This is a genomic window from Halomonas heilongjiangensis (genome assembly GCF_002879645.1).
GTDB classification, from domain to species: domain Bacteria; phylum Pseudomonadota; class Gammaproteobacteria; order Pseudomonadales; family Halomonadaceae; genus Halomonas; species Halomonas heilongjiangensis.
The window spans coordinates 56,203-97,744 of record NZ_PNRE01000023.1 but is presented as its reverse complement, the minus strand read 5'-3'; the positions used below and the strand labels follow the sequence as shown (position 1 = coordinate 97,744).

At 64.1% G+C, this 41,542-nt stretch carries 47 protein-coding genes, 4 tRNA genes and 2 rRNA genes (1 of these 53 cut by a window edge); 52 read left to right on the top strand and 1 reads right to left on the bottom strand.

What is annotated here, in order from left to right; all coding sequences use genetic code 11:
* The 48 genes from C1H66_RS04840 to rplQ form a co-directional block, all read left to right on the top strand.
* A 23S ribosomal RNA gene (locus C1H66_RS04840) occupies positions 1-1,720 on the top strand; the annotation flags it as partial.
* An 81-nt stretch (positions 1,721-1,801) separates the two neighbouring features.
* Positions 1,802-1,917 (top strand): 5S ribosomal RNA (gene rrf / locus C1H66_RS04835).
* A 121-nt stretch (positions 1,918-2,038) separates the two neighbouring features.
* Entirely contained in the window at positions 2,039-3,022 is a 984-nt protein-coding gene (locus C1H66_RS04830; RefSeq protein ID WP_102626771.1) for a biotin--[acetyl-CoA-carboxylase] ligase, read from the top strand.
* Positions 3,019-3,858 (top strand): type III pantothenate kinase, encoded by an 840-nt coding sequence (locus C1H66_RS04825; protein WP_102626770.1) that lies wholly within the window; start codon positions 3,019-3,021, stop codon positions 3,856-3,858. Before C1H66_RS04830 ends, C1H66_RS04825 begins: the two co-directional genes overlap by 4 nt.
* A gap of 121 nt (positions 3,859-3,979) precedes the next feature.
* Positions 3,980-4,063 (top strand) — tRNA-Tyr (locus C1H66_RS04820).
* 50 nt (positions 4,064-4,113) lie between these two features.
* A tRNA-Gly gene (locus tag C1H66_RS04815) sits at positions 4,114-4,187 on the top strand.
* A gap of 30 nt (positions 4,188-4,217) precedes the next feature.
* Positions 4,218-4,292 (top strand) — tRNA-Thr (locus C1H66_RS04810).
* Between the two features lie 149 nt (positions 4,293-4,441).
* Positions 4,442-4,517, top strand: a tRNA-Trp gene (locus C1H66_RS04805).
* A 72-nt stretch (positions 4,518-4,589) separates the two neighbouring features.
* On the top strand, positions 4,590-4,958 hold the full coding sequence (gene secE, locus C1H66_RS04800) for a preprotein translocase subunit SecE (protein ID WP_102626769.1): 369 nt from the start codon (positions 4,590-4,592) through the stop codon (positions 4,956-4,958).
* Positions 4,959-4,966: 8 nt separating this feature from the next.
* Positions 4,967-5,500 (top strand): transcription termination/antitermination protein NusG, encoded by a 534-nt coding sequence (gene nusG, locus C1H66_RS04795; RefSeq protein ID WP_102626768.1) that lies wholly within the window; start codon positions 4,967-4,969, stop codon positions 5,498-5,500.
* A gap of 89 nt (positions 5,501-5,589) precedes the next feature.
* A complete protein-coding gene (gene rplK / locus C1H66_RS04790; RefSeq protein ID WP_102626767.1) occupies positions 5,590-6,021 on the top strand; it encodes a 50S ribosomal protein L11 in 432 nt (143 codons plus the stop codon).
* Positions 6,022-6,023: 2 nt separating this feature from the next.
* Positions 6,024-6,716, top strand: coding sequence for a 50S ribosomal protein L1 (gene rplA, locus C1H66_RS04785; protein ID WP_102626766.1), 693 nt, complete (start codon positions 6,024-6,026; stop codon positions 6,714-6,716).
* A 275-nt stretch (positions 6,717-6,991) separates the two neighbouring features.
* Positions 6,992-7,495 carry a 50S ribosomal protein L10 gene (rplJ, locus tag C1H66_RS04780; RefSeq protein WP_102626765.1) on the top strand — a complete coding sequence of 168 codons (504 nt, stop codon included), beginning with the start codon at positions 6,992-6,994 and terminating at the stop codon, positions 7,493-7,495.
* A gap of 89 nt (positions 7,496-7,584) precedes the next feature.
* Positions 7,585-7,956 (top strand): 50S ribosomal protein L7/L12, encoded by a 372-nt coding sequence (gene rplL / locus C1H66_RS04775; protein WP_102626764.1) that lies wholly within the window; start codon positions 7,585-7,587, stop codon positions 7,954-7,956.
* A gap of 232 nt (positions 7,957-8,188) precedes the next feature.
* Entirely contained in the window at positions 8,189-12,265 is a 4,077-nt protein-coding gene (rpoB, locus tag C1H66_RS04770) for a DNA-directed RNA polymerase subunit beta (protein ID WP_102626763.1), read from the top strand.
* 82 nt (positions 12,266-12,347) lie between these two features.
* The gene (gene rpoC, locus C1H66_RS04765) at positions 12,348-16,568 is read left to right on the top strand and encodes a DNA-directed RNA polymerase subunit beta' (RefSeq protein WP_102626762.1); all 4,221 of its coding nucleotides are present in this window, start codon (positions 12,348-12,350) and stop codon (positions 16,566-16,568) included.
* 193 nt (positions 16,569-16,761) lie between these two features.
* Positions 16,762-17,136: a 30S ribosomal protein S12 gene (gene rpsL, locus C1H66_RS04760; RefSeq protein ID WP_102626761.1), complete on the top strand. Its 375-nt coding sequence runs from the start codon at positions 16,762-16,764 to the stop codon at positions 17,134-17,136.
* Positions 17,137-17,257: 121 nt separating this feature from the next.
* Positions 17,258-17,728 (top strand): 30S ribosomal protein S7, encoded by a 471-nt coding sequence (gene rpsG, locus C1H66_RS04755; RefSeq protein ID WP_102626760.1) that lies wholly within the window; start codon positions 17,258-17,260, stop codon positions 17,726-17,728.
* Positions 17,729-17,772: 44 nt separating this feature from the next.
* The gene (fusA, locus tag C1H66_RS04750) at positions 17,773-19,893 is read left to right on the top strand and encodes an elongation factor G (protein WP_102626759.1); all 2,121 of its coding nucleotides are present in this window, start codon (positions 17,773-17,775) and stop codon (positions 19,891-19,893) included.
* A gap of 29 nt (positions 19,894-19,922) precedes the next feature.
* On the top strand, positions 19,923-21,116 hold the full coding sequence (gene tuf, locus C1H66_RS04745) for an elongation factor Tu (protein WP_102626758.1): 1,194 nt from the start codon (positions 19,923-19,925) through the stop codon (positions 21,114-21,116).
* Positions 21,117-21,280: 164 nt separating this feature from the next.
* On the top strand, positions 21,281-21,592 hold the full coding sequence (rpsJ, locus tag C1H66_RS04740; RefSeq protein ID WP_021819602.1) for a 30S ribosomal protein S10: 312 nt from the start codon (positions 21,281-21,283) through the stop codon (positions 21,590-21,592).
* 160 nt (positions 21,593-21,752) lie between these two features.
* A complete protein-coding gene (gene rplC / locus C1H66_RS04735; RefSeq protein ID WP_102626757.1) occupies positions 21,753-22,391 on the top strand; it encodes a 50S ribosomal protein L3 in 639 nt (212 codons plus the stop codon).
* 14 nt (positions 22,392-22,405) lie between these two features.
* A complete protein-coding gene (gene rplD / locus C1H66_RS04730; protein ID WP_102626756.1) occupies positions 22,406-23,011 on the top strand; it encodes a 50S ribosomal protein L4 in 606 nt (201 codons plus the stop codon).
* Positions 23,008-23,304 carry a 50S ribosomal protein L23 gene (rplW, locus tag C1H66_RS04725; RefSeq protein ID WP_102626755.1) on the top strand — a complete coding sequence of 99 codons (297 nt, stop codon included), beginning with the start codon at positions 23,008-23,010 and terminating at the stop codon, positions 23,302-23,304. Before rplD ends, rplW begins: the two co-directional genes overlap by 4 nt.
* Before the next feature lie 17 nt (positions 23,305-23,321).
* A complete protein-coding gene (gene rplB, locus C1H66_RS04720; RefSeq protein WP_102626754.1) occupies positions 23,322-24,152 on the top strand; it encodes a 50S ribosomal protein L2 in 831 nt (276 codons plus the stop codon).
* A gap of 33 nt (positions 24,153-24,185) precedes the next feature.
* Entirely contained in the window at positions 24,186-24,461 is a 276-nt protein-coding gene (rpsS, locus tag C1H66_RS04715) for a 30S ribosomal protein S19 (protein WP_009098993.1), read from the top strand.
* 18 nt (positions 24,462-24,479) lie between these two features.
* On the top strand, positions 24,480-24,812 hold the full coding sequence (rplV, locus tag C1H66_RS04710; protein WP_010626471.1) for a 50S ribosomal protein L22: 333 nt from the start codon (positions 24,480-24,482) through the stop codon (positions 24,810-24,812).
* Positions 24,813-24,823: 11 nt separating this feature from the next.
* Positions 24,824-25,522: a 30S ribosomal protein S3 gene (gene rpsC / locus C1H66_RS04705; RefSeq protein ID WP_102626753.1), complete on the top strand. Its 699-nt coding sequence runs from the start codon at positions 24,824-24,826 to the stop codon at positions 25,520-25,522.
* Positions 25,523-25,537: 15 nt separating this feature from the next.
* Positions 25,538-25,951, top strand: a complete 414-nt coding sequence (gene rplP, locus C1H66_RS04700) for a 50S ribosomal protein L16 (RefSeq protein ID WP_102626752.1) — start codon at positions 25,538-25,540, stop codon at positions 25,949-25,951.
* Positions 25,951-26,142, top strand: a complete 192-nt coding sequence (gene rpmC, locus C1H66_RS04695) for a 50S ribosomal protein L29 (RefSeq protein ID WP_010626474.1) — start codon at positions 25,951-25,953, stop codon at positions 26,140-26,142. Before rplP ends, rpmC begins: the two co-directional genes overlap by 1 nt.
* A gap of 1 nt (position 26,143) precedes the next feature.
* Positions 26,144-26,404 carry a 30S ribosomal protein S17 gene (rpsQ, locus tag C1H66_RS04690; RefSeq protein ID WP_009099001.1) on the top strand — a complete coding sequence of 87 codons (261 nt, stop codon included), beginning with the start codon at positions 26,144-26,146 and terminating at the stop codon, positions 26,402-26,404.
* A gap of 39 nt (positions 26,405-26,443) precedes the next feature.
* Complete coding sequence (rplN, locus tag C1H66_RS04685) at positions 26,444-26,815, top strand: 50S ribosomal protein L14 (RefSeq protein ID WP_008959163.1); 372 nt, start codon at positions 26,444-26,446, stop codon at positions 26,813-26,815.
* A 14-nt stretch (positions 26,816-26,829) separates the two neighbouring features.
* Positions 26,830-27,147, top strand: coding sequence for a 50S ribosomal protein L24 (gene rplX, locus C1H66_RS04680; RefSeq protein ID WP_102626751.1), 318 nt, complete (start codon positions 26,830-26,832; stop codon positions 27,145-27,147).
* An 18-nt stretch (positions 27,148-27,165) separates the two neighbouring features.
* The gene (rplE, locus tag C1H66_RS04675) at positions 27,166-27,705 is read left to right on the top strand and encodes a 50S ribosomal protein L5 (protein WP_102626750.1); all 540 of its coding nucleotides are present in this window, start codon (positions 27,166-27,168) and stop codon (positions 27,703-27,705) included.
* 10 nt (positions 27,706-27,715) lie between these two features.
* Positions 27,716-28,021: a 30S ribosomal protein S14 gene (gene rpsN, locus C1H66_RS04670; RefSeq protein ID WP_102626749.1), complete on the top strand. Its 306-nt coding sequence runs from the start codon at positions 27,716-27,718 to the stop codon at positions 28,019-28,021.
* Positions 28,022-28,053: 32 nt separating this feature from the next.
* Positions 28,054-28,446 carry a 30S ribosomal protein S8 gene (rpsH, locus tag C1H66_RS04665; protein WP_102626748.1) on the top strand — a complete coding sequence of 131 codons (393 nt, stop codon included), beginning with the start codon at positions 28,054-28,056 and terminating at the stop codon, positions 28,444-28,446.
* 9 nt (positions 28,447-28,455) lie between these two features.
* On the top strand, positions 28,456-28,986 hold the full coding sequence (rplF, locus tag C1H66_RS04660) for a 50S ribosomal protein L6 (RefSeq protein ID WP_102626747.1): 531 nt from the start codon (positions 28,456-28,458) through the stop codon (positions 28,984-28,986).
* A gap of 9 nt (positions 28,987-28,995) precedes the next feature.
* The gene (gene rplR / locus C1H66_RS04655) at positions 28,996-29,346 is read left to right on the top strand and encodes a 50S ribosomal protein L18 (protein WP_102626746.1); all 351 of its coding nucleotides are present in this window, start codon (positions 28,996-28,998) and stop codon (positions 29,344-29,346) included.
* A gap of 12 nt (positions 29,347-29,358) precedes the next feature.
* Positions 29,359-29,859: a 30S ribosomal protein S5 gene (gene rpsE / locus C1H66_RS04650; RefSeq protein ID WP_102626745.1), complete on the top strand. Its 501-nt coding sequence runs from the start codon at positions 29,359-29,361 to the stop codon at positions 29,857-29,859.
* Positions 29,860-29,864: 5 nt separating this feature from the next.
* Positions 29,865-30,047 (top strand): 50S ribosomal protein L30, encoded by a 183-nt coding sequence (rpmD, locus tag C1H66_RS04645; protein WP_102626776.1) that lies wholly within the window; start codon positions 29,865-29,867, stop codon positions 30,045-30,047.
* A 3-nt stretch (positions 30,048-30,050) separates the two neighbouring features.
* Entirely contained in the window at positions 30,051-30,485 is a 435-nt protein-coding gene (gene rplO, locus C1H66_RS04640; RefSeq protein ID WP_102626744.1) for a 50S ribosomal protein L15, read from the top strand.
* On the top strand, positions 30,486-31,817 hold the full coding sequence (secY, locus tag C1H66_RS04635) for a preprotein translocase subunit SecY (protein WP_102626743.1): 1,332 nt from the start codon (positions 30,486-30,488) through the stop codon (positions 31,815-31,817).
* 77 nt (positions 31,818-31,894) lie between these two features.
* Positions 31,895-32,008, top strand: a complete 114-nt coding sequence (gene rpmJ, locus C1H66_RS04630; RefSeq protein WP_008959154.1) for a 50S ribosomal protein L36 — start codon at positions 31,895-31,897, stop codon at positions 32,006-32,008.
* A gap of 124 nt (positions 32,009-32,132) precedes the next feature.
* Positions 32,133-32,489 carry a 30S ribosomal protein S13 gene (rpsM, locus tag C1H66_RS04625; protein ID WP_102626742.1) on the top strand — a complete coding sequence of 119 codons (357 nt, stop codon included), beginning with the start codon at positions 32,133-32,135 and terminating at the stop codon, positions 32,487-32,489.
* 39 nt (positions 32,490-32,528) lie between these two features.
* On the top strand, positions 32,529-32,915 hold the full coding sequence (gene rpsK, locus C1H66_RS04620; protein WP_009723883.1) for a 30S ribosomal protein S11: 387 nt from the start codon (positions 32,529-32,531) through the stop codon (positions 32,913-32,915).
* 12 nt (positions 32,916-32,927) lie between these two features.
* Positions 32,928-33,548: a 30S ribosomal protein S4 gene (gene rpsD, locus C1H66_RS04615; protein WP_102626741.1), complete on the top strand. Its 621-nt coding sequence runs from the start codon at positions 32,928-32,930 to the stop codon at positions 33,546-33,548.
* A gap of 83 nt (positions 33,549-33,631) precedes the next feature.
* Entirely contained in the window at positions 33,632-34,630 is a 999-nt protein-coding gene (locus tag C1H66_RS04610) for a DNA-directed RNA polymerase subunit alpha (protein ID WP_102626740.1), read from the top strand.
* Positions 34,631-34,669: 39 nt separating this feature from the next.
* Positions 34,670-35,062, top strand: coding sequence for a 50S ribosomal protein L17 (gene rplQ, locus C1H66_RS04605; protein WP_102626739.1), 393 nt, complete (start codon positions 34,670-34,672; stop codon positions 35,060-35,062).
* A gap of 224 nt (positions 35,063-35,286) precedes the next feature.
* On the opposite strand, the gene uvrA is transcribed toward rplQ, so the two are convergent.
* Positions 35,287-38,148 (bottom strand): excinuclease ABC subunit UvrA, encoded by a 2,862-nt coding sequence (gene uvrA / locus C1H66_RS04600; RefSeq protein ID WP_102626738.1) that lies wholly within the window; start codon positions 38,146-38,148, stop codon positions 35,287-35,289.
* 163 nt (positions 38,149-38,311) lie between these two features.
* Here uvrA and C1H66_RS04595 point away from each other — a divergent pair, with 163 nt between their 5' ends.
* From C1H66_RS04595 to C1H66_RS04580, 4 genes are all read left to right on the top strand, one after another.
* Positions 38,312-39,706 carry an MFS transporter gene (locus C1H66_RS04595; protein WP_102626737.1) on the top strand — a complete coding sequence of 465 codons (1,395 nt, stop codon included), beginning with the start codon at positions 38,312-38,314 and terminating at the stop codon, positions 39,704-39,706.
* 81 nt (positions 39,707-39,787) lie between these two features.
* Positions 39,788-40,396, top strand: a complete 609-nt coding sequence (ssb, locus tag C1H66_RS04590; protein ID WP_102626736.1) for a single-stranded DNA-binding protein — start codon at positions 39,788-39,790, stop codon at positions 40,394-40,396.
* Positions 40,397-40,445: 49 nt separating this feature from the next.
* A complete protein-coding gene (locus tag C1H66_RS04585; protein ID WP_102626735.1) occupies positions 40,446-41,333 on the top strand; it encodes a sugar nucleotide-binding protein in 888 nt (295 codons plus the stop codon).
* Positions 41,334-41,335: 2 nt separating this feature from the next.
* Positions 41,336-41,542, top strand: partial view of a lysophospholipid acyltransferase family protein gene (locus C1H66_RS04580; RefSeq protein WP_102626734.1) — the beginning only. The gene runs 558 nt beyond the window's last position; only the first 207 of its 765 coding nucleotides appear in the window; it begins with the start codon at positions 41,336-41,338; its stop codon lies beyond the right edge, outside the window.

Genomic DNA, 41,542 nt, shown 5'->3' with positions numbered 1-41,542 from the left:
GCGGTAGAGGAGCGTCGTGTAAGCCGACGAAGGTGAGTCGAGAGGCTTGCTGGAGGTATCACGAGTGCGAATGCTGACATGAGTAACGACAAGGGGAGTGAAAAACTCCCCCGCCGGAAGACCAAGGGTTTCTGTTCGACGCTAATCGGAGCAGAGTGAGTCGGCCCCTAAGGCGAGGCCGAAAGGCGTAGTCGATGGGAAACGGGTCAATATTCCCGTACCTCACATGGTTGCGATGGGGGGACGAAGAAGGCTAGGTGGGCCAGGCGTTGGTTGTCCTGGTGAAAGCCGGTAGGCTGGGATCTTTGGCAAATCCGGGATCCCCAGGCCGAGAGGCGAGACGAAGGCACTACGGTGCCGAAGTCATCGATGCCACGCTTCCAGGAAAAGCCTCTAAGCTTCAGATCATGTGGGACCGTACCCCAAACCGACACAGGTGGTCAGGTAGAGAATACCCAGGCGCTTGAGAGAACTCGGGTGAAGGAACTAGGCAAAATGGTGCCGTAACTTCGGGAGAAGGCACGCCGCGTTAGTGTGAAGGCCCTCGCGGCCGGAGCACGAGGCGGTCGAAGATACCAGGTGGCTGCAACTGTTTATTAAAAACACAGCACTCTGCAAACGCGCAAGCGGACGTATAGGGTGTGACGCCTGCCCGGTGCCGGAAGGTTAATTGATGGTGTTAGCGCAAGCGAAGCTCCTGATCGAAGCCCCGGTAAACGGCGGCCGTAACTATAACGGTCCTAAGGTAGCGAAATTCCTTGTCGGGTAAGTTCCGACCTGCACGAATGGCGTAATGATGGCCACGCTGTCTCCACCCGAGACTCAGTGAAATTGAAATCGCAGTGAAGATGCTGTGTACCCGCGGCTAGACGGAAAGACCCCGTGAACCTTTACTACAGCTTCACACTGGATGCTGATGTTGCTTGTGTAGGATAGCTGGGAGGCTTTGAAACCCGGACGCCAGTTCGGGTGGAGCCAACCTTGAAATACCAGCCTGGCATCATTGGCGTTCTAACTCAGGTCCGTGATCCGGATCGAGGACAGTGTGTGGTGGGTAGTTTGACTGGGGCGGTCTCCTCCTAAAGAGTAACGGAGGAGCACGAAGGTACCCTCAGCACGGTTGGAAATCGTGCAGTGAGTGCAAGAGCATAAGGGTGCTTGACTGCGAGACAGACACGTCGAGCAGGTACGAAAGTAGGTTCTAGTGATCCGGTGGTTCTGTATGGAAGGGCCATCGCTCAACGGATAAAAGGTACTCCGGGGATAACAGGCTGATACCGCCCAAGAGTTCACATCGACGGCGGTGTTTGGCACCTCGATGTCGGCTCATCACATCCTGGGGCTGAAGTCGGTCCCAAGGGTATGGCTGTTCGCCATTTAAAGTGGTACGCGAGCTGGGTTTAGAACGTCGTGAGACAGTTCGGTCCCTATCTGCCGTGGGCGTTGGACGTTTGAGAAGAGCTGCTCCTAGTACGAGAGGACCGGAGTGGACGCACCTCTGGTGTTCCGGTTGTCACGCCAGTGGCATTGCCGGGTAGCTATGTGCGGACAGGATAACCGCTGAAGGCATCTAAGCGGGAAGCCTCCTTCAAGATGAGACGTCCCCGAGGCCTCGAGCCTCCTGAAGGGCCCAGCGAGACCAGCTGGTTGATAGGCCGGGTGTGGAAGCGCTGCAAGGCGTTGAGCTAACCGGTACTAATGGCCCGTGAGGCTTGACCATATAACACCCAAGAGGTCTGTGATCGCAGACGATTGCGGATACGCCGAGACGATCGCGCCAGCATGATTCATACGTTTTTCGCCTGACGACCATAGCGAGCGGGAACCACCTGATCCCATGCCGAACTCAGTAGTGAAACCGCTCAGCGCCGATGGTAGTGTGGGGTCTCCCCATGCGAGAGTAGGTCATCGTCAGGCATCTATTCAGAGAAAACCCCGAGTTCGAAAGAGCTCGGGGTTTTTTCATTCCTGCGCGATGGATTTCCGGGGGGGCGAGAGTTCCGCTAGAATGTGCCTTTTCCCGCCAGGGGCATGAAGCATGACCATCGGTGACCTGATACGCCTGCTGAGCGATGGCGAGTTCCATTCCGGTGAGCAGCTGGGCGAGCGCCTGGGTGTGTCGCGGGCGGCCGTATGGAAGCAGTTGCGGAAGCTGGAGTCGCTGGGGATCGCCATGGAGGCGGTGAAGGGGCAGGGCTACCGCCTGGCTGAGCCGATGGAGCTGCTCGATGGCGGCGAGATCGTGGCGGGGCTGTCGCGGGGCGCGCGACAGCACCTGACGCGCCTGTTCGTCGAGGAGACGCTGCCCTCCAGTAACGCCTTCATCCGCGAACGCTTCGAGCAGGGGGCCGGTCATGGCGAGGTCTGCCTGGTGGAGCAGCAGAGTGAGGGCCGCGGGCGTCGCGGGCGCGCCTGGACGACGCCCTGGGGCCGGACGCTGATGCTGTCCCTGGGGTGGCGTTTCGAGTCGGGCGTGGCGGCACTGGAGGGGCTGAGCCTCGCCATCGGCGTGGTGCTGGCGAAGGTGCTGGAAAGCCGCGGGGCGAGACCGCGGTTGAAATGGCCCAACGATGTGTTGCTGGAGTCGCCGCAGGGCGAGCTTGGCAAGCTGGCCGGCATCCTGGTGGAGATCAGTGGCGATGCGGCTGGCCCCTGCGAGGTGGTGGTGGGCATTGGCATCAACGTCGACCTCCCGGCCGACTTCCGTGCCGGCATCGACCAGCCGGTGGCCGCGGTGCGCGACCAGGCGCCGGACATCTCGCGCAATGCGCTGGCGGTGGAGCTGCTCGAGGGCTTGCTGCCGCTGATGGCGAGCTTCGAGCAGCAGGGCTTCGCGGCTTGGCAGGGGGAGTGGAATGCTCGCCATGCCTTCGTCGGCCAAGAGGTGGATATCCTGCGCGGCGGGGAGCGCGAACCGGCCATCGCCGAAGGGGTGGACGAGGCCGGCAACCTCTGGGTCCTGCAGGGGCAGCAGCGCCGGCGTCTGGCGGGAGGGGAAGTCAGCGTGCGTGGTCGCCCATGATCCTGGATCTCGATATCGGCAATACCCTGTCCAAGTGGCGGCTCAAGGATGCCGACAGCAGCGAGATCCGCTCGCGCGGCGCCGTCTGGACTCGCGAGGAGTGGCGCCCCGGCTCGGACATTCCGGACCTGGACGTGGTGGAGGCGGTGCGCATCTCCAGCGTGGCGCGCAGGGCGGTGCTCGAGGAGACCGTGTCACTGCTGCGTCGCCGGGTCGGAGCGGTCCATGTGGCGCGTTCCGCTCCCGAGGCCCTGGGCGTCACCAACGGCTACGAGGAGCCGGGCCGACTGGGTGTGGACCGCTGGATGGGCACGCTGGCCTGCTACCAGCTGGCCGGTGGGTGCTGCAGCGTCGACTGTGGCAGTGCCATCACCGTCGACTTCGTGCTGCCGGGAGGCCGACACCTCGGCGGCTACATTCTCCCCGGGCTGCGCCTGATGAAGGAGAGCCTGAAGCTCGGTACCCGCAACGTGGCCATCGACCCGGACAGCGAGGCCGAGGAGCTGCTGGGACCCGGTACGCGCACCGTGGAGGCGGTCAACCATGGTATCTACATGGCGGCGGTCAGTGCGGTGAATCGTATCTACAGCGAGGTATGCGACCGGGAAGGCGTGCCCTTGCCGATGCTGCTCACCGGAGGGGATGCGCGGGTGATCTCGCGGGGCATCCAGGTCCCCCATGCGGTCTGGCCGGATATGGTCTATGCCGGGCTCGAGGCCTGTTTTCCGCTGACCGCCGCCGAGAGGGCGGGAAGGATGTCCGGGGCGCCGCGCGTGCCGTCGCCGGTCTCCCTGGAAAAGATACGTGCCGGGCTTGCATTCTCGATGCTGCTTTGACACAATGCGCCGCGTTCCGAAGCGAAGAGGGGGTGCGGAAAGGCGAGCTTCCTCGGTCAAGATAACTGAGAAAACAGTCACTTGACATCGGGCATGAAGGTGGTAGGATATGCCGCCAGTTGGAGGGGTTCCCGAGTGGCCAAAGGGAGCAGACTGTAAATCTGCCGCGAAAGCTTCGAAGGTTCGAATCCTTCCCCCTCCACCAGAATTCGCCGGCACCGGGCTTGGTCGGGTGGTGGCAGCAAGAGTGGGTAGGCGGGCATAGTTCAATGGTAGAACCTCAGCCTTCCAAGCTGATGATGCGGGTTCGATCCCCGCTGCCCGCTCCAGACATCGATGGTGTGATGTCGCAAGGTTGCGCTCATGTAGCTCAGGGGTAGAGCACACCCTTGGTAAGGGTGAGGTCGACGGTTCAAATCCGTCCATGAGCTCCATATCGAAAAGGCGAGCCCAGGCTCGCCTTTTCTCTTTCTTCCCGAGTCCAGGCTGTGCAGGGAAGGGGTTGCCAGGTGAAGCGGCTTTCGCTATCATGGCGCCCGCTGTAGTGCAGGCCGCTCGCAAAGGGTGGTTGCGGAGCAGATACAGGCCAGTAGCTCAATTGGCAGAGCAGCGGTCTCCAAAACCGCAGGTTGGGGGTTCGATTCCCTCCTGGCCTGCCAGTCTTCCCCAGGCTGGCGTTATTTTATATACTTTCATGTTTCGATTGCCGCGCCCTGAGGAGTCTCGTTTTCATGAAGCATAGCGCCGAGGTGCAGGAGTCGCGCCACGACGGGCTCAAGTGGGCGGTTGTCGTCACTCTGCTGGTCCTGGCCGTTGTCGGCAATACCTACTTCGCCGATCTGGCGCTCCTCTATCGCGTGCTGGGCGTCGTCGCCCTGAGCATTGTGGCGGCGCTGGTTGCCCTGACCACGACCCGGGGGCGCGAGCTCACCGAGCTGGCCAGGAGCGCGAAGAAGGAGATCCAGCGTGTGGTGTGGCCGACGCGCCCCGAGACCGTGCAGACCACGGGTATCGTGCTGGTGGCCGTGCTGGTGGTCGGTCTGATGCTGTGGCTGATCGACACCCTTCTTGGCTGGGCGATGTCCGGCGTCATTGGTTAGGAGTTTCCATGTCCAAGCGTTGGTACGTCGTGCACGCCTACTCCGGCTTCGAGAAGCATGTCATGCGCTCGCTGATCGAGCGCGTGAAGATGCATGGCATGGAGGATCGCTTCGGCGAGATCCTGGTGCCCACCGAAGAAGTCGTCGAGATGCGTGATGGCAAGCGCCGCAAGAGCGAGCGCAAGTTCTATCCCGGCTACGTGCTGGTCGAGATGGAGATGGACGACGAGACCTGGCACCTGGTCAACGAGACCCCGCGCGTCATGGGGTTCATCGGCGGGACCAAGGAGAAGCCTGCGCCGATCACCCAGAAGGAGGCCGATGCCATCCTGCGTCGGGTGAAGGACGGTACCGACAAGCCGCGCCCCAAGACCATGTTCGAGCCGGGGCAGTCCGTGCGCGTGGTCGATGGGCCCTTCGCCGACTTCAATGGGGTGGTGGAAGAGGTCAACTACGACAAGAGTCGCCTGCAGGTCAGCGTGCTGATCTTCGGTCGCTCGACCCCTGTCGAGCTGGAATTCGCGCAGGTCGAGAAGGAATAGCCTCTCGGCCTGACGTTTGCGATGCGGCCGCCGGGTCGGCCGCGTAACCCGGGGAGCCGCAAGGCGCTACTACCCAACTGGAGTCCAACATGGCCAAGAAAGTACAGGCTTACATCAAGCTGCAGGTCGCAGCTGGCAAAGCCAACCCGAGTCCCCCCGTGGGCCCCGCGCTGGGTCAGCACGGTGTCAACATCATGGAGTTCTGCAAGGCCTTCAACGCGGCCACCCAGGACATCGAGCCGGGTCTGCCGACTCCCGTGGTCATCACCGTCTACTCCGACCGCAGCTTCACCTTCGTCACCAAGACCCCGCCCGCCGCGGTCCTGCTGAAGAAGGCCGCTGGCATCAAGTCCGGCTCCGGTGAGCCGAACAAGAAGAAGGTCGGTACCGTGACCCGTGAGCAGCTCGAGGAGATCGCCAAGACCAAGGAGCCGGACCTGACGGCTGCCGATCTCGATGCCGCGGTGCGCACCATTGCCGGTAGTGCCCGTAGCATGGGCCTGAACGTGGAGGGTCTCTGATCATGGCTAAACTGACCAAGCGCGCCAAGCTGATCCAGGAAAAGGTCGATACCGCCAAGGTGTACTCCCTCGAGGAGGCCGTGGCGCTGCTCGCCGAGCTGTCCACCGTCAAGTTCAAGGAGTCCCTGGACGTCGCCATCAACCTGGGCGTCGACCCGCGCAAGTCCGACCAGGTCGTGCGTGGCGCCACCGTCATGCCCAATGGTACCGGCAAGGACGTGCGTGTCGCCGTCTTCACCCAGGGTGCCAACGCCGATGCCGCCAAGGAAGCCGGTGCCGATATCGTCGGCATGGACGATCTGGCCGAGCAGGTGAAGAAGGGCCAGCTCGACTTCGACGTGGTCATCGCCTCGCCGGACGCCATGCGGGTGGTCGGCCAGTTGGGCCAGATCCTCGGTCCGCGCGGCCTGATGCCGAACCCCAAGGTCGGTACCGTGACCCCGGACGTCGCCACCGCGGTGAAGAACGCCAAGGCCGGTCAGGTGCGCTTCCGTACCGACAAGAACGGCATCATCCATACCACCCTTGGCAAGGTCGACTTCGATGCCGCCGCCATCCAGGGCAACCTGGAGGCGCTGGTCGCCGACCTCAAGCGGCTCAAGCCGAGCTCTTCCAAGGGGATCTATTTCAAGAAGGTGACCCTGTCCACCACCATGGGCCCGGGCATCACCGTCGATCACTCCGCGCTGGTCTGAGCGGCGGTTCGACGGCAACAGGCAAGAACTTTGCGGTCCCCGTGCACGGTTGCAGAACGTGCCGGCGGGGCACCGTCAAAGACCGCAGGCGCCGCCCCTCATCGAGAAGGGCGGCTTAATCTTCCCTCGGGAAGGCCTGCGCAGATGGTGTGCCGCCAGACATCTGGTGAGCACCATCACCCAGGACTTCCGCCCCGCTGCTCGCGCGCCGGGGCGGGAGAGATGGTAACCACCGGAGTCCTCGTTCGAGGTTCCGGCACGAAGGAGTGATCACTGTGCCACTAGCACTCGAAGGCAAGAAGGCGATTGTTGCCGAGGTCAGTGCAGCCGCCAAGGACGCTCTCTCCGTCGTAGTTGCCGATTCTCGTGGCGTCACGGTCGAGAAGATGACCGGTCTGCGCAAGCAGGCCCGCGAGAATGGCGTGCAGATCCGTGTTGTGCGCAACACCCTGGCACGCCGCGCCCTGTCAGGCACCCAGTGGGAGTGCCTGAACGACAGCTTCGTGGGCCCGACCCTGCTGGCCTTCTCCACCGAGCACCCGGGCGCCGCCGCCCGTCTGTTCAAGGAGTTCGCCAAGCAGGATCAGAACTTCGAAGTCAAGGCGCTGGCCTACGAGGGCGAGCTGATCCCGGCGACCGACATCGACCGTCTGGCAACACTGCCGACCTACGATGAGGCGATCGCCAAGCTGATGTCCGTCATGAAGGAAGCTTCTGCCGGCAAGCTGGTCCGTACCCTCGCCGCGCTGCGCGACCAGAAGCAGGAAGCCGCCGCCTGATCGGCGAACTCTGCTGCGCAGCCCGAATCGAACATTGAATCCTCGAGCTATCGGCCTACCGAAGCTCCCGCAAAGTTAGGAACCTGAAAATGGCACTGACCAAAGAAGACATCATCAACGCCGTCGCCGACATGTCCGTCATGGAAGTCGTCGAGCTGATCGAAGCCATGGAAGAGAAGTTCGGCGTCTCTGCCGCTGCCGCCGTCGTGGCCGGCCCGGCTGCCGGTGGCGAAGCCGCCGCCGAAGAGCAGACCGAGTTCGACCTGGTGCTGACCGCTGCCGGCGAGAAGAAGGTCAACGTGATCAAGGTCGTCCGCGAGATCACCGGCCTGGGCCTGAAGGAAGCCAAGGGCGCCGTCGACGGCGCACCGGCGACCATCAAGGAAGCCCTGTCCAAGGACGAGGCCGAAGCGGCCAAGGCCAAACTGGAAGAGGCCGGCGCGAGCGTGGAGCTCAAGTAATCCTTGTGCCCATGGCTTCACGCGCTGCGTAAGCTTCCACGGCTGGTGGCGGGACACCCGCTGCCGGCCTTTTTCTGTTGTCACTGGCCTCTGCATGAGCAGAGCCGCCAGCCGAATTCCGAAGGCGAGCAACCCGACGCGGTGCTTGCCTTCATCGCCTGACGGAGCCGCTCCCGTCGGGTGGCGCCGACCACGCATCGGTCACCCATGGTGAACAAGCTGGGGAATACAGATGGCTTACTCATACACTGAGAAAAAACGCATCCGCAAGGATTTCGGCAAACTGCCCCAAGTGATGGATGTGCCCTACCTGCTGGCCATCCAGCTTGATTCCTACTACGACTTTCTCCAGCAGGACCGCTCGCCCGAGGAGCGCCTCGAGATCGGTCTGCATGCGGCCTTCAAGTCCGTGTTCCCGATCGAGAGCTTCTCCGGCAATGCCGCCCTGGAGTACGTCAGCTACCGTTTCGGCACTCCGGCCTTCGACGTCAAGGAGTGCCAGCTGCGTGGCGTCACCTATTCGGCTCCGCTGCGTGTCAAGGTTCGCCTGATCATCTACGACAAGGAGTCGTCGAACAAGGCGATCAAGGACATCAAGGAGCAGGAAGTCTACATGGGGGAGATCCCCCTGATGACCGAGAACGGCACCTTCGTCGTCAACGGCACCGAGCGGGTCATCGTCTCCCAGCTGCATCGTTCGCCCGGCGTGTTCTTCGACCATGACAAGGGCAAGAGCCACTCCTCCGGCAAGCTGCTCTATTCCGCCCGGGTGATCCCCTACCGCGGCTCCTGGCTGGACTTCGAGTTCGACCCGAAGGACAGCGTCTTCGTGCGCATCGACCGTCGCCGCAAGCTGCCGGCGACGGTACTGATGCGTGCGCTGGGCATGAGCGCCGAGGAGATCCTCGACGAGTTCTTCGAGACCAGCACCTTCCACATCGAGAAGTCCGGCTTCTCCGTGGAGCTGGTGCCGTCGCGCCTGCGCGGCGAGACCGCCACCTTCGACATCAAGGACGGCGAGGGCAACCTGATCGTCGAGGAAGGCCGTCGCATCACCCAGAAGCACATCCGTCAGCTGGAGAAGGCCGGCCTCGAGCGCCTCGAGGTGCCGATGGAGTACCTGTTCGGCAAGACCCTGGCCCGTGACCAGGTCGATCCGAACACCGGTGAGCTGATCTGCGAGTGCAACAGCGAGATCATTCCGGAGCTGCTGGAGAAACTGGGCCAGGCCGGCATCACCACGCTCGAGACGCTCTACACCAACGATCTCGACTGTGGTCCCTTCGTCTCCGACACCCTCAAGCTGGACACCACCGGGTCCCAGCTCGAGGCGCTGGTCGAGATCTATCGCATGATGCGCCCCGGCGAGCCGCCCACCAAGGAGGCCGCCGAGACCCTGTTCCACAACCTGTTCTTCACCGAGGATCGCTACGACCTCTCCGGCGTCGGTCGCATGAAGTTCAACCGTCGCCTGCGCCGTGACGCCGATACCGGCTCCGGCGTACTCGACCAGCGCGACATCCTCGACGTGCTCAAGGAGCTGATCAACATCCGTAACGGCTTCGGCGAAGTCGACGATATCGATCACCTGGGCAACCGTCGTATCCGCTGCGTCGGCGAGATGGCCGAGAACCAGTTCCGCGTGGGGCTGGTGCGGGTCGAGCGTGCGGTCAAGGAGCGTCTCTCCATGGCCGAGAGCGAGGGCCTGATGCCCCAGGACCTGATCAACGCCAAGCCCGTCGCCGCGGCGGTCAAGGAGTTCTTCGGCTCCAGCCAGCTCTCCCAGTTCATGGACCAGAACAACCCGCTCTCCGAGGTCACCCACAAGCGCCGCGTCTCGGCGCTCGGCCCGGGCGGCCTGACCCGCGAGCGCGCCGGCTTCGAGGTGCGTGACGTCCACGCCACCCACTACGGCCGGCTGTGCCCGATCGAGACCCCGGAAGGGCCGAACATCGGCCTGATCAACTCGCTGGCCACCTACAGCCACACCAACAGCTACGGCTTCCTCGAGACGCCGTACCGCAAGGTGGTCGACCGTCAGGTGACCGACGAGGTGGTGCACCTCTCGGCGATCGAGGAGGGCGACTTCATCATTGCCCAGGCCTCGGCCACCGTCGACGAGTCGGGCAAGCTGGTCGACGACCTGGTGCAGGTTCGCCACAAGGGCGAGACCACCTTCATGCGTCCCGAGCAGGTCACCCTGATGGACGTTTCCCCGCGCCAGGTGGTCTCGGTGGCGGCGGCGCTGATCCCGTTCCTCGAGCACGACGACGCCAACCGCGCCCTGATGGGCTCGAACATGCAGCGTCAGGCGGTGCCGACGCTGCGCGCCGAGAAGCCGCTCGTCGGTACCGGCATGGAGCGTTTCGTGGCCCGCGACTCCGGGGTCTGCGCCGTGGCGCGTCGCGGCGGGGTGATCGACTCGGTCGACGCCAAGCGTATCGTGGTGCGCATCAACGAGGACGAGATCATCGGCGGCGAGGCCGGCGTCGATATCTACAACCTCACCAAGTACGTGCGTTCCAACCAGAACACCTGCATGAACCAGCGCCCCATCGTGCGCCCCGGCGACGAGGTGGCGCGTGGCGACATCCTGGCCGACGGCCCGTCCGTGGACATGGGCGACCTGGCGCTGGGCCAGAACATGCGCATCGCCTTCATGCCCTGGAACGGCTACAACTTCGAGGACTCCATCCTGCTCTCCGAGCGGGTCGTCCAGGAAGACCGCTTCACCACCATCCACATCCAGGAGCTGACCTGTGTGTCGCGCGACACCAAGCTGGGGCCGGAGGAGATCACCTCCGATATCCCCAACGTCGGTGAGTCGGCGCTGGCCAAGCTCGACGAGGCCGGGGTGGTCTACATCGGCGCCGAGGTCGGGCCGGGCGACATCCTGGTCGGCAAGGTCACACCCAAGGGCGAGACCCAGCTGACCCCGGAGGAGAAGCTGCTGCGGGCGATCTTCGGCGAGAAGGCCTCGGACGTGAAGGACACCTCGCTGCGTGCCCCGACCGGCATGCGCGGTACCGTCATCGACGTCCAGGTGTTCACCCGCGACGGCGTGGAGAAGGACTCCCGGGCACTCTCCATCGAGCAGATGCAGCTCGACGAGGTGCGCAAGGACCTGCAGGAGACCTACCGCATCGCCGAGGACGCCACCTTCGAGCGTCTCAAGCGCACCCTCTCGGGGCAGGCGGTCCACGGCGGTCCGCGGCTGAAGAAGGGCGACATCCTCTCCGACGACTACCTCGAGGAGCTGCCGCGGCAGCAGTGGTTCAAGCTGCGCCTGCAGGACGAGGCGCTCAACGAGCTGCTGGCCCAGGCCGACGAGCAACTCGAGAACCGTCGCCGCGAGATGGACGAGCGTTTCGAGGACAAGAAGCGCAAGCTGACCCAGGGCGACGACCTCGCGCCGGGCGTGCTGAAGATCGTCAAGGTCTACATGGCGGTCAAGCGTCGCATCCAGCCGGGCGACAAGATGGCCGGTCGTCACGGTAACAAGGGCGTCATCTCGGCGATCATGCCGATCGAGGACATGCCCTTCGACGACAATGGCGAGCCGGTCGACGTGGTGCTCAACCCGCTGGGCGTGCCGTCACGGATGAACGTCGGTCAGATCCTCGAGACCCACCTGGGCCTGGCGGCCCGCGGCCTCGGGGTGAAGATCGAGGGCATGCTGCGCGAGGCCCGCGACCAGCAGGTCGGCCAGCTCCGCGACTTCCTGGGGCAGGTCTACAACACCGAGGGGACCCGCATCGAGGATCTCGACTCGCTGGCCGACGACGAGGTGATCGCCCTGGCGAAGAACCTCCAGGCGGGCGTGCCGATGGCCTCGCCGGTGTTCGACGGCGCCAAGGAGAGCGAGATCAAGCACCTGCTCAAGCTCGCCGACCTGCCGGACTCCGGCCAGATGGCCCTCTACGACGGCCGCACCGGCGACGCCTTCGACCGTCCGGTGACCGTCGGCTACATGTACATGCTCAAGCTCAACCACCTGGTGGACGACAAGATGCATGCGCGCTCGACCGGCTCCTACTCGCTGGTCACCCAGCAGCCGCTGGGCGGCAAGGCGCAGTTCGGCGGGCAGCGTTTCGGCGAGATGGAGGTCTGGGCCCTGGAAGCCTACGGCGCGGCCTACACCCTCCAGGAGATGCTCACGGTCAAGTCCGACGACGTGGAGGGGCGCACCAAGATGTACAAGAGCATCGTGGATGGCGACCACACCATGCAGGCGGGCATGCCGGAATCCTTCAACGTGCTGGTGAAGGAGATCCGCTCGCTGGGCATCGACATCGAGCTCGAGAGCTGAGGCGGCCGACGCTTCACAGAATGACGGTCCGCGGGGGTGGCAACGCCCCCGCCCATGACAACTCCGCAGCGGAGCCGACCCCATGAAAGATTTGGTGAAAGTCCTCAAATCGCAGTCTCAGTCCGACGAGTTCGACGCGATCAAGATCACGCTCGCGTCGCCGGACATGATTCGCTCCTGGTCATTCGGCGAGGTGAAGAAGCCCGAGACCATCAACTACCGCACCTTCAAGCCGGAGCGTGACGGCCTGTTCTGCGCCAAGATCTTCGGCCCGGTGAAGGACTACGAGTGCCTGTGCGGCAAGTACAAGCGCATGAAGCACCGCGGCATCATCTGCGAGAAGTGCGGCGTCGAGGTCACCAAGGCCGCGGTGCGCCGCGAGCGCATGGGCCATATCGAGCTCGCCTCGCCGGTCGCCCACATCTGGTTCCTCAAGTCGCTGCCGTCGCGCATCGGCATGTTCCTGGACATGACCCTGCGTGACATCGAGCGGGTGCTCTACTTCGAGAGCTTCGTGGTCATCGACCCGGGCATGACCACCCTCGAGCGCGGCCAACTGCTCAACGACGAGCAGTACTTCGAGGCCCTCGAGGAGTTCGGTGACGACTTCGACGCCCGCATGGGCGCCGAGGCGGTCCAGGCGCTGCTCAAGGACATCGACCTCGAGGAGGAGATCGACCGCCTGCGCGAGGAGATCCCCCAGACCAACTCCGAGACCAAGATCAAGAAGCTCTCCAAGCGGCTCAAGCTGCTGGAGGCCTTCTACAACTCCGGCAATGCGCCGGCGTGGATGGTCATGGAGGTGCTGCCGGTGCTGCCGCCGGACCTGCGTCCGCTGGTGCCGCTGGACGGCGGCCGCTTCGCGACCTCCGACCTCAACGACCTGTACCGCCGGGTAATCAACCGCAACAACCGCCTCAAGCGGCTGCTCGACCTCAATGCGCCGGACATCATCGTGCGCAACGAGAAGCGCATGCTGCAGGAGGCGGTGGATGCCCTGCTCGACAACGGCCGTCGTGGCCGGGCCATCACCGGCTCCAACAAGCGCCCGCTGAAGTCCCTGGCCGATATGATCAAGGGCAAGCAGGGGCGTTTCCGCCAGAACCTGCTGGGCAAGCGCGTCGACTACTCCGGCCGCTCGGTCATTACCGTGGGCCCGACCCTGCGCCTGCACCAGTGCGGCCTGCCCAAGAAGATGGCGCTGGAGCTGTTCAAGCCGTTCATCTACTCCAAGCTGCAGACCCTGGGGCATGCGTCGACCATCAAGGCCGCCAAGAAGATGGTCGAGCGCGAGCTGCCCGAGGTGTGGGACATCCTCGCCGATGTCATCCGTGAGCACCCGGTGCTGCTCAACCGCGCCCCGACCCTGCACCGCCTCGGCATCCAGGCCTTCGAGCCGCTGCTGATCGAGGGCAAGGCGATCCAGCTGCACCCGCTGGTGTGTGCCGCCTACAACGCCGACTTCGACGGTGACCAGATGGCGGTGCACGTGCCGCTGACCCTGGAAGCCCAGCTCGAGGCCCGGGCGCTGATGATGGCCACCAACAACGTGCTGTCACCGGCCAACGGCGAGCCGATCATCGTGCCCTCCCAGGACGTGGTGCTGGGCCTCTATTACATGACCCGCGAGCGCATCAACGCCAAGGGCGAGGGCATGGTGTTCGCCAACCTCAACGAGGTCGAGCGCGCCTTCGGCACCCAGAACGTCGAGCTGCATGCCCGGGTCAAGGTGCGCCTGACCGAGTACCTGCCCGAGGAAGAGGACGGCGAGCTGGTCAAGAAGCAGACCATCTTCGACACCACCGTGGGGCGTGCGCTGCTGTTCCGCATCCTCCCCAAGGGGGTGCCCTTCGAGCTGGTCGACCAGCCGATGAAGAAGAAGGCGATCTCGAAGCTGCTCAACGAGGTGTACCGCCGCGCCGGCCTCAAGCCGACGGTGATCTTCGCCGACCAGCTGATGTACACCGGCTTCCGCCTGGCGACCTGGTCCGGCGCCTCGATCGGCGTCAACGACTTCGTGATTCCCGAGGCCAAGGCCGAGATCATCGACGCGGCCGAGGACGAAGTGAAGGAGATCGAGGATCAGTTCTCCTCGGGTCTCGTCACCGCCGGCGAGAAGTACAACAAGGTGATCGACATCTGGTCCAAGGCCAACGACAAGGTGGCCAAGGCGATGATGGCGGGGATCTCCAAGGAGACCGTCACCGATCGCGACGGCAACCAGGTCGAGCAGGACTCGTTCAACAGCGTGTTCATCATGGCCGACTCCGGCGCCCGGGGTAGTGCCGCCCAGATCCGTCAGTTGGCGGGCATGCGCGGCCTGATGGCCAAGCCGGACGGCTCGATCATCGAGACCCCGATCGTCGCCAACTTCCGTGAGGGCCTGAACGTCCTCCAGTACTTCATCTCGACCCACGGCGCGCGGAAGGGCCTGGCGGACACGGCGCTCAAGACCGCCAACTCCGGTTACCTGACCCGTCGCCTGGTCGACGTGGCCCAGGACATGGTGATCACCGAGTCGGACTGTGGCACCGAGAACGGCCTGACCCTGCACCCGGTCATCGAGGGCGGCGACATCATCGTCTCCCTGGCCCAGCGCGTGCTGGGTCGTGTGGTGGCCCAGGACGTCATCGACCCGGCCACCGAGGAAGTGCTGATCCCCCGCGGCACCCTGCTCGACGAGGCCTGGTGTGCCGAGCTCGACACCATGGGCGTCGACGAGATCGTGGTGCGCAGCGCGATCAGCTGCGAGACCGCCCACGGCGTCTGTTCGGCCTGCTACGGCCGCGATCTGGCGCGTGGCCACCAGGTCAACATCGGCGAGGCGGTGGGCGTCATCGCCGCCCAGTCGATCGGTGAGCCGGGCACCCAGCTGACCATGCGGACCTTCCACATCGGCGGCGCGGCATCGCGCGCCTCGGCGGTGGACAGCGTCCAGGTCAAGCACGGCGGCCGCGTGCGCCTGCACAACATCAAGTACGTCGAGCGCGCCGACGGCAAGCTGGTGGTGGTTTCCCGCTCCAGCGCCCTGGCGGTGGCCGACGATCATGGCCGCGAGCGCGAGTACTACAAGCTGCCCTACGGTGCCGAGCTCTCCGTCAAGGACGGCGAGGCGGTCGAGGCCGGCCAGGCCGTGGCCAAGTGGGATCCCCACACCCACCCCATCGTCGCCGAGGCCGAGGGCCAGGTGCAGTATGCGGACATGGACGAGGGCCTGACCATCCACCGTAGCGTGGACGAGATGACCGGCCTCTCCTCCATCGAGGTGATCGAGGCCGCCGCCCGCCCCCTGACCGGCCGCGACAAGCGTCCGATGATCCTGCTGTCCGACGAGGCCGGCAAGCCGGTGACCGTGACCGGCTCCGACACCCCGGTGCAGTACCTGCTGCCGGGCAAGGCGATCGTCACCGCCGACAACGGTTCGAAGATCGGCGTCGGCGAGATCGTCGCGCGTATCCCCGTGGAGGCGTCCGGCAACAAGGACATCACCGGGGGTCTGCCGCGGGTCGCCGACCTGTTCGAGGCGCGCAAGCCGAAGGAACCGGCGATCCTGGCCGATATCAGCGGCGTGATCAGCTTCGGCAAGGAGACCAAGGGCAAGCGGCGCCTGACGATCACCCCGGAAGGCGGCGGCGATCCGTTCGAGATGCTGATCCCGAAGTGGCGCCAGATCGCGGTGTTCGAGGGCGAGAGCGTCGAGAAGGGCGAGGTGATCTCCGACGGGCCGAGCAACCCCCACGACATCCTGCGTCTGCTGGGCGTGGCGGAGCTGGCCAAGTACATCACCGCCGAGATCCAGGACGTCTACCGCCTGCAGGGCGTGGGCATCAACGACAAGCACATCGAAGTGATCGTGCGTCAGATGCTGCGCAAGGTGGAGATCACCGATTCCGGGGATTCGGATTTCATCCCGGGCGACCAGGTCGAACTGGTTCGGGTGCTCGAGCAGAATGCCTTCCTCGAGAAGGCGGAGAAATTCCCGGCCAAGTACCAGCGGGTGCTGCTGGGTATCACCAAGGCCAGCCTGGCCACCGAGTCGTTCATCTCCGCGGCCTCCTTCCAGGAGACCACGCGGGTGCTGACCGAAGCGGCGGTCACCGGCAAGCGCGACTACCTGCGTGGCCTCAAGGAGAACGTGGTGGTGGGACGCCTGATCCCGGCCGGTACCGGCCTGACCCACCACGCGGAGCGCAAGCGCAAGCGTGAAGACGCCGACCGCCTGCTCCACCCGTCGGCCTTCGATGTCGAGCAGGAACTGGGCGCCCAGCTCACCGCGCTCGACTCGGACGACGACGAGATCTGACGCCGCGGGCCGCGGGCCTGGCGTGCTCCCCCGCGGGGGTGGGCGCCAGGCTTGACGGCCGGGCGCGTCAGCCATTAGAATGCGCAGCCTTTAACAGTGGGGTGGGTGCGCCCGCGCCCGCTGGAAAGGCAGCGTAGTACAGGAAAGCGAGCGGCTACCTCGCTTCCGCGAAGGCAACCCATTGGAGCAATAGATGGCAACGATCAATCAGCTCGTGCGCAAGCCGCGCAAGCGCCCCGTCAGCAAGAGCGACGTGCCGGCGCTGCAGGCCTGCCCGCAGAAGCGCGGGGTCTGCACCCGCGTCTACACCACCACCCCGAAGAAGCCGAACTCGGCCCTGCGTAAGGTCTGCCGTGTGCGCCTCACCAACGGTTTCGAGGTCTCTTCCTACATCGGCGGTGAAGGCCACAACCTGCAGGAGCACTCCGTGGTCCTGATTCGCGGCGGCCGTGTCAAGGACCTTCCCGGTGTGCGTTATCACACCGTGCGTGGCGCCCTGGACACCTCCGGCGTGCAGAACCGCAAGCAGGGTCGCTCCAAGTACGGTACCAAGCGGCCCAAGGCGTAAATCGGGTGGCTCAGGCCAACCCTACGGAACACATGGCATCGGTCTGATAAGAGTAAGGTCGAGCGCCGCCGCAGGCGGTCGTCTCGGGTTTACCTGAAGGACCCTTTACAGAGGGCTTATCATGCCTAGAAGAAGAGTTGCGGCTAAGCGCGAGATCCTGCCGGATCCCAAGTTCGGAAGCGAGCGCCTGGCGAAGTTCATGAACCACCTGATGGTCAGCGGCAAGAAGTCCGTAGCTGAGCGCATCGTCTACGGTGCGCTGGACAGGGTTGCCGAGCGTAGCAAGGAAGAGCCGCTGGAGATCTTCGACAAGGCGCTGGAAGCCATCCAGCCCATGGTCGAGGTCAAGTCTCGCCGCGTCGGCGGTGCGACCTATCAGGTGCCGGTCGAGGTGCGTCCCTCGCGTCGTCAGGCGCTGGCCATGCGCTGGCTGGTGGATGCCGCCCGCCGTCGTGGTGAGAAGACCATGGTGCAGCGTCTGGCCGGCGAGATGCTGGATGCCGCCGAAGGCAAGGGCTCGGCCGTCAAGAAGCGTGAAGACGTGCATCGCATGGCGGAAGCCAACAAGGCCTTCTCGCACTATCGTTTCTAAGTGCAGCGCTTCTAACGCATCGCCAATCAACGGGGAGTTCCAACGTGGCTCGCAAGACTCCGCTAAATCGTTACCGCAATATCGGTATCGTTGCACACGTCGACGCCGGCAAGACCACCACGACCGAGCGCGTCCTGTTCTACACCGGCCTGTCGCACAAGGTCGGTGAGGTCCATGATGGTGCCGCCACCATGGACTGGATGGAGCAGGAGCAGGAGCGTGGCATCACCATCACCTCCGCCGCGACCACCTGCTTCTGGCAGGGCATGAACAAGCAGTTCGATGAGCACCGCATCAACATCATCGATACCCCGGGGCACGTCGACTTCACCATCGAGGTCGAGCGTTCGCTGCGCGTGCTCGACGGTGCCGTCGTGGTGCTGTGCGGCTCGTCCGGCGTCCAGCCCCAGACCGAGACCGTGTGGCGTCAGGCCAACAAGTACGAAGTCCCGCGCATGGTGTTCGTCAACAAGATGGACCGCACCGGCGCCGACTTCTTCATGGTGGTCGACCAGCTCAAGGAGCGTCTCGGCGCCAATGCCGTGCCGATCCAGATCAACTGGGGCACCGAGGAAGACTTCAAGGGCGTCATCGACCTGATCGCCATGAAGGCCATCCTGTGGGACGAGGATAGCCTCGGCATGAGCTATGAGCTCGTCGATATTCCCGCCGAGCTTCAGGAGACGGCCGAGAAGTACCGCGAAGAGATGGTCGAGGCGGCCGCCGAGGCCTCCGAAGAGCTGATGGACAAGTATCTCGAGGGTGGTGAGCTGACCATCGAAGAGATCAAGGCCGGCCTGCGTCGTCGCACCCTGGACAACGAGATCGTGCTGGTCACCTGCGGCTCGGCGTTCAAGAACAAGGGCGTGCAGGCGGTGCTCGATGGCGTCATCGAGTACATGCCGTCACCCACCGAGGTCAAGGCCATCGAGGGTGAGCTCGACGACAAGGATGGCACCATCGCCACCCGCGAGGCGGACGACAGTGCGCCGTTCGCCGCGCTGGCGTTCAAGATCGCCACCGACCCCTTCGTCGGCACCCTGACCTTCATTCGCGTCTACTCCGGGGTGCTGAAGTCCGGTGACAGCGTCTACAACTCGGTCAAGCAGAAGAAGGAGCGCGTGGGGCGTATCGTGCAGATGCACGCCAACTCCCGCGAAGAGATCAAGGAAGTGCTGGCCGGCGACATCGCCGCCTGCATCGGCCTCAAGGACGTCACCACCGGTGACACCCTGTGCGACCTGAACGACAAGATCGTTCTCGAGCGCATGGAGTTCCCGGATCCGGTGATCTCGGTGGCGGTGGAGCCGAAGTCCAAGGCCGACCAGGAGAAGATGGGCGTGGCGCTGGGCAAGCTGGCCCAGGAGGACCCCTCGTTCCGCGTCAAGACCGACGAGGAGACCGGCCAGACCATCATCTCCGGTATGGGCGAGCTGCACCTCGACATCATCGTCGACCGCATGCGTCGCGAGTTCAAGGTCGAGGCCAACATCGGCAAGCCGCAGGTCGCCTATCGCGAGACCATTCGCGGCACGGTCGAGCAGGAAGGCAAGTTCGTGCGTCAGTCAGGCGGTCGCGGTCAGTACGGCCATGTCTGGTTGCGCATCGAGCCGCTGACTGCGGCAGACAAGGGCGAAGACGAAGAGTTGCACTTCAAATTCGCCTCCGAGATCGTCGGCGGTGTGGTTCCCAAGGAATACGTGCCAGCCGTCGAGAAAGGGGCCTACGAGCAGCTGCAGAACGGTGTCATCGCGGGCTACCCGATGATCGACGTCAAGGTTACGCTGTACGATGGCTCCTACCACGACGTGGACTCCAACGAGACCGCGTTCAAGGTCGCCTCTTCCATGGCGATCAAAGAAGGTGCCAAGAAGGCCAGGGCCGTGCTGCTGGAGCCGGTGATGAAGGTCGAGGTCGTGACTCCCGAGGACTTCATGGGTGATGTCATGGGCGACCTGAACCGCCGTCGCGGTCTGGTGCAGGGCATGGATGACTCGTCTGCCGGCAAGATCATCCGCGCCCGGGTTCCGTTGGCTGAGATGTTCGGTTACGCGACCGATCTGCGTTCTCAGACCCAGGGCCGCGCAAGCTACGTCATGGAGTTTGCGGATTACGAAGAGGCGCCGTCCAGCGTCGTTGAAGCCGTCATCAACCAAAACGGTTAACCGTTAGCTAACGTAAAGGGGTTAAAGCAGTGGCTAAGGAAAAATTCGAACGTTCCAAACCGCACGTCAACGTCGGCACCATCGGTCACGTCGACCACGGCAAGACCACGCTGACGGCGGCCCTGACCCGCGTCTCCGCCGAGGTGTTCGGTGGCGACTGGCGTGAGTTCGACACCATCGACAACGCTCCTGAGGAGCGTGAGCGTGGTATCACCATCGCCACCTCTCACGTCGAGTACCAGTCCGAGCAGCGCCACTACGCGCACGTCGACTGCCCGGGGCACGCCGACTACGTCAAGAACATGATCACCGGTGCGGCCCAGATGGATGGCGCCATCCTGGTGGTGTCCGCCGCCGACGGCCCCATGCCGCAGACCCGCGAGCACATCCTGCTCTCGCGTCAGGTTGGCGTGCCGTACATCGTCGTGTTCCTGAACAAGGCCGACATGGTCGACGACGAAGAGCTGCTCGAGCTGGTCGAGATGGAAGTCCGTGAACTGCTGTCCGAGTACGACTTCCCGGGTGACGACACCCCGATCATCACCGGTTCCGCCCTGATGGCCCTGGAAGGCAAGGACGACAACGGCATGGGCACCACCGCCGTTGCCAACCTGATCAAGGCCCTGGACGACTACATCCCGGAGCCGGAGCGCGCCATCGATCAGCCGTTCCTGATGCCGATCGAGGACGTCTTCTCCATCTCCGGTCGTGGCACCGTGGTCACCGGCCGTATCGAGCGCGGCATCGTCAAGGCCGGCGAAGAGATCGAGATCGTCGGTATCCGTGACACCACCAAGACCACCGTCACCGGTGTCGAGATGTTCCGCAAGCTGCTCGACGAGGGTCGTGCGGGCGAGAACGTCGGCGCCCTGCTGCGCGGCACCAAGCGTGACGATGTCGAGCGTGGCCAGGTCCTGGCCAAGCCGGGCACCATCACCCCGCACACCGTCTTCGAAGCCGAAGTCTATGTGCTGTCCAAGGAAGAGGGTGGTCGTCACACCCCGTTCTTCAAGGGCTACCGTCCGCAGTTCTACTTCCGTACCACCGATATCACCGGTACCTGTGAGCTGCCGGAAGGCGTCGAGATGGTCATGCCGGGCGACAACGTCAAGATGGTCGTCACCCTGATCGCTCCGATCGCCATGGACGACGGCCTGCGTTTCGCCATCCGTGAAGGCGGTCGTACCGTCGGCGCCGGCGTCGTGGCCAAGATCGTTCAGTAAGTCCCCGGACTGCTGGATCGATCGAAGGGGGCTCCGCGAGGAGCCCCCTTTCTGCGCACCGCGGCGAGTGATTGACACTCGTCCGCGGCGTGCCTATAATGCGCATCCTTTGAATGCGTGGGTGGACGGCTCGCGCCGTCGAGATCCATTGGAGTTTAGGGCAAATGCAGAACCAGAAGATTCGCATTCGGTTGAAGGCTTTCGACCATCGCCTGATCGACCAGTCCGCTGCGGAGATCGTTGAGACCGCCAAGCGTACCGGCGCCCAGGTTCGTGGTCCGATTCCCTTGCCGACCAATCGCGAGCGTTACACCGTGCTGATCTCGCCGCACGTCAACAAGGACGCGCGCGACCAGTACGAGATTCGCACCCACAAGCGTGTACTCGACATCGTCGAGCCCACGGAAAAGACCGTTGACGCCCTGATGAAGCTCGACCTCGCCGCTGGCGTGGACGTGCAGATCAAGCTCGACTAAGACCACACTAGACACTCGCGGCCCAGCGCTCGTGCGACCCCAGGGGTCGGTATGGGCAGCAGCCGCCACGCCGGGATGGCGTCATACAACGTGCTAGTGGAATGCTCTGGAAAGGGCAGCCATAGCGGGTGATAGCCCCGTACACTAAAGGAGACTGAGAATGACTATCGGTTTGGTCGGTAGGAAGGCCGGGATGACCCGCGTCTTCACCGAGGATGGCGCATCCGTGCCCGTGACCGTGATCGAGGTTGAGCCCAACCGCGTGACCCGCGTGAAGTCCGTCGAGAGCGACGGCTACGCCGCGGTTCAGGTGACAACCGGCTCCCGCAAGGCCAAGCATCTGTCGAAAGCCCAGGCCGGGCTGTTCGCCAAGGCAGGTGTCGAGGCCGGTCGTTCGCTGATGGAGTTCCGCCTGGCAGCAGGCGACGAGGCTCCGGAAGTGGGCGGCGAACTCACCGTATCCCTCTTCGAAGCTGGTCAGATCATCGACGTGACCGGCACCTCCAAGGGCAAGGGCTTCCAGGGCGCCGTCAAGCGCTGGAACTTCCGCACCCAGGACAATACCCACGGCAACTCCCTGTCGCATCGCGCGCCGGGCTCCATCGGCATGTGCCAGACTCCGGGCCGCGTGTTCAAGGGCAAGAAGATGGCCGGCCAGATGGGCAACGTGCGTTGCACCGTCCAGAGCCTCGAAGTCGTCCGCGTCGATGCCGAGCGTAACCTGCTGCTGGTCAAGGGTGCCGTTCCCGGTGCCACCGGCAGTGACGTCGTCGTGCGCCGTGCCGTGAAAGCTGGCTGAAGGGGATATAACCGATGAATCTGAATCTTGCTGCAGGCGCCGGTACCGTCGAAGTGTCCGACGCCACCTTTGGCAAAGAATTCAACGAAGCGCTGGTGCACCAGGTCGTCACCGCCTATCTGGCCGGTGGTCGTCAGGGGACCCGCGCTCAGAAGAACCGTTCCGACGTGCGTGGCGGCGGCAAGAAGCCGTGGCGTCAGAAGGGCACCGGTCGTGCCCGTGCCGGTACCATCCGTTCGCCCCTGTGGCGCAGCGGCGGCGTGACCTTCGCGGCCCGTCCGCAGGACCACTCCCAGAAGGTCAACCGCAAGATGTACCGCGCGGCGATGCGTTCGATCCTCTCCGAGCTGGTGCGTCAGGAGCGTCTGGTCGCCGTCGACGAGATCACCGTCGAGGCGCCCAAGACCAAGCAGCTGGTCGCCAAGTTGGCCGAGCTGGGCCTGGAGAAGGTGCTGATCGTCACCGAAGAAGTCGACGAGAAGCTCTACCTCGCCGCCCGCAACATCCCCAACGTGGATGTGGTGGACGTGGCTGCCGCCGACCCGGTGAGCCTGGTCGCCTTCGACAAGGTGCTGGTCACCGTCTCCGCCCTGCGTAAATTCGAGGAGAAGCTGGCATGAACCAGGAGCGTGTATTCAAGGTTCTGCTTGGTCCGCACGTGACCGAGAAGGCCGCCATGGCTGCCGAACGCAACCAGTACGTGTTCAAGGTGGCCAGCGACGCGACCAAGCCCGAGATCAAGAAGGCCGTGCAGGCCCTGTTCGGCAAGAAGGTCGACCGCGTTCAGGTGCTGAACGTGAAGGGCAAGACCAAGCGCACCGCGCAGGGTCTCGGTCATCGCCAGGGGTATCGCAAGGCCTACGTGACACTGGCCGCCGGCGAAACCCTTGAAGACTTCTCTGGCGCCGAATAAGGGCAGGAGTACGGATCATGGCAATCGTCAAGACTAAACCCACATCCGCCGGTCGTCGCCACGTCGTCAAGATCGTCGGCGAGGAGCTGCACAAGGGTCGGCCCTATGCGCCGCTGCTCGAGAAGCAGTCGCGCTCCGGTGGGCGTAACAACAACGGTCGCATCACCACCCGTCACGTGGGCGGTGGGCACCGTCAACACTACCGGATCATCGACTTCAAGCGCACCAAGGATGGCGTTCCCGCCGTCGTCGAGCGTCTCGAGTACGATCCGAACCGCAGTGCCCACATCGCGCTGCTCAAGTATCTCGACGGCGAGCGCCGCTACATCATCGCCCCCAAGGGCGTGAGCGCCGGCGACCGTCTCGAGTCCGGCGTCAACGCGGCGATCAAGAAGGGCAACGCCCTGCCGTTGCGTAACGTCCCGCTGGGTTCCACCGTGCACTGCATCGAGCTCAAGCCCGGCAAGGGCGCCCAGCTTGCCCGCAGCGCCGGGACCAGCGCCCAGCTGGTCGCCCGTGAAGGCAACTACGCCACCCTGCGTCTGCGCTCCGGCGAGATGCGCAAGGTGCTGGCCGAGTGCCGTGCGACCCTGGGTGAAGTGAGCAACTCCGAGCACAGCCTGCGTCAGCTTGGCAAGGCCGGTGCAAAGCGCTGGAGAGGTGTGCGCCCGACCGTTCGCGGCGTGGCCATGAACCCGGTGGATCACCCGCACGGCGGCGGCGAAGGCCGCACCAGCGGTGGTCGTCACCCGGTGACTCCGTGGGGTGTCCCTACCAAGGGCCACAAGACCCGCAAGAACAAGCGCACCGACAAGCTGATCGTCCGTCGCCGCAAGGCACGGAACTGAGAACTTACGCCAAGACATTAAGAGGTAACGGCTGTGCCACGTTCACTGAAGAAAGGTCCCTTCATTGACCTTCATCTGCTGAAGAAGGTTGAGGCTGCAGTGGAGAAGAACGACCGCAAACCGATCAAGACCTGGTCGCGTCGTTCCATGATCCTGCCCAACATGGTCGGGCTCACCATTGCAGTCCATAACGGTCGCCAGCATGTCCCGGTGCATGTCTCCGAGGAAATGGTTGGCCACAAGCTGGGCGAATTCGCTGCCACCCGCACCTATCGCGGTCACGCGGCGGACAAGAAAGCCAAACGGTAAGCCAGAGAGGATTGAGAGATGGAAGTCACAGCTAAGCTGCGTGGCGCTCGTTTATCCGCCCAGAAGGCCCGTTTGGTGGCTGACCAGGTGCGCGGTAAGCCGGTCGCCGAAGCGCTGGACCTGCTGACCTTCTCACCGAAGAAGGCTGCCAAGCTGGTCAAGAAAGTGCTGCAGTCCGCCATTGCGAATGCGGAAGAAAACAACGGCATGGATATCGACGAGCTGCGTGTCTCGACCATCTGCGTCGATGAGGGCATGACGCTCAAGCGTATCAAGCCGCGCGCCAAGGGCCGTGCGGATCGTATCTTGAAGCGCACCTGCCACATCACCGTCAAGGTAGCCGAGAAGTAGGAGTCGACCAGATGGGTCAGAAAGTACATCCGACAGGTATTCGGCTGGGTATCGTCAAGGACCATACCTCGGTGTGGTACGCCGAGCGCGGTGCCTACGCCGACAAGCTGAACAATGATCTCGAAGTACGTCGCTTCCTCGAGGAGCGCCTGAAGAATGCATCCGTGAGCCGCATTCACATCGAGCGTCCGGCCAACAACGCCCGTATCACCATTCACACTGCCCGTCCGGGCATCGTGATCGGCAAGAAGGGTGAGGACGTCGATCGTCTGCGTCGCGAGGTCACCGCGATGATGGGCGTGCCCGTGCACGTCAACATCGAGGAAGTCCGCAAGCCGGAACTGGATGCCAAGCTCGTCGCGCAGAACATCGCCGGCCAGCTCGAGCGTCGCGTGATGTTCCGTCGCGCCATGAAGCGTGCCGTGCAGAACGCCATGCGTCTGGGTGCCGGCGGCATCAAGGTGCAGCTCTCCGGCCGCCTCGGCGGTGCGGAAATTGCCCGCACCGAGTGGTACCGGGAAGGTCGTGTTCCGCTGCACACCCTGCGTGCGGACATCGACTACGCCACCTACGAAGCCAAGACCACCTACGGCATCATCGGTGTCAAGGTCTGGGTCTTCAAGGGTGAAATCCTCGGGGGCATCGAGGAGGTCCGCGCCAAGGCGAAACAGCCGCAGGCCGCACCCTCCAAGAAGAAAGGTTCCAGGTAAGGGGAGAGCGAGTCGATGTTACAGCCCAAGCGTATGAAATTCCGCAAGATGATGAAGGGCCGCAACCGTGGTCTGGCCCATCGCGGAAGCAAGATCAGCTTCGGGGAATACGGCCTCAAGGCTACCGGTCGCGGCCGCATCACGGCGCGCCAGATCGAAGCCGGCCGTCGTGCGATCACCCGTCACGTCAAGCGTGGCGGCAAGATCTGGATCCGCGTCTTCCCCGACAAGCCGATTTCCAAGAAGCCGCTCGAAGTCCGTATGGGTAAGGGCAAGGGCTCCGTCGAGTACTGGGTCGCCCAGATCCAGCCGGGTCGGGTCCTGTACGAGATCGAGGGTGTGTCCGAAGAGCTGGCCCGTGAGGCCTTCTCTCTCGCCGCCCAGAAGATGCCCCTGTCCACCACCTTTGTGAAACGGACGGTGATGTGATGAAAGCCCAGGAAATTCGTGAAAAGTCAGTCGAGCAGCTCCAGGAGCAGCTCTTCGAACTCCTCCGCGAGCAGTTCAACCTGCGCATGCAGAAGGCCACCGGCCAGCTGAGCCAGACTCATCTGCTCAAGCAGGTCCGTCGGGACATCGCCCGCGTGAAGACTGTGCTCAACGAGAAGGCAGGTGACTGAGATGGCCGAAGAGAAGAAAGCCCGTACGCTCACCGGCAAGGTGGTGAGCGACAAGATGGACAAGTCCATCGTCGTGATGATCGAGCGCCGTGAGCGTCACCCGATCTATGGCAAATACGTCAAGCGCTCCACCAAGCTGCACGCCCATGACGAGGCGAACCAGGCGAAGGCCGGCGACACCGTCTCCATTCAGGAGTGCCGTCCGCTGTCCAAGAAGAAAGCCTGGACGCTGGTCGAGGTGGTCGAGCAGGCCAAGGGCTGAGCTCGGCGAGAGCAGTCAGATTAGGTTTGGAGAAAACCGATGATTCAGACTCAGACAATGCTGGATGTCGCCGACAACAGCGGAGCGCGCCGGGTGCAGTGCATCAAGGTGCTCGGCGGTTCACACCGTCGCTACGCTCGCGTGGGTGACATCATCAAGGTTACGGTGAAGGAAGCCATTCCGCGTGGCAAGGTCAAGAAAGGCCAGGTCCTCAAGGCGGTGGTGGTTCGCACCCGTAGTGGCGTCCGTCGCCCCGACGGTTCGCTGATCCGCTTCGACGGAAATGCGGCGGTTCTGTTGAACAACACCAACGAACAGCCGATCGGTACCCGTATCTTCGGGCCGGTAACTCGTGAACTTCGGAACGAGAAGTTCATGAAGATCATTTCCCTGGCGCCCGAAGTGCTGTAAGGAGCGAGGCGGATATGCAAAAGATCAAACGTGACGATGAAGTGGTCGTCATCGCCGGCAAGGACAAGGGCAAACGTGGCACGGTCAAGCGCGTCCTCAAGGACGAACGCTTCGTCGTGTCCGGTGTGAACATGATCAAGCGTCACACCAAGCCCAACCCCATGGCGGGTAAGCAGGGCGGTATCGTCGAGCGCGAGGCTCCGATTCACGCGTCCAATGTTGCCATCTTCAATCAGGAGACCGGTAAAGCGGATCGCGTCGGCTTCCAGGTGAAGGAAGACGGTACCAAGGTACGTATCTACAAGTCGACGCAGACGCAGATCGACGCCTAACGCGAGTCGGGTAGCAAAATGGCGAACTTGAAAGAACGTTATCAGAACGAGGTGGTGGCTCAACTCAAAGAGCAGTTCAGCTACGCCAACGTGATGCAGGTACCCCGGATCACCAAGGTGACCCTGAACATGGGTATCGGCGAAGCGACCAGCGACAAGAAGCTGATCGACAATGCCATCGGCGACCTGGAGAAGCTCTCCGGTCAGAAGCCGTTGGTGACCAAGGCGCGCAAGTCCATCGCGGGCTTCAAGGTGCGTGAAGGCTGGCCGATCGGGATCAAGGTGACCCTGCGCTCTCAGCGCATGTGGGACTTCCTCGATCGCCTGGTGAATATCGCGATCCCCCGCGTTCGTGACTTCCGTGGTCTCAACCCGAAGTCCTTCGACGGTCGTGGCAACTACTCCATGGGGGTGCGTGAGCAGATCATCTTCCCTGAGATCGAGTATGATAAGATCGATCGGATTCGTGGTCTGGATGTCACCATCACCACCACCGCCAACACCGATGAAGAAGGTCGTGCGCTGCTGAGCGCGCTGAACTTCCCGTTCAAGAAATAAGGGTGGGATCATGGCAAAGAAGAGCATGGTAGAGCGTGAGCTCAAGCGCACCAAGCTGGTGGCGAAGTATGCCGCCAAGCGCGCCGAGCTCAAGGCGGTCATCCAGGACGTCAACGCTTCCGATGAAGAGCGCTTCGAGGCAACGCTGAAGCTGCAGCAGCTGCCGCGCGACTCCAGCCCGGTGCGCCAGCGCAACCGCTGCCGTATCACTGGCCGTCCGCACGGCTACTACAACAAGTTCGGCCTCGGTCGCAACAAGCTGCGTGAAGCCGCCATGCGTGGCGACGTCCCTGGACTGAAGAAGTCCAGCTGGTAACGCCACGTAGAATCATCAGGAGCGCAACGTAAATGAGCATGCAAGACACTCTGGCGGATATGTTCACCCGTATCCGCAATGCGCAGATGGCCACCAAGGAGACGGTCACCATGCCGTCCTCCAAGCAGAAGGTCGAGGTGGCCCGCGTATTGAAGGAAGAGGGTTACATCAACGACTTCGCGGTGTCCGAAGGTGCCAAGCCCGAGCTGACCGTGACCCTCAAGTATTTCGAGGGCAAGCCGGTCATCGAGCACATCCAGCGGGTTTCCAAGCCGTCCCTTCGCTCCTACAAGGGCAAGGACGCGCTTCCGAAGGTCGCCGATGGCCTGGGTATCGCGATCGTCACCACCTCCAACGGGGTGATGACCGATCGTGCGGCTCGCAAGGCTGGTGTCGGTGGCGAAGTCATCTGCACCGTATTCTAGGAGTTTGGAATGTCCCGCGTAGCCAAATATCCGGTTAAAGTGCCCAGCGGCGTCGACGTCAAGCTCGACGGCGACCAGCTGACCGTCAAGGGCGGCCAGGGCACCCTGTCCATGACCGTTCACGCCGATGTGGCGATCGGTCAGGAGGACGGACAGCTGACCTTCGCCCCGAGCGAGACCGCCAAGAGCTGGGCGATGGTCGGTACCACCCGTGCCCTGGTTCAGAACCTGGTCACCGGTGTCTCCGAGGGTTTCACCAAGACCCTCGAGATCAACGGCGTCGGTTATCGTGCCCAGGCAAAGGGCCAGACGCTCAATCTTACACTGGGCTTCTCGCACCCGGTCGACTACACGCTGCCTGACGGTGTCGTGGCGGAAACGCCGAAGAACACCGTGATCGTGCTGAAGAGCGCGGACAAGCAGCGGCTCGGCCAGGTCGCCGCGGAAATCCGCGCCTTCCGTCCGCCCGAGCCCTACAAGGGCAAGGGTGTCCGGTACGCCGACGAGCAGGTGCGTCGCAAAGAAGCCAAGAAGAAGTAAGGCAGGGTTATGAACGCGAAGAAAGAATCTCGTCTCCGTCGTGCCCGCCGCGCTCGCGCCAAGATCCGCGAGCTGGGCGTGTATCGCCTGTGCGTCAACCGTACCCCCCGCCACATCTACGCGCAGATCATCTCGCCGGATGGTGGCAAGGTCCTGGCCAGCGCTTCCACGCTGGACAAGGCCCTGCGTGAGGGTGCGACCGGCAATGCCGACGCCGCCGCCAAGGTGGGCGCACTGATTGCCGAACGCGCCAAGCAGGCTGGCATCACCCAGGTGGCCTTCGATCGTGCCGGTTTCAAGTACCACGGTCGTGTGAAGGCCCTGGCCGACGCCGCTCGTGAAGGCGGCCTGGAATTCTAAAGGGTTTTTACGATGGCGAAGAACGAACAGCAAAGCGGCGATCTGCAGGAAAAGCTCGTGCAGGTCAACCGTGTCGCCAAGGTGGTCAAGGGTGGCCGTATCTTCGGTTTCACCGCCCTGACCGTCGTGGGCGATGGCAAGGGTCGTGTCGGCTTCGGCCGCGGCAAGGCGCGTGAAGTGCCGGTCGCGATCCAGAAGGCGATGGACCAGGCGCGTCGCAACATGATCAAGGTGAACCTCAGCGGTGGCACCCTGCAGTACCCGGTCAAGGCCCGTCACGGTGCCTCCAAGGTATACATGCAGCCGGCCTCCGAGGGTACCGGGATCATCGCCGGCGGCGCCATGCGCTCCGTGCTCGAGCTGGCCGGCGTCCACGACGTCCTGGCCAAGTGCTACGGCTCCACCAACCCGGTGAACGTGGTGCGTGCGACCGTCAACGGTCTGGCCTCCATGCAGTCGCCGGATGACATCGCCGCCAAGCGCGGTCTGTCCGTCGAAGCGATCACGGGGTGAATACCATGGCAGCAACACTCAAGGTGACCCAGACCCGCAGCACCATCGGCGTCCTGCCCAAGCACAAGGCCACCATGAAGGGCCTCGGGCTGCGCCGCATCGGTCATTCGGTCGAGCTGGAAGACACCCCCGCCGTGCGCGGCATGATCCACAAGGTCAACTACCTTGTGCGCGTTGAGGGAGAGTAATCCATGAAACTCAATAGCCTGAGCCCGGCTCCGGGTTCCAAGCACGCCGAGAAGCGCGTCGGTCGTGGCATCGGCTCCGGACTGGGCAAGACCGGCGGTCGCGGTCACAAGGGCCAGAAGGCCCGCAGTGGCGGCAGCGTCAAGCCCGGTTTCGAGGGCGGCCAGATGCCGCTGCAGCGTCGTCTGCCGAAGTTCGGCTTCACCTCGATGAAGTCGCTGGTTTCCGAAGAGGTGCGCCTGGGCGAGCTGGCCAAGGTCGCCGGTGACGAGGTCACCCTGGCCACCCTCAAGGAGGCCAACGTGCTCAAGGACGCCACGCTGCACGCGAAGGTGATCCTTTCCGGCGAACTGAACAAGGCGGTCACCGTTCGCGGCCTCAAGGTCACCAAGGGTGCCCGTGCCGCGATCGAAGCCGCCGGTGGCAAGGTAGAGGACTAAATGGCCAAGTCAGGAAAAATGCCGGCGATGGGCAGCGGTCTGAGTGAACTGTGGGCGCGTCTGCGCTTCGTGCTCCTCGCCATCGTGGTCTACCGTATCGGTGCCCACATCCCCGTTCCCGGTATCAATCCTGACCAGCTTGCTGCCTTGTTCAGGGAGCAGCAGGGCACCATCCTGGGCATGTTCAACATGTTCTCGGGTGGCGCCCTGGAGCGCATGAGCATCATGGCGCTGGGCATCATGCCCTACATCTCGGCGTCGATCATCATGCAGCTGCTGACCGCGGTCTCGCCCCACCTCGAGCAACTCAAGAAGGAGGGCGAGGCCGGCCGCCGCAAGATCAGCCAGTACACCCGCTACGGCACCGTGGTCCTGGCGCTGGTCCAGGCCACCGGCATGTCGGTGGGCCTGGCCAGCCAGGGCATCGCCTACACGGCCGACTTCAGCTTCTATTTCACCGCCATCGTGAGCTTCGTGACCGGTGCGGTGTTCCTGATGTGGCTGGGCGAGCAGATTACCGAGAAGGGAATCGGCAACGGCATCTCGCTGCTGATCTTCGCCGGTATCGTCGCCGGCCTGCCCGGCGCCGTCGGCCAGGCCTTCGAGCTGGCCCGTAACGAGGGCGCCTGGAACGTGTTGCCGCTGCTGGCCCTGTCCGTGCTGGGTATCGCCACCGTGGCCTTCGTGGTGTTCATCGAGCGCGGCCAGCGCCGTATCACGGTGAACTATCCGCGTCGCCAGGTCGGCAACAAGATGTATGCCGGCCAGAGCAGCTACCTGCCGCTCAAGGTGAACATGGCGGGCGTCATTCCGGCGATCTTCGCCTCGAGCATCCTGCTGTTCCCGGCCTCGCTGGGGCAGTGGGTGGGAGCCGGCGAAGGCATGGAGTGGCTGCAGCGTGCGTCCCAGGCCCTGGGCCCTGGGCAGCCGCTGTATATCTTGCTTTTCGGCGCGGCGGTGGTATTCTTCTGCTTCTTTTACACAGCGCTGGTCTTCAATCCCAAGGATGTCGCCGACAACCTCAAGAAGTCGGGGGCCTTCCTGCCGGGGATTCGCCCGGGCGAGCAGACCGCTCGCTACGTCGACAAGGTCATGACGCGTCTGACCCTGTTCGGTGCCTTGTACATCACTGCGGTTTCCCTGATGCCCCAGTTCCTGATCGTGGCGTGGAACGTGCCGTTCTTCTTCGGCGGTACCTCGCTGTTGATCGTGGTGGTGGTGATCATGGACTTCATGGCCCAGGTGCAGTCGCACCTCATGTCGCACCAGTACGAGTCGGTGATGAAGAAGTCCAACCTGAAAGGCTACGGTAGCGGCGGCATGATGCGCTGAGGCGCGCCGCCGGCGACTTGGCGCGCCGCGGGCTGAGGTGTCGGCTCGCGGCGCGAGCCAACTTTGGAGATGGAACGATGAAAGTTCGAGCTTCCGTGAAGAAAATGTGCCGTAACTGCAAGATCATTCGTCGCAATGGCGCCGTGCGCGTCATCTGCAGCGAGCCGCGGCACAAGCAGCGTCAGGGCTGAACCTGAAGGCTGTGCTAGACCGGGTGCCGGCATGCCCCTTGCCCTCTGGTAGGGAAAGGGGTATGCTGTTGCGCCTTTTGTAGATGACCAATCGAGCAAGCCGCTCAAATTTCGGAGTAAGCTGATGGCCCGTATTGCAGGCGTCAATATCCCGGACAACAAGCATGCGGCGATCTCGCTGACCTATATCTTCGGGATTGGCCGTACTCGCGCTCAGGAGATCTGTGCCGCGACCGGCATCGCGCCGACCACCAAGATCCAGGAACTGTCCAGCGAAGAGCTGGATGCCCTGCGGTCCGAAGTCGGCAAGTATACCGTTGAAGGTGACCTGCGCCGTGATGTCACGCTGAATATCAAGCGTCTCATGGACCTGGGTTGCTACCGTGGTCTGCGTCATCGTCGTGGTCTTCCGCTGCGTGGTCAGCGTACCAAGACCAATGCGCGTACCCGCAAGGGCCCGCGCAAGCCGATCCGCAAATAACACGCACGTTCTGGCGTAAAGACAGGAAGAAACATCAACATGGCTAACCCGCGTAGCAACCGTAAAAAGGTTAAAAAGCAGGTGGTGGATGCCGTTGCGCATATCCACGCCTCTTTTAACAACACGATCGTGACGATCACAGACCGCCAGGGCAACGCTCTCTCCTGGGCGACTGCCGGTGGTTCGGGTTTTCGTGGTTCTCGCAAGAGCACCCCGTTCGCTGCTCAAGTGGCAAGCGAACGTGCAGCGACCGCTGCAGCCGAGTATGGTGTGAAAAACGTCGACGTGCTGGTCAAGGGCCCCGGTCCTGGCCGTGAATCCGCCGTGCGCGCCCTCAATGCCGCCGGCTTCCGCGTGCAGAGCATCACCGACGCGACGCCCATTCCCCACAATGGCTGCCGTCCGCCGAAGAAACGCCGCGTATAAGGAGACAGATTCATGGCTCGTTACATTGGACCGAAGTGCAAACTGTCTCGTCGTGAGGGGACCGACCTCTTTCTGAAGAGCGGTGTCACTCCCTTCGAGAAGAAGTGCAAATCCGAGCAGATCCCGGGTGTGCACGGCCAGCGCCGTCAGCGTCTTTCCGACTACGGCTTGCAGCTTCGCGAGAAGCAGAAAGTACGCCGCATGTACGGCGTGCTCGAGAAGCAGTTCCGCAACTACTACAAGGAAGCGGCCCGTCTCAAGGGCGCGACCGGCGAGGTGTTGCTGCAGCTTCTCGAATCCCGACTGGACAACGTCGTCTACCGCATGGGCTTCGGCTCGACCCGCTCCGAGGCGCGTCAGCTGGTCAGTCACAAGGCGATCGCCGTGAACGGCCGCACCGTCAACGTGGCTTCCTACCAGGTCAAGCCCGGTGACGTGGTGTCCGTGCGCGAGAAGGCGAAGAACCAGGCGCGTATCCAGAACGCCCTGGCGATCTCCGCCAACCGCGGCGATGTCGCCTGGATCGAAATCGATGCCAAGAAGATGGAAGGCACTTTCAAGGCTCTGCCTGAACGCGGTGACCTGACTGCCGACATCAACGAAAACCTGATCGTCGAGCTGTACTCGAAGTAATCGCCTCCGGGTGATGCCGGGCCCGCGGTGCGGGCCCGGTGACGAGTACCGAGTATCCGTTTGGCAGCCTGAAAGGTGTTCATATGCAGCGTTCAGTGACAGAGTTTCTCCGTCCTCGCGACATCAAGGTCGAAGAAATCAGCGCACATCACGCGAAGATCGTGCTCGAGCCCTTCGAGCGTGGTTTCGGCCACACCCTGGGCAATGCACTGCGTCGCATCCTGCTCTCGTCCATGCCCGGCTGTGCCGTGGTGGAGGCCGAGATCGCCGGTGTCGATCACGAGTACAGCGCGATCGAGGGCGTCCAGGAAGATGTCATCGAGATCCTCCTGAACCTCAAGGACGTGGCGATCAAGATGCACAGCCGCGACGAGGCGGTGCTCTCGCTGAACAAGCAGGGCCCGGCCGTGGTGACCGCGGGTGACATCGCCCTCGACCATGACGTCGAGATCGTCAACCCCGAGCACGTCATCGCCCACGTCAACGAAGGCGCCGAGCTGAAGATGCAGCTCAAGGTGGCGCGCGGCCGCGGCTATGAGCCGGCGGATGCACGCCTCGGTGCCGACGACGAGTCTCGTGCCATCGGTCGCCTGCAGCTGGATGCGACCTTCAGCCCCGTGCGCCGGGTTTCCTACTCGGTCGAGGCCGCGCGTGTCGAACAGCGCACCGACCTCGACAAGCTGATCATCAGCCTGGAGACCGACGGCACCCTGGATCCGGAAGAGGCGATCCGTCGCAGCGCGACCATCCTGCAGGAGCAGCTGGCCGCGTTCGTCGATCTGGAAGCCGACAAGGAACAGGAAGTGGAGGAGGAGGAGGATCACATCGATCCGATCCTGCTGCGCCCCGTAGACGATCTCGAGTTGACCGTCCGCAGTGCCAACTGCCTGAAGGCCGAGAATATCTACTACATCGGCGATCTGATCCAGCGCACCGAGGTGGAGCTGTTGAAGACCCCGAACCTCGGCAAGAAGTCCCTGAACGAGATCAAGGACGTTCTGGCAGCCCGTGGTCTGTCCCTTGGCATGCGGCTGGAGAACTGGCCGCCGGCAAGCCTGAAGGACGACAAGGCCTCCGCGTGAGCGTCGACCCGAGTCCCAGTTTGGTAAGGAATCACAACCATGCGTCATCGTAAGAGTGGTCGTCACCTGAATCGCACGAGCTCGCATCGCCAGGCCATGTTCAAGAACATGAGCGTGTCGCTGATCGAGCACGAAGTGATCAAGACAACCCTGCCCAAGGCCAAGGAGCTGCGTCGCGTCATCGAGCCGCTGATCACCCTGGCCAAGCAGGACAGCGTCGCCAACCGTCGTCTGGCCTTCAGCCGCACCCGCTCGAAGGAAGCGGTCGGCAAGCTCTTCAACGAGCTGGGTCCGCGTTACGTCGAGCGTCCGGGCGGTTACGTCCGTATCCTCAAGTGCGGTTTCCGCACCGGCGACAACGCGCCCATGGCCTTCGTCGAGCTCGTCGATCGTCCGATCGTCGAGGACGAGGACGTCGCCGTCGAGGAGTGATCCCCGGCAGCGGGCTTCGGCCTGGCAGCGCAATAGAAAAACCGGCTCCCGCAAGGGGCCGGTTTTTTTCGCGCGGGGCAAGGCCGGCTGATCTTGGTGCGTGCAACGCTCACACGCTGTGAACCCCTCCCTGGGCGCTCCATTCTTCATCCTTGAAGAATGAGGTTCGCTTTTGCACGCGCCAAGCGCCGGCCTGCACCGGCGTTGGCGAGCGCCGCGCGCAGCTACGCAGTGGTCTCCGGCTCTGCCTGGTGGTGCTCGGCCCGGGCCAGCAGCGGCTTGAGGAAGCGCCCGGTGTGCGAGGCCTCCATGCGGGCGACCTGTTCCGGGGTGCCCTCGGCGATGATCCGCCCGCCGCCGGAGCCGCCCTCGGGGCCGAGGTCGATGAGCCAGTCGGCGGTCTTGATCACGTCGAGGTTGTGCTCGATCACCACGATGGTGTTGCCGTGGTCGCGCAGCCGGTGCAGCACGGTGAGCAGCTGGCGGATGTCCTCGAAGTGCAGGCCGGTGGTCGGTTCGTCGAGGATGTAGAGGGTCTTGCCGGTGTCGCGCTTGGCCAGCTCGCGGGCCAGCTTGACCCGCTGGGCCTCGCCGCCAGACAGCGTCGTGGCGCTCTGGCCCAGGCGGATATACGACAGGCCCACATCCATCAGCGTCTGCAGGCGCCGGGCGATGGCCGGCACCGGGCTGAAGAATTCCAGCGCCTCCTCGACGGTCATCTCCAGTACCTCGTGGATGCTCTTGCCCTTGTAGGCGATCTCCAGGGTCTCGCGGTTGTAGCGCTTACCCTTGCAGACGTCGCAGGGCACGTAGATGTCGGGCAGGAAGTGCATCTCGACCTTGATCATGCCCTCGCCCTGGCACGCCTCGCAGCGCCCGCCCTTGACGTTGAACGAGAAGCGGCCCGGCTTGTAGCCCCGCGAGCGGGCCTCCTGGGTGCCGGCGAACAGCTCGCGGATCGGCGTGAAGATGCCGGTGTAGGTGGCGGGGTTGGAGCGCGGCGTACGACCGATCGGGCTCTGGTCGATGTCGATCACCTTGTCGAGCTGATTCAGGCCCTCGATGCGCTCATGGGCCTCCGGCGTCAGGCTGGTGGCCTTGTTGAGTTCGCGGGCGGCGATCGGCATCAGGGTGCCGTTGATCAGCGTCGACTTGCCGGAGCCGGAGACCCCGGTGACGCAGATGAACAGCCCGAGCGGCACGGTCAGGGTGACGTCCTGCAGGTTGTTGCCGGTGGCGCCGACCAGGCGCAGCACCTTCTCCGGGTTGCCGGGGATGCGCCAGGGTGGCACCTCGATGCGGCGGGTGCCGGCCAGGTACTGGCCGGTCAGCGATGCCGGGGTGGCCATGATCTGCTCGGGGGTGCCCTGGGCGACGATGCGGCCGCCGTGGACCCCGGCGCCGGGTCCGATGTCGAGCACGTGGTCGGCGGCGCGGATGGCATCCTCGTCGTGTTCGACCACGATCACGGTATTGCCCAGGTCGCGCAGGTGCTCGAGGGTCTTGAGCAGGCGATCGTTGTCGCGCTGGTGGAGGCCGATGGAGGGTTCGTCGAGGATGTACATCACCCCCACCAGGCCGGCGCCGATCTGGCTGGCCAGGCGGATGCGCTGGGCCTCCCCGCCGGAGAGGGTGTCGGCGCTGCGCTCCAGGTTGAGGTAGTCGAGCCCGACGTTGACCAGGAACTCGAGGCGGGCGTGGATCTCGTTGATGATCTTGACCGCGATCTCGCCCCTGCGGCCGGGCAGCGTGAGCTCCCTGAAGTAGCGCAGGGCCTCGCCGATCGGCAGGTGGACGATTTCCGGCAGGGGGCGGTCGTCGATATAGACGTGCCGCGATTCCTTGCGCAGGCGCGAACCGTGGCAGGTCGGGCAGGGCTGCACGGCGACGTAGCGGGCCAGCTCCTCGCGGACCATGCTCGACTCGGTCTCGCGGTAGCGGCGCTGCATGTTGGGCAGCACCCCCTCGAAGGGGTGCTCGCGGGTCACCTTGCGGCCGCGGTCGTTGACGTAGTGGAAGGCGATCTCGTCGCTGCCACTGCCGTGGAGGATGATCTCGCGCTCGTGGCGGGCGAGGTCCTGCCAGGGGGTCTCCAGGGTGAAGCGATAGTGCTCGGCCACCGACTGCAGCTGGTTGAAGTAGTAGACGCTGCGGCGATCCCAGCCCTTGATCACGCCCTCGGCCAGGGACAGCCCGGGGTGGCTGATCAGCTTGTCCGGGTCGAAGAACTGCTGCACGCCCAGGCCGTCGCAGGTGGGGCAGGCGCCGGCCGGGTTGTTGAAGGAGAACATGCGCGGCTCGAGCTCGGCGATGGAGTAGCCGCACACCGGGCAGGCGAAGCGCGCCGAGAAGTTGATGTCCTCCTGCTCGCCGTCCATGAAATGGATCACGGCGACGCCGTCGGCCAGGTTCAGGGCGGTCTCGAAGGATTCCGCCAGGCGCTGGGCCAGGCCCTCGCGCACCTTGATGCGGTCGACCACCACGCTGATGTCGTGCTTGCGGTTCTTGTCCAGCGGGGCGATATCATCGAGCTCCAGCACCTGGCCATCGACCATGGCGCGTACGAAGCCCTGGGCGCGGAGTTCGGCGAGCAGCTGCAGGTGCTCGCCCTTGCGCCCCTTGACCACGGGAGCGAGCAGCATCAACTTGCTGCCCTCGGGCAGGGCCAGCACCTGGTCGACCATCTGCGAGATGGTCTGGGCCTCGAGGTCCTCGCCGTGCTCCGGGCAGCGCGGCGTGCCGGCACGGGCGAACAGCAGGCGCAGGTAGTCGTAGATCTCGGTGATGGTGCCCACCGTGGAGCGCGGGTTGTGGGAGGTGGACTTCTGCTCGATGGAGATCGCCGGCGAGAGGCCCTCGATATGGTCGACGTCGGGCTTCTCCATCATCGACAGGAACTGCCGGGCATAGGTGGAGAGCGACTCCACGTAGCGTCGCTGGCCCTCGGCGTAGAGGGTATCGAAGGCCAGCGACGACTTCCCGGAGCCGGAGAGCCCGGTGACCACGATCAGGGCGTCGCGGGGCAGTTCCACATCGATCTGCTTGAGGTTGTGGGTGCGGGCACCCCTGACCAGAATCCTGTCCATTCCCACCTCGAGACGCACGGCAAAGGCTCGATTATACGTCCACCGCCGCATCACCGGCAAAAGCGTTGCCGGCGAGCGGCTTTCCCTGGGGGGCGGCGAGCCGCTAGAATGTGCGGTCCACCAACGGGTAGACGATGCCCGCTCACGGAATGCCGAAAACCCTATGCGAAAGGTCACTGGACTGCTGTTAGCCACCGAACGGCGCGCCATCGCCGGCCTAGCCGGCCTCTATGCCACGCGCATGCTGGGGCTGTTCATGGTGTTGCCGGTCCTGGCGCTGTATGCCGACGACCTGGCCGGCGCCACGCCACTGCTGGTGGGCCTGGCGCTGGGTATCTACGGGCTGACCCAGGCGGTGTTGCAGATTCCCTTCGGCCTGCTCTCCGATCGCCTCGGTCGCAAGCCGGTGATCGCCGCCGGGCTGCTGCTGTTCCTGCTCGGCAGCGTGGTCGCTGCCCAGGCGGACAGCATCGGCGGGGTGGTGCTGGGGCGCTGCCTGCAGGGCAGCGGGGCGGTGGCCGCGGCGATCATGGCATTGCTCGCCGATCAGACCCGCGAGCAGATCCGCACCGCGGCCATGGCGACCATCGGCCTGTCGATCGGCGTGGCCTTCGCCGTGGCCATGGTGCTCGGGCCCTGGCTGGCGTCGTGGCAGGGGTTGTCGGCGGTGTTCTGGTTCACCGCGCTGCTCGCCGTCCTCGGGCTGGTGGTGCTGTGGAAGCTGGTACCGCCGGCGCCACGCCGGTTGCGCCACCGCGACGTGGGGCTCGACCGTGACCAGTGGCGGGCGATCGTCGCCCGCAGCGACCTGTGGCGGATGGACCTGTCGATCTTCGCCCTGCACCTGATCCTGATGGCGATCTTCGTCGCCGTGCCCTTCCGGTTGCTGGAGGCGGGCATCGCCCTCGAGCGCCATGGGCTGACCTACCTGGGGATCATGGTGCTGGCCTTCGCCTTCATGGTGCCGCTGGTGATCGTCGCCGAGAAGCAGCGACGCATGAAGGCCATGTGCCTGCTGGCGATCGCTGCCATCACCCTTAGCCTGGGCGGGCTGGCGGGGCTCGCCGCGGGGTGGTGGGGGCTGTTCGGCTGGTTGTTGCTGTTCTTCACCGCGTTCAACCTGCTCGAGGCCACGCTGCCCTCGATGCTCAGCAAGCTGGCCCCGGCCGGGGCCAAGGGCACCGCCATGGGCATCTATTCCACCAGCCAGTTTCTCGGCGCCTTCCTGGGCGGGGTGCTGGGCGGTTTCCTGGCCCAGCAGTGGGGGCTGTCGGCGGTCTTTCTCGGTTGTGCCCTGCTCGGCCTGGTGTGGTTGGCGCTAATGGCCGGCATGACGGCCCCCCGGCACCTCTCCAGCGAGGTGGTGGCGCTGGAGGGCGAGCCCCATGGCGACGCGCTGGAGACGCTGATGGCGCATCTCGCCGAGGTGGCCGGGGTCGAGGACGTGCTGGTGGTGCCCGAGGAGCGGCTGGCCTACCTCAAGGTGGATCGCCAGCGCCTCGACGAGGAGGCCCTGACGCGGCTGATTGAGTCACGGAGGGGCCACAGCGACGCCTGAGCGGCGTATGATCTGACACAGGGCGCCGTTCGCGCCACGCATTCCACCGCATCACGAATTCACGACAGCAAGGAGTCCCACATGGCCCGCGGCGTCAACAAGGTCATTCTCATCGGCAACCTGGGGCAGGATCCGGAAGTTCGCTTCATGCCGTCCGGCAATCCGGTCGCCAACCTGCGCCTCGCCACCACCGATACCTGGACGGACCGCCAGAGCGGCCAGCGCCAGGAGCGTACCGAATGGCACACGGTGGTGATGTTCAACAAGCTCGCCGAGATTGCCCAGCAGTACCTCAAGAAAGGGGCGCGCATCTACATCGAGGGGCGGCTGCAGACCCGCAAGTGGCAGGGCCAGGACGGCCAGGACCGCTACAGCACCGAGATCGTCGCCAACGACATGCAGATGCTCGATTCCCGCAGCGGCGGTGACTTCCAGGGTGGCGGCACGGCCCAGCAGGGCGGCGGCATGGCCCAGCAGGGCGGCGGTTATCCGGGCGGGCAGCCGCCGCCCCAGGGCGGCTACGGCAATGCGGCCCAGCAGGGTGGCGGCTTCGGCGGTGGCCAGCCCCAGCAGCGCCCGGCTCCGCAGCCGGCACCGGCGCCCCAGCAGGGCGGCGGCCAGCAGGGCGGCAACTATGGTGCTCCCGATCCGGGCAGCTTCGATGACTTCGACGACGAGATCCCGTTCTGAATGAGCTGCAACTGATGCCCGGGCGGCGTTGGAACCCGAAGGAGACGCCGTGAAGCTGCTGATACTCGATGCCGGCCACTGCCTGAGCCTGGCGCTGGTCCGGGAGGCCAGCCGACGTAGCGATACCGAACTGGTCATCGAGGTGGGCCTCGCGCTCGACGCGGGGCGGCTCGAGGAGATCGCCCCCGATGCCCTGGTGATTCCGCCCCTGGCGCGGCCGATCAGTGCCGAGCCGGCCGCCGTCACCGCCCATGCCGAGGCGGTGGAGGCGTGCATGGAGGCCTGTCTGGCGGCCGACGTGCCGCTGGTGTGGTGCGTCTCCGACCAGCTCTACCAGGATGGCTTCGAGGCGCCGATCGACGAGCATGTCATCCCCGCCCCGCGGGATGAGAGCCTGCGCCGGCTGGTCGCCACCGGCGCTCGTATCCGCGCCGAGCACCCGCGGCACCTGATCGTGCGGCTGGGGCCGCTGTTCGCCCTGGAGGGCAGCAACGCCTGGCTGAATGAGCTGATCGATACCCTGGTGGCGGGGGGAGAGCTGCGCGGCGAGTCCGACGTGACCTTCTGCCCGACCTCGGCGGATGCCGTGGCCATGGCGTTGATCGGCATGCTCCAGCAGCAGCACTGCGGTGCCGGTGCCTGGGGCAGCTACCACCTGGCCGGTACCGAGCCGGTCAGCGCCTACACCTTCATCTCCATGGTGCGCACCCAGTTGGCGACCCGCCTGGAGGGCCGTGGCGAGCGCCTCGAACTGGGCGGCGTCAAGGCGCTGCACCACCACCACGACCAGCCGTTGCGCCGGGTGCTCAACTGTCGTCGGGTGCTGGCGGTGTTCGGCGTGCACCAGAAACCCTGGCGGCTGGAGCTGGGGCGCATGCTGGATGCCTGGTGCCGGGCCAACGACCGCAGCCGCTCCGACGCGGAGGTCGAGGAGTGACCATGAACGTGCTGCGTAGCCTGCTGTTCTATGCCGGTTATTTTCTGGCCATGTTGGTCTGCGGGGTGTTGTTCCTGCCGGTATCGCCCCTGCTGCCGCTGGCCAAGCGCTACCGGCTGCTCAATCTCTACAACCACTTCATCATCGCCTGGTTCCGCCTCGCCTGCGGGGTGCGCTACGACGTTCGCGGGCGCGAGCGGTTGCCCGAG

Excerpts from the sequence above, each read along its gene's own strand:
- rpmD (WP_102626776.1), top strand. The coding sequence starts at position 29,865 with ATGGCAGCAACACTCAAGGTGACCCAGACCCGCAGCACCATCGGCGTC.
- uvrA (WP_102626738.1), bottom strand. The coding sequence starts at position 38,148 with ATGGACAGGATTCTGGTCAGGGGTGCCCGCACCCACAACCTCAAGCAG.
- rpsH (WP_102626748.1), top strand. The coding sequence starts at position 28,054 with ATGAGCATGCAAGACACTCTGGCGGATATGTTCACCCGTATCCGCAAT.
- secY (WP_102626743.1), top strand. The coding sequence starts at position 30,486 with ATGGCCAAGTCAGGAAAAATGCCGGCGATGGGCAGCGGTCTGAGTGAA.
- C1H66_RS04830 (WP_102626771.1), top strand. The coding sequence starts at position 2,039 with ATGACCATCGGTGACCTGATACGCCTGCTGAGCGATGGCGAGTTCCAT.
- rplA (WP_102626766.1), top strand. The coding sequence starts at position 6,024 with ATGGCTAAACTGACCAAGCGCGCCAAGCTGATCCAGGAAAAGGTCGAT.
- rpsJ (WP_021819602.1), top strand. The coding sequence starts at position 21,281 with ATGCAGAACCAGAAGATTCGCATTCGGTTGAAGGCTTTCGACCATCGC.
- rpsE (WP_102626745.1), top strand. The coding sequence starts at position 29,359 with ATGGCGAAGAACGAACAGCAAAGCGGCGATCTGCAGGAAAAGCTCGTG.
- rplN (WP_008959163.1), top strand. The coding sequence starts at position 26,444 with ATGATTCAGACTCAGACAATGCTGGATGTCGCCGACAACAGCGGAGCG.
- rpmJ (WP_008959154.1), top strand. The coding sequence starts at position 31,895 with ATGAAAGTTCGAGCTTCCGTGAAGAAAATGTGCCGTAACTGCAAGATC.
- rplF (WP_102626747.1), top strand. The coding sequence starts at position 28,456 with ATGTCCCGCGTAGCCAAATATCCGGTTAAAGTGCCCAGCGGCGTCGAC.
- rplQ (WP_102626739.1), top strand. The coding sequence starts at position 34,670 with ATGCGTCATCGTAAGAGTGGTCGTCACCTGAATCGCACGAGCTCGCAT.
- rpsG (WP_102626760.1), top strand. The coding sequence starts at position 17,258 with ATGCCTAGAAGAAGAGTTGCGGCTAAGCGCGAGATCCTGCCGGATCCC.
- C1H66_RS04825 (WP_102626770.1), top strand. The coding sequence starts at position 3,019 with ATGATCCTGGATCTCGATATCGGCAATACCCTGTCCAAGTGGCGGCTC.
- rplR (WP_102626746.1), top strand. The coding sequence starts at position 28,996 with ATGAACGCGAAGAAAGAATCTCGTCTCCGTCGTGCCCGCCGCGCTCGC.
- rpmC (WP_010626474.1), top strand. The coding sequence starts at position 25,951 with ATGAAAGCCCAGGAAATTCGTGAAAAGTCAGTCGAGCAGCTCCAGGAG.
- rplX (WP_102626751.1), top strand. The coding sequence starts at position 26,830 with ATGCAAAAGATCAAACGTGACGATGAAGTGGTCGTCATCGCCGGCAAG.
- nusG (WP_102626768.1), top strand. The coding sequence starts at position 4,967 with ATGTCCAAGCGTTGGTACGTCGTGCACGCCTACTCCGGCTTCGAGAAG.
- rpoC (WP_102626762.1), top strand. The coding sequence starts at position 12,348 with ATGAAAGATTTGGTGAAAGTCCTCAAATCGCAGTCTCAGTCCGACGAG.
- C1H66_RS04595 (WP_102626737.1), top strand. The coding sequence starts at position 38,312 with ATGCGAAAGGTCACTGGACTGCTGTTAGCCACCGAACGGCGCGCCATC.
- rpsN (WP_102626749.1), top strand. The coding sequence starts at position 27,716 with ATGGCAAAGAAGAGCATGGTAGAGCGTGAGCTCAAGCGCACCAAGCTG.
- rplO (WP_102626744.1), top strand. The coding sequence starts at position 30,051 with ATGAAACTCAATAGCCTGAGCCCGGCTCCGGGTTCCAAGCACGCCGAG.
- rpsC (WP_102626753.1), top strand. The coding sequence starts at position 24,824 with ATGGGTCAGAAAGTACATCCGACAGGTATTCGGCTGGGTATCGTCAAG.
- rplK (WP_102626767.1), top strand. The coding sequence starts at position 5,590 with ATGGCCAAGAAAGTACAGGCTTACATCAAGCTGCAGGTCGCAGCTGGC.
- rplW (WP_102626755.1), top strand. The coding sequence starts at position 23,008 with ATGAACCAGGAGCGTGTATTCAAGGTTCTGCTTGGTCCGCACGTGACC.
- rplL (WP_102626764.1), top strand. The coding sequence starts at position 7,585 with ATGGCACTGACCAAAGAAGACATCATCAACGCCGTCGCCGACATGTCC.
- C1H66_RS04610 (WP_102626740.1), top strand. The coding sequence starts at position 33,632 with ATGCAGCGTTCAGTGACAGAGTTTCTCCGTCCTCGCGACATCAAGGTC.
- rpsM (WP_102626742.1), top strand. The coding sequence starts at position 32,133 with ATGGCCCGTATTGCAGGCGTCAATATCCCGGACAACAAGCATGCGGCG.
- rpsL (WP_102626761.1), top strand. The coding sequence starts at position 16,762 with ATGGCAACGATCAATCAGCTCGTGCGCAAGCCGCGCAAGCGCCCCGTC.
- rplV (WP_010626471.1), top strand. The coding sequence starts at position 24,480 with ATGGAAGTCACAGCTAAGCTGCGTGGCGCTCGTTTATCCGCCCAGAAG.
- rpsK (WP_009723883.1), top strand. The coding sequence starts at position 32,529 with ATGGCTAACCCGCGTAGCAACCGTAAAAAGGTTAAAAAGCAGGTGGTG.
- rpoB (WP_102626763.1), top strand. The coding sequence starts at position 8,189 with ATGGCTTACTCATACACTGAGAAAAAACGCATCCGCAAGGATTTCGGC.
- rplC (WP_102626757.1), top strand. The coding sequence starts at position 21,753 with ATGACTATCGGTTTGGTCGGTAGGAAGGCCGGGATGACCCGCGTCTTC.
- rplE (WP_102626750.1), top strand. The coding sequence starts at position 27,166 with ATGGCGAACTTGAAAGAACGTTATCAGAACGAGGTGGTGGCTCAACTC.
- rplP (WP_102626752.1), top strand. The coding sequence starts at position 25,538 with ATGTTACAGCCCAAGCGTATGAAATTCCGCAAGATGATGAAGGGCCGC.
- rpsQ (WP_009099001.1), top strand. The coding sequence starts at position 26,144 with ATGGCCGAAGAGAAGAAAGCCCGTACGCTCACCGGCAAGGTGGTGAGC.
- secE (WP_102626769.1), top strand. The coding sequence starts at position 4,590 with ATGAAGCATAGCGCCGAGGTGCAGGAGTCGCGCCACGACGGGCTCAAG.
- ssb (WP_102626736.1), top strand. The coding sequence starts at position 39,788 with ATGGCCCGCGGCGTCAACAAGGTCATTCTCATCGGCAACCTGGGGCAG.
- rpsD (WP_102626741.1), top strand. The coding sequence starts at position 32,928 with ATGGCTCGTTACATTGGACCGAAGTGCAAACTGTCTCGTCGTGAGGGG.
- rplB (WP_102626754.1), top strand. The coding sequence starts at position 23,322 with ATGGCAATCGTCAAGACTAAACCCACATCCGCCGGTCGTCGCCACGTC.
- rplD (WP_102626756.1), top strand. The coding sequence starts at position 22,406 with ATGAATCTGAATCTTGCTGCAGGCGCCGGTACCGTCGAAGTGTCCGAC.